The sequence below is a fragment of the Parafrankia sp. BMG5.11 genome, from assembly GCF_004337455.1.
In genome coordinates this window covers 1-57,158 of sequence record NZ_SJXI01000026.1, presented here as the reverse complement: position 1 = coordinate 57,158, position 57,158 = coordinate 1, and the positions used below count along the sequence as shown (strand labels likewise).

Sequence of the window (57,158 nt, the reverse complement as noted above, 5' to 3'; positions counted from 1 at the left end):
AGACCGTGCTCACCACCTGCATGGCCACCGGGGTGCAGATGCGGGAGGACATGGACAAGGGCGTCTTCGACCGGTTCCGGTCGTTGCCGATGTCCCGGATCGCGCCGCTCGCCGGGCCGATGATGGCGGACCTGATCCGTTATCTGATCGCGGCCGTGCTGACCTACCTGATGGGCCTGATTCTCGGCTACCGGCCGGGCGGCGGGGTGCTCGGTGTGGTCGGCGCGGTCCTGCTCGCGGTCTTCACCGGCTGGGCGCTCGCGTGGGCGTTCACCTGGATCGGCACGCTGGCCCGCAGCGCCCGCAGCGTGCAGGGGATCTCGATGATGATCCTCTTCCCGCTCACCTTCCTCTCCAACGCCTTCGTGCCGGCGGACACGCTGCCGGGCTGGCTGGAGTCCTTCACCAGGATCAACCCGGTGTCACACCTGGTCTCCGGAACCCGCGACCTCGCCAACAACGGCGTGATCACCGCGCAGGTCGGCTGGACGCTGCTCGCCGGCCTCGCCGTGATCGTGATCTTCATGCCGCTGTCGGTGGCCAGCTACAAGCGGCACCTCTAGCCGGGAATCCGGTGCCCTCACCCGATGGGCGGGCGACGCCCGGTCGGCGTCCCGCCCGGTCAACTGCCCGGCCAGCCATCCAGCCATCCAGTCAGGCGTTCGGCCAGGTGCGCGACGAGGAGGCGGGCCTCGTCGAGAACCTGCGCCGGGCGCCGTCCGGCGACACTCGCCCGGACCGCCGCGAGCGTGCCGGGCGCGCGGCGTTCGGCGATCGGCTCGATCCGCGACCACCCCATCGACGGGATCGTCGCGGGGTAGGCGAACCGTTCCGCGAGCGCCAGCAGCCGGACCGCGTCCTCCGGGGCCATCCCGGCCAGACCGTCTCCGGGCGCCGGGAGGTTCTCCCGAAGACCCCAGGCGCCCAGTGCGAACAGCACCGTCCCGTACACCGGGTAGTCGGCGCCGGCCTGCCCGCGTCGGAACGCTTCGACGCAATGGGTGAGGCAGGCCCGGAACAGGCTGTGACCGGTGGCGAGGTCGTCGGCCGTGCTCGCGTGCCGGGCGAACGCGGCCACCGTCGCCGCGTCGCACACGAGCACCCAGGGCTCGAGGCCGGTGGGTTCCACGCCCGGCAGCCGCAGGGCCCGCATCTCCTCCGCCGCGTCCACGTACCGGCGTAGACCACCGGTCGTGTCGCCGCGGGCGATCATGATCTCGGCCTCGGCGGTGGCCATCATTCTGCCGCCGAGCCCCGTCCTGTCCTCCGGGGCACTCTGGGCGAGGTGGCTCTCGGCCGCTTCGAGCCGGCCGTCGTTGATGGCGTCGAACGCCAGCAGCACCCTGAGCTGCGCGACGTCGTCGCGGGCGCCGAGCCGTTCCAGGACGGGCAGTGCCGCGCGAGCACACGACCGGGCGGTGGTGACGTCCCCGAGCTGCATCGACAGCGCGGCGAGCTGGGTGCGCAGCACGGCCGCGATCCACGGGCCGTCCTGCGGCGCGGCGAGCGCCAGCGCCCGTTCGGCGCAGGCCGCCGCCGTCCGCGGGACACCGTCGTTCTCCCACAGATGGGTCAGCCACATCAGCGCGATCAGGCGCGTGTGCCGGTCGGCGTCGTCCACGAGCTGTTCCAGCCGTGCCGCGGCGTCCGCGGGCCGGGTCGGATCGAGCGCAAGCTGCACCCGCACCGAACCGGCCAGCCACGTGTTGTCCGCGTCCGCCGGATCGAGCGGCACCAGCAGTTCGCAGGCCTCCTCCGGGTACCTGACGGTCATGAGCATCTTCGTCCGCAGGATGGCGATCCGGCTGGCCAGGGTCGCCGAGGCCGCCGCTGGCGGCGGGGCCCAGTCGTGCAGGGCCTCGGCGACCGCGTTGGCCAGCACCATCATCCGCGTGTGATCGCCGCGGATCTCCCAGAACGGATTGAGCACCGCCAGCAGCCGCACGACCGCCTCGGTACCGCCGTCGACCAGCGCGGCCCGCAGTTCGTCGGCGAGGTTCGTCTCCTCGGCCGCGACCGCGTCGATCGCCGCGAACTGCCGCTCACTGAGCAGGTCCGCGCCGTGCCGGGTGACGTAACCGACCGCCCAGGCCCGCTGGGCCCGCCGCGCCCACACCTGCTCGCCGGCCTCGGTCAGTCGCAGCCGGCCGAACTCGCGGACGGTCTCCAGCATCCGGTAGCGGACCCCGTCGGCCGACTCACGCACGCTCAGCAGCGACTGGTCGACGAGGTTCTGCACCGCGTCGAAGGCGTCCAGGGGCTCCGGGCCGGCGACCTGCCCGGCGGGGTCGGGCGCGCCGAGCACCTCCTCCGCGGCGTCGAGGGTGAACCCGTCCGGAAAGAGCGCCAGCCGACGCAGCGACCGCCGTTCCGGCTCGGCCAGCAGGTTCCACGACCAGTCGATCACCGCGAGCAGCGTGCGGTGACGGTCCGGCGCGCCGCGGTCGCCGCCGCGCAGCAGGGCGAAGCGGTCCGCCAGCCGCCGGTCGACGTCCTCCACCGACATCGCGCGGACCCGCGCCGCGGCCAGCTCGATCGCCAGCGGAAGGCCGTCGAGCCGGTCGACGATCCGGCCGACCACCTCGGGGTCGAGCCGGACGGTGGGCCGGGCGGCGGCGGCGCGCTGACGGAACAGCTCGGTCGCGTCGGCGCGGCCCAGCTCCCCGAGCAGGTAGACCCGCTCGGCGCTGATCGCCAACGGCGCCCGGGTCGTGGTGAGCACCCGGACGTCCGCGGTGGCGGTGACGAGGAAGGCGACCAGCTCGGCGACCTCCTCGACGAGGTGCTCGCAGTTGTCCAGCAGCAGCAGGCTCGACCCACGCGAGAGCTGCGCGGCGATACGCGTGCGCAGGTCGGCGCGCTGGCCCGGGGACAGCACCCGGCGCTCGCCGATCGAGTCGCGGACACCGAGCGCCGAGCCGACCTCGCCGAGCAGGTCCTCGGGCGCCGTCACCCCGACCAGGTGGACGACATGCACCACCGGCAGCGTGCTCTCCCGGGCGAGCCGGTGCGCCAGCCGGGTCTTGCCGAGGCCGCCCGGCCCGACGATCGACACCACCCGTGACCGGTCCAGCAACGTCCGCAGCCGCTCGACGTCCCCCTGGCGGCCCAGCAGGGGAGTGGCGTCGTAACGGAGGCCGTCGCGGACGGGCTGGTCGGCGGCGAGCAGATCGCGCTGCAGCCGGGTGAGTGCCTCCCCTGGGCCGACACCGAGCCGTTCCCGCAGGTCCCGACGGTGGCGTTCGAAGCGCTCCAGGGCCGCCCCCGGCCCGCGGACGGCGGCCTCGCTGTGCAGCAGGTCGGCCAGCAGGGCCTCGTCGTCGGGCCGCTCGGCGTGCGCCGCCTCCAGGAGCCCCAGCGCCTCGGTGTGCCGGTCTGTCCGGCTCGCCGCCCGGGCCAGCAGCAGCCGGGCCGCCGCCAGATCGCGGCCGGCCGCCCGGCGCACGTCGGCGAGCGGGCCCTGTTCGCCCGCCGGCACCGGCGACAGCGACGCGCCGAGCTCCAGCGCCTCCCGGGCCCGCTCGGCGGCGGCGGCCGGATCGGCCGCGAGGAGGGTGTCAGCCTCGGCGACCAGCCGGCCGAGCAGACAACTGTCGACCTCGGCCGGAGGCAGGTCGAGCCGATAGCCCTCGCCATCGCGTACCACCGCGGCGCCGCCGCAGGCGGCCCGCGTTCGGGAGACGACCACCTGAAGACCCTTGGCCGCATTGGCCAGCGGCTCCCCGCGCCAGATCAGCTCCACCAGCCGCTCGGCCCGCACCGGCCGCCCGCGTTCCGCCGCCAGCGCCGCCAGCAGCGCCCGCGGCCGGTCGCCGACCACCGGGATGCCCTTCCAGCGCACCCCGTCCAGGAGAGTGAGGCCCACGCCCATCCCGGCCACTCTAGAGCGGCAAGCTGTGATCGGCGCGGCGACGGGACAGCGGGGGGCTCGGGTGGTGCGCCCGGCGGTGTGACGCCTCCGCAGGAACCTCCTGGATCACCGGATGAATTCACGGCGAATATCAGGCGACCGAGTAGACCGCGGCTCTCCAGTCCGCGACGGGCCCCATACGGTAACCGAATCAACACGTCGGGCCGGTTGGGCATGCGGGGGCGAGCTGCATCGTGAGCTGGCTGAGTGCCGAGAACATCGTGGCCGTGCTTACCGCGGCGCTCGGCATAGTGGCGTCCTTCGCGGTGGTCTGGTACGAGCGCCGGGTGCCGCGCCGCAGGCGCATTGGCTACCGCGTCCAGATGGACATGCCCATCGGCGGTGACAATCGTGACGGGCAGGGTCAGGAAAACATACGGCTGGGCCTGTTCAGCGATCTCCCGGACATGTCCGACGCGACCCTCGTCCTCCTGCGGGTCGAGAATGACGGTGCGCAGAGCGTGGCCAGCACCGACTACACCGGCGGCGACCTGCACGGTCTCACCGCCGTCTTCACGGAACGCATCGTCAGGGGTGTGACCGTCACCCAGCCCAACGCCGACCACCTCATGGAGCACTTCGCGTCTTCGAGGGGGATGCGGCACAGCGGCAACACGATCTACCTGCCTCGTGTTCCGCTCGACAGCGGTCAGCACTACAAACTGCTCGTGCTCCTCACCGGCGGCAGCGTCGGCTGCGCCGTGCGCGTCACCGGTGGGATCCGGGAGGGCGCGGTGCAGCCCAACCGGAGCACCACGGTCGACGACAAGCCGCCCCTTTTCAACCGGCCCGCCCGCCTGATCACCATCCTGCTCACGCTCTGCGTCACGGTGCTGGCGAGCATCGTCGTCGGTGGCGGCGGTGCGCCCCCGCCCATCGGCTGCGCCACAGGGAAGCTCACCGTCAACGGTTCCACGGCCTTCGCGCCCGTGGTGCAGGAAATCGCCAGGAGATACGAGTCGGACTGCCCCGACTCAAACATCACGGTGGAGGCTCGTGGCAGCAACGAAGGCATGCAGAGACTGGTGGAGACGGGCGAGTCCGAGAACGGTTCCCCCGCCATGATCGTCATTCGTGACGGTGGTGGATCGCAGCTCGACCCGCGCCTTCAAGGGGACCGGGTAGCGGTTTCCGCCTTCACCGTCGTGGTGAACGACGAGGTGTCGGTCAGCAGCCTGACGATCGAGCAGATACGCCGCATCTACCGGGGCGATGTTGTCAACTGGAACCAGGTTGGCGGGCCCGACCTCCCGATCCTGCTGGTGAGCCGCGACGCCAACTCTGGTACCCGCGACCTGTTCCGGCGGCGCATCCTTGCCGGCATTGGTGAACCCGCCTACACCTCCCAGGACTGCGAGCACCGGAACTCACCGCAGGACAAGGTCATCCGCTGCGAGCTCGACAGCACCGAACGGGTACTGCGAAGCGTGGCCAGGCTGCCGGGCGCGATCGGCTACAGCGAACTGCGTACCGCCGCGACCGTCAAGGGCCTGCGCACCGTGCGCATCGACGGGCAGGATCCCTCGATCGAGGCCATCCGCAACAGCACCTATCCCTTCGCGGAGGTCGAATACGCGTACACCTACGGGCAGCCGCCCGCCGGCTCCCTCACCCTGAGCTTCCTCGACTATCTGACCAGGGGCGGCGGGCAGACCGTCATCAAGGCTCACGGCGCTCTGCCGTGCTACAGCCCGGAAGGCCTCAGGCGCTGCCAGGAGGGGCCCTGAAGCTCCACGGGTGACGGTGGGCGGTGCGCCCGGCCAGACCGGCCGTGCGGAGCCGCTCGCGGCGGCTGCCGATCCGGCCGGTACCGGCCATGACGGCGATCAGGCGCCGGCCCGTCGTCCCGTGCGCCAGCGGCATCCGTCAGGATCGGAGGTGTGAAAGCGGCCCGGCCCGGGTGACCACGATCCTGCTCGGTCTCGCCTCTGGACTGCTCATCGCGACCATCACCGCGCCCGTCGGGGTCTCCGGCGCGGTGTTTCTTCTTCCTGTCCAGCTCGACGTGCTGCACGTTCCCAGCCCAGCGGTCACACCAACCAACCTGCTGTTCAACGTCATCGCCATACCCGGGCCGCTCGGCCGCTACCACCAGCAGAAACAGCCCGGTGGCCCCCTGACCCGCCTGCTGGTCCTCGGCACCCTGCCGGGGGTGGTGCTCGGTGCCGTCGTCCGGGTCCACTTCGCCCCCGGCGCCCGCCTGTTCCGGCTCCTCCTCGCCGCGATGCTCTTAACCCTGGGCGTCTGGCTCTGCGCTCGTACCCTGCGTAGACAGCCGCACCAGACCGTCCCGAGCGTCTCGTCACCACGGCCGCGCACCATCACCGTGCTGGCTCTGATCGTCGGGTTCGTCGGGGGCATCTACGGCATCGGGGGCGGCTCGCTCCTCGGCCCGATCCTGGTCGGACGCGGCATGTCCGTGGCCGTAGTCGCCCCCGCTACCCTCGCCTCGACGTTCCTCACCTCGATCGTCGGCGTCGCGGCCTACGCCGTGCTCGCCCTGACCACCGCCGGGAACATCGCCCCCCATTGGGCACTCGGACTTACCTGCGGACTCGGCGGACTGGCCGGCGGATACCTCGGCGCGCGCCTCCAACCCCACCTGCCCAACACCGCCCTACGCCTCCTCCTCGGCGTCCTGGCCTGCGCACTTGCCGCCGTCTATCTGATCCAGGCCGCTTGATGCGCCCGGCACACGAACACGCCGGTTGAACCGCCCCGCAGCAAACGCGCACCGCTTTCGCTGGAAGCATTCGAGCGAGTGCCGCGCCGCTCACCCGCTCTGCGAACCTGCTCATGAACCTTGCTCGGGCTCGGGCTCGGGCTCTGGTTCGGGCCATCGGGTCAGGCGGCGTGCCTTCCCTGCGGCTGGCCCGGGTCGAGGTCCTCGACCTCGGCGATGAGACGGCCGTCGGCGGCGTCGCGGCGCAGGGCCGCGCCGAGCCGCGCGGCGGACCGCCGGTAGGAGGGATCGTCCAGGACCCGCCGGACGGCGTCAGCGATCTTCGCCGGCTTCGCCGCACGACTGACCGACAGCCCGGCGCCGTGGTGGACCACCCGGGCGGCGTTGTCGGCCTGGTCGCGGCCGTGCGCCAGCACCACGACCGGGACACCGGCGGCGAACGCCCGTGCCAGGGTGCCGTGGCCTCCGTGGGTCACGACGAGCGAGACGTGGCGGAGCACCTCGCCGTGGGGCACGGCGGAGACCACGGTGACTCCGGGCGGTGCGGTGAGCTGACCGGGATCGATCACCGGGCCGGTCGTCACCAGACCGCGCAGCGACAGCGATCCCACCGCGTCGTCGACCCGCTGCAGGCATTCGGCCTGGTTCTGGAACGTGCTGGACATGGACACCAGGACCAGCGGCGCGTCCCCGGCCGGCGGCTGCCACGGCTCGGCCGCCCACACCGGCTCGTCGAGGACCGGCCCGACGTAGCGGACGTTCGCCGGCAGCCGCGCCGGGAAGTCGAACTCCGCGCTCGTCATCACCAGCTCGCGGCGGGCCCGGTGGGGCTGATCCTGGTAGTGCGCCATCGGTTCCAGGCCGTACGCGGCTCGCAGCGCGTTGAGCCCGGGCAGGGCGGCGCCGTCCCACATCCGCTGAGACATGGCGCCGACGAGCCGGTCGCGCAGCCGGCCGGCCGGTCCCCGGGCGGGTCGCAGCCCGGGGCCGAACGGCGGCAGCCCCGGTGCGGGCAGCGGGTAGATGTTCGGCATCAGGACGTCGAACGGCACTCCGTCGGCCTCCGCGGCCACCATCGCGCCGAAGGCGAAGAACGACGCGAGCACGAGGTCGGGGCGATCCGCGTCGATCGCGTCGGTGACGTCGCGGGCGTAGCCGGGCGCGGGGCGCACGATCAGGCGCCTGATCATCTCCCGCAGCAGCGTGCGCGGGCTCCGCAGCTCCCACTCCCGGTACGGAGCGTGCTCTGGCTGGTTGTCGGGCCGGTTGAGGCCGTTCCGCCAGGGACGGAAGGCCGCGCCGGTCGCGGCGACGGCGGGCACCATCGAGTCCTCGGCCAGGACGGTGACCCGGTGGCCGCGCTCGACGAGCCGTCGCGCGAGGCCGAGCTCCGGAGCTACGGAACCACCACCGTCAGTGAGGGCGAACAGGTACGTGTTGCTCATCGGTGACCTTCCTTCGGTCCTTCGCTCGGGATTCGTGCCGGGATTCCTGTCGGGTCAGCTGTCCGGCACGTCACGGATCAGCACGCCGCGTACCAGCGCGGTCATCGTCCGGGTGGTCTCCGGCCGGCTCAGGCGCAGGTCGCGGCGCAGCAACTTCCACGTGTAGACGTCGGTCGCCGCGTGCAGCGCGTTGAGGCCGCGCAGCCGGTCCGCCGGCACGGTGGGCAGGTGGGGTGCGAAGACCTCCTCCAGCCAGGCCCGGTGCGCCGCCCGGGCCTGATCGAGGATGGCCGCCAGGCGCCCGAGCCGTTCGGCGGACATCGCCCAGCGGACGTTGAGGTCACCGGACCGCTCGTACTGCTCGACCAGCACCTCGACGGCGTGCTCCGGATCGCCGTGCCGCACGGAGGTCCGCAGCCCCTCGATCTCCGACCCCAGGAGTTCGATCGCCGCCGAGGCGGCGCCCTCCTTGGACTCGTAGTGGTTGAGGACGGTCTGGTGGGAGACGCCCGCGCCGGTCGCGATGTCCGCCAGGGTGATGTCCTCGTAGGGCTGCGCGAGCAACAGTCGCAGCGCGGCCCGCGCGATCCGCTCCCTGGTGGCCGCCACCGCATCCGCCCTGGTTCCCATGAGTCGAGCCCTCCCCGGATCGATTCGCTTGAGTGACAGTCAAGCATTTCGCTTGAGCGGCGCTCAAACTTTGTCGGGGGTGTGACAGCGCGCGACAGCCGCCCGCGCCCGCGGCGCCGGCGATGCTTCCTGGTGATCGGGCGGGCTCAGCCCAGAGCTGGCTGCTCGCCGCTCTGCTCGGCGTGCTGGTCGAGGTCGCCGCCGAGCGCGTCCGGCGCGCGCATCCGCCAGGCGTCGGTCACGAGCTCCCGCAGGCGGCCGACCGTCACCTCAGCCAGGCGCACCATCACCAGGGGCAGGCCGTTGTAGCCCGGCACGGTGAAGAAGATGTCAGGCTCGCCGAGCAGGAGCGCCTGCTTTTCCGCCTCGTCGCCGACGAACAGCACCGCGGTATCGGTCCGGATCACGCGCGGTTTCCCGGGCGTGCGCTCGGGATAGGACCAGACGAAGCCCCTGCCGGCCACCCGGAAGTCAAAGCCCTCGCTCGCGATCTCCACCACGTGCGGCAGCGCCAGCGCCAACCGGCGCACATCGTCAGCGTCAGCCACCGAGGTCTCCCCGAGAACGCGCCCGCAGCATGCGACGAGGCTATCCTCCGGCAGCCGGGAACGGTTTTCGATAACTTGGTCCGGGTTGTCCGGCTGGTTGTCTGGCCGATTCGGGGGGCGGGGCATGACGGGTTACGTCTGGCGGCGTTCGGTGGCCGCCTTGTCGGCGCTGGGCGGTGTACTGATCCTGGCCTGCTGGCTGCTGACCGTCTTCACACCGGTGCCGGTCCTTGTGCCGGTGGCCGTCGTGACCGGCCTTGCCCTCCTGCAGTACCTGGTGGGGCCGCGGGTCGTGGAGTGGCTGGCCCCGGCCCGCGAGCTGGAGCGTGGCGCCGACGGATATCTCAGCGACGAGCCGGTCGCCGCGATCGTCGCCCGGCAGTGCCGGAACGCCGGCATTCCGCTGGTCCGGCTCGGCATCGTCGAGGACGGCGACCCCAACGCGTTCACCTTCGGCCGGACCAGGCGGGACGCACGTATCTGGATTTCCCGCGGGCTGCTCGACCGGCTCAACGACCGCGAGGTCGAGGCGGTCGTCGCGCACGAAATCGGGCACATCAGGAATCGGGACTTCGCCGTGATGACGGCGCTGTGCGTGGTGCCGACCCTCATGTACTACGCGGCGTCCGGCACGCGCAACGGCGACCAGTCCGGGGACAATGACCCGGTCAGGCTGATCGGGTCCGCCGCCTACCTGCTCTCCGAGCTGGCGCTGCTGAGCTTCTCCCGTGCCCGTGAGCTGGGTGCCGACCACGCCTCCTGCGCGCTCACCGGGGACGGCGACGCGCTGTGCTCCGCCCTCGTCAAGATTGTGCACGGGATGGGGGAGCGGGATCAGGATCTCGCCGCCCGCGTCCACGTGCTTCGGGAGAACGACGAGAAGAGAGCGGCCCGTCGGCTGGCTCGCCGGGAGAACAGGGTCCGGGCCGTCGGAGCCCTCGGCATCGCCAGCAGCGGCTCGGCGCCGTCCGTCGGCCTGATCGCCCTGGAGCTGCCCCCCGAGCGTCTCGTGCGGGCGTTGCGCTGGGAGGTCACCAGCCCCTGGGCACGCTGGCTGGAGATCCTCTCCACCCACCCCCTCGTCTCGACCCGGATCGCCGCGCTGGAGGCGAGCGGCCTGCCCGGCGCGCCCCGGCAGTGGCGGGGAGCCCGGAGCGCGGCGCGCGGGAGCGCCGGCGAGCGGGTCCGGGCCCGCGGGCAGTTCCTGGTGGAGCTGCCCGTGTACTTCGGTGGCTGGATCTGCCTGGGTGCCGCGCTGATCCTCGCCCGCCGCGGGCCCGACCACTACGACCTGGGCTTCCTCGCCGGACTGGTGACGGCCGCCGGTGCGCTGCTGCTGATCCGCGCGGGCCTGCGGGCGCCGCTGGGCACTCCGGAACCGGTCGGACGGCTCATCGAACTGCTCGACCGGCTCGACGCCGGGCCACTCGGTGCGATACCGGTCAGCCTGCGCGGGACGATCGTGGGCCGGGGCGGGTTCGTCACCTCGCCCGACCTCGTCCTCGCGGACGCCAGCGGGACGGTGCCCGTCGTGTACCGCCACCCGGCGCCGGGAGGGCGGATCCTGTTCGCGCTGACCCGGGCCCAGTCCTTCGTCGGAGACGAGGTGGTGGTGACCGGGTGGTATCTGCGCGCGCCCCATCCGTACGTCGAACTGCGCACCGTGACCGGCGCCGAGGCCGGAACCGTCCGGTGCTGGCTTTTCGCCGCACGCTATCTGCTGTCCGCCGCGGTGCTCCTCGCCGGAGCCCTGCTGTTCGTGTACGCCCCCTGAGCCCGATCCTCAACCCGGCCTGGTGTGGTGTGGATGATGCGCCGCGACAGCGGATGTCTCGACGGACGTCAGCGGGACAGTCCGGTCGCGCGCAGCGGCCGGAAGAACGCGCGGATGTCCGCCACCAGTAGTTGCGGTTCCTCTGCCGCGGCGAAGTGGCCACCACGGCTCATCCGGGTCCAGTGCACGAGGTTCGCCTCGCGCTGCGCGAGGGCGCGTGGCACGTGCGTCAGCTCGTATGGGAACACGGCGATGCCCGTCGGTGACTCCAGGACGGGCCGACGGTCGTGCGAGGGGGTCCACGGCCGCTGGAACGAGTCGGCGTAGAACCGCAGCGAGCCGCTGACGGTGCCGGTGAGCCAGTAGAGGGCGAAGCTCGTGATGAGGTCGTCCTTGGTGAAGCGGCGTTCCACGTCACCGCCGCAGTCGCTCCACGCCTGCCGCCGCTGCACCATCCAGGCGGCCAGGCCGACGGGAGAGTCCTGCAACGCCCAGGCCAGGGTGCGGGGTTCGAACGTGTGCGTCAGGAAGTGCGTGAGGTTGAGTGCCGCGGGGCGCTGCCTGTCGAAGTCGGCGACTTCCTCCGGCGCGAAGTCGTCCCGGCTCACCCCGCGCAGGCTCTTCCGCCCAGACCGCGGTGCGCAGCCGGTCGCCGAGCACCGCCAGCCGGTCCTCGCTGATGTGGATGCGAAAAGGCTCGACTGCCACGTGTTCACCCTCCGGCCACGATTACCAGGTGAGAAGGCCGGCGGTCAGCTGACGGTGAGGCCGTTGTCCATGGTGTAGACGGCACCGGTCACCGAACGGGCCTCGCCGGAGGCGAGGAAGGAGAACAGCGTGGCGATCTCCGCCGGCTCGGCCAGGCCGCGCAGGCCAGCCATGCGACGGGAAAGGTCGGGGTCCATGCCGGCCGGGAACGTCATCGCCGACGCGATGTTCGTGTTGGTGCCCGCCGGGGCGATGGCGTTGACGCGCAGCGGCGTCTTGAGGAACTCGACGGCCAGCGCCCGGGTGAGCTGGATGACGCCACCCTTGCTCATGCAGTAGGCGGCGGAGTAGGGGAGCCCCTGGATACCGGCGTTGGAGGCGATGTTCACGATGTTGCCACCCGTCTCCAACAGGTGCGGAATGGCGGCCTGAGCCAGGAAGAAGTAGGCGTCGAGGTTCACGCCCATCACCCGTCGGTACTGCTCCAGAGTCACCTTCGTGGTGTGCTCGGCCAGGTAGATACCGGCGACGTTGCCCAGTACGTCCAGCTGCCCGAACTCGTCGACGCACGCGGCCACCGCCTCGGCGCACGCAGCCGGGTCGCTGACGTCAGCCTGGCGGACCGACACCGTGCCCGCGGTGAGCGCCTTCGTCTCGGCCAGCCGGCCCTCGTCTATGTCGAGGGCCAACACCGCGGCGCCTTCCCTCGCCAGCCGGATGGTGATCGCCCGGCCCATGCCTGATCCGGCGCCGGTGATGAGGGCGACCTTGCCCTCGAACAAATCTGTCACGACTGACATCCCTCGTTTGGTAGATGGCCACAGGGCGCTGGGTCAGGGCAGCGGTCAGGACGACCGTTGATCGACGAAGATGCCGGGCTGGCCGGCGTGGATCTCGATCCACTCGGCGCCCTCGTCACCGGCCCGCCAGGCATAGAGAAGGTCGGGCGTGAAGAAGCCCATGCCGGCCCCCACGTGCCGCCTGCCGAAGATCAGCTCGCCGCGGAGGACGTAGTTCAGCTGATGGGTACCGTGCCGATGGGGCTTGACCTTCTCTCCCGGCGCGGCGGTCTCATGGTAGACGCACAGTTGCGGGGACTGGAGAATCGTCCTGGTAACCAGGTCGCGGCCGAAAAGGTCCAAGTACTGCCGGGTTTCCTCGGAATCCCCCATGATATCCACGTTGGTACGGCCCGGGAGCTCGTTGACGTCGAAGAAGAACTGCCGAGGCCTCTCCTCTTCGCCGTTCCGGTCGGCGTCACCGTCCATCAGAACGCTCCTTCCGGTTCGATTCGTGACCATCAATGGTTATCTGACGGTCAGACTGGCGTAGCTGCTTCGGTAGTAGAGGAGCGGAGCGGCACCCTTGTCGTCGACCGCGAGATCGCAGACCTTCCCGACGACGATGGTGTGGTCGCCGGCCTCGTGGAGAGTCTCGATGCGGCAGTCGATCCACGACGCGACGCCGGGCAGGATCGGGGCGCCGGACGGCGCGGGCCGCCAGGGGACGCCGCGGAAGCGATCCTCACCCCGCACGGTGAACCGGCGTGACAGTTCCTCCTGGCCGTCGGCGAGGACGTTCACGCAGAACCGGCCCGCGGCCCGGATCGACGGCCACGTGGTGGAGGTGTGCGCCACGCAGAACAGCACGAGCGGAGGAGCGAGCGACACCGAGCTGAACGAGTTGGCCGTGAGACCCACCGGACCGCCCGCCGGGTGCGACGCGGTGACGACCACGATTCCCGTCGCGAACGTTCCAAGCGCGTTCCGGAAGGCGTTCGTGTGGTCGTCGGTGTGGTTCGGGGGCCGTGTGCCGCTCATGTCCCCGGCCCCGCCTTCCGCAGGACGGGTTCCAGGCGGTCGGCCATGACCGCGTGGCCGTCGTCGCCGGGGTGGACGCCGTCGGCCAGGAGTGACTCGTCCAGCAGGGTCTCGCCGTGAACGAGGGTGAGTGACGGGTCGCCGCCGTCGATGCGTGCCTGGACGAGGGACGCCATCGCGACCCGTAGATCGTCGAGCGTGGCGCCGACGCGGTTGGGGGTGGTCTCGGCGTCCGGGCGGCGGATCGGCGTGGTGACCACGACCGGCGTGTCCGGGTGCCCCTGCCGCACCACGGTGAGGAAGACGTCCAGCCCGGCGCGCAGCAGTTCGGCGGTGTGCGGGATCGTCGACCAGCAGTTGGTGCCGTAGCTGATGCTGATCAGTGCCGCCGGGACGCTCGCCAGGTGTTCGGCGGAGGGGATCTCGCCGCGGGCGGCGCCGGCGTAGCCGAGGTTGCAGACGTCGAGGCCCAGCCGGCGGCCCAGCCGCGCGGGCCAGGACGAGCCCGCCGAGCTGGCGACCCAGCCCTCGACGATGGAGTCACCGTAGGCGAGCCAACGTGGACGGGGCGGTCCCGGTTCGAGGGAACCGCCGACCGGGGTGAGTGAGAGCACGGTCGGGCGCATGCGTTCGGGCAGGTACACGGTCGTCGTCCGCGTGCCGGCGTTCAGGGGCAGCTCCACGGTGCCCTCGCCGTGGACGGCCGGGGCGGTCGCCAGCAGTGAGTCGCCCACCCACATCTCGAAGGTCTGGCCGACACCGACACCGACGCCGGGGCCGCGTGGGCCGCGGGCGTCGCACTCGGTGCGATACGCGACGACCACCGCCTCGGCGTCGCCCTGTAACTCGAGCCGGACTCCGACCGGAATGGAGGCCGCCTGCCAGGTTCCGCCCGGCAGGCGCGGCGCGTCCGCGGTAACCGCGCGCGGGTAGGAGATCTCCGGCGTACCAGCGAACGGGCTACCCCGGAGAAATATAAGTGGATCAAGCAACGGCATCACGACCTCGCATTCACCGTTGCGCGGCCCGGATGCCTGACGCTTCGAGACCGCCGCATTGTTCCGTATCTGGAACAACCATCTTGCGTTCAGGAACGTAACGACCTGGGAGTGGGGGTGTCAACCGGGCTGGGTTAGGGCTGGAGTTCGGGTCGAGCTGTCTGGCTGCGACCCCGTTGACATCGACGGAGCGGCACTTATGGTGGTCACTGTACCAACCACGCCGTTTGCTATAACAAACGAGGCCGCCGTGAAACTGGATCTGCTGTACGAGGTGGACGTCCCGAAGCCGTGGTCGAAGCCCCATCCCCACGGGCAGCGCGAGGCCGAGCAGGCCGCCTACCGCGAGGCCATCGCCCAGATCCGCCTTGCCGACGAGATGGGTTTCCACACCTCCTGGCACGTGGAGCACCACTTCCGCGAGGGGCGGTCCCACTGCTCGGCGCCCGAGGTCCTCATCGGGGCGCTCTCGCAGGTCACCGAACGGATCCGGCTCGGCTTCGGGGTGACACTGCTGCCGCCCGCGTTCACGTCACCCGTGCGCGTTGCCGAGAAGGTCGCCACGGCCGACGTCCTGAGTAATGGGCGCGTCGAATGGGGGACGGGCCGCTCGACCCCCATGGAACAGACCGCTTTCGGTGTCGACATCCCGCAGAGCAAGGATCAGGTACGTGAGGCGATCCAGGCCATTGTCGAGGCCTGGGAATCCGAATACTTCTCGTTCGAGGGAAAACACTGGCGATTCCCCGCGGCGGGCAACGTCCCCGTCCGCATGGTCACCCCCAAGCCGATGCAGGATCCGCACCCACCCTGCTGGATGGCGGCGTCGAGCACGGGCAGCGCCCAGGCCGCCGGCGCCATGGGCCTCGGCCTGCTCTCGCTGTCGATCATGCGGCCGCTGGAGCAGATGGCGGAGACCATCCAGCTCTACCGGCGGGCCGCCGCCGCCGCGCAGCCGATCACCCGCGTGGTCAACAACCGCGTGGCGGCCTACACGCTGGTCCACTGCGCGGACACGATGGCCCAGGCCGAGGCGAACGGGATCTGGGACGCCACCTGGTGGTGGTACAGGAACCTGGCCGAGTTCACGCTGGAGTGGGAGTTCCCGCACGCCTCCGAGCAGGAGCGGGAGAAGATGTTCCCGATCCTCGAGCAGCGGCGGAACGCGCCGCCGGATCCGAGGCAGTTCAGCGACGCCGACATGATCATCGTCGGTGATCCCGACGAGTGCCTGCGCAAGATGCTCCGCTACGCCGAGCTCGGGGTCGACCGGCTGCTCTGCTACGTGCAGTTCGGCCGGCTGTCCCACGAGGCCGTGATGCGCACCATCGAGCTCCTCGGCACCCACGTCATCCCCGAGCTCGAACGTCGCGAGGTCCAGGTCTCGACCTCGGTGACCGCCACCTGATCCCGACGATCCCGATCGCAGGCAGAGGCAGAGGCAGAGACATCGGCAGCGGCAGCGGCGGAGGCAGGAACGATGACACGGTTGGATGAATCGGCGATCCCCGACTACCCCGGGCTGCTGCGCCTCGACGGACGGGTGGCGATGGTCGTGGGGGCCGGTCAGGGCAACGGCCGGCACACCGCCCACGCGCTGGCGTCGGTGGGAGCCAGGGTCGCGTGCGTCGACGTGGATCCCGATCTCGCCCGCGAGATAGCGGCCGAGGTGGGTGGCTTACCCTGCGTCGCCGACGCGCGCCGGCGCGACGACGTCGAGCGTGTCGTCGCGGAGACCCTCGCGGCCTACGGGCGCCTCGACGCCGTCGTCGACATCGTCGGCATGGCCCTGTGGTCGACGCTGCTGGAGGTGACGGACGAGGACTGGGACGCGACCTTCGGACTGGTGCTGCGGCACGCCCACCTCATCACGCAGATCGTGGGCCGGCAGATGGTGGCCGCCGGCGGCGGGGCGATGGTGTTCACCGCCTCGGTCAGCGGCCTGACCAGCGCGCCCAACCACGCCGCCTACGGAGCGGCCAAGGCCGGCCTGCTGTCCCTCGTGCGCACGGCGGCCGTCGAGCTCGGCCCGTCGAACATCCGGGTCAACGCCGTCGCACCCGGTTCCATCCGGACGCCGCGCCTCATGCGCGCACTACAGGCACGGGGGGACGTCCCCCCGCCGCCGGCGGTGGAACCGCTGGGCCGTTCGGGCGAGCCGCGCGACATCGCCGGCGCGGCCCTGTTCCTGTGCTCCGACCTCTCCCGGCACGTGACCGGCCAGACCCTCGTGGTCGACGGCGGAGCCACCGCCCGCTTCGCCTACATGGGCTCCGGACTGTCGTCGACGGTGCTGCCCTCGACTGCGCCGCCCTCGACGGCCACGCCGTCATGACCCGGGACGGGGCGGCCCTCGAGGAGGACGGACGCGCGGAGCCGGTCAGGGCGCTGGGCCGCGCGTTCGACCTCACCGGCCGGGTGGCGATCGTGACCGGGGCGGGCCACGGCATCGGCCAGGGCGTAGCCCGGGTGCTGGCGGCGGCCGGCGCCGTGGTGGTGTGCGCGGACGTCGACGCCGGGGCCGCGGGGGCGACGAGCGAGGAGATCGCCGCCGCCGGCGGGTCGGCGGCGCCGGCCGCCGTCGACGTGTCGCGCCGAGACCAGGTCCACGACCTGGTGCGCGCGGCGGCGTCGGAACACGGACGGGTCGACGTGATGTGCAACAACGCCGGGATCATCATCGACGTCCCGGTGCTCGATCTGTCCGAGGAACAGCTCGACCGGGTGCTGGCCGTCAACCTCAAGGGCGTGCTGTTCGGGTGCCAGGCGGCCGGGGCCGTGATGCGGAGCCAGCGGGCGGGCAGCATCATCAACATGGCGTCGGGTGCGTTCGACACCGCCCCCGCCCGCCTGGTGGCCTACTCGATCTCGAAGGCGGGGGTGGTCCAGATCACTCGTACGCTGGCGAAGGAGCTGGGTCCGGACGGGGTCCGGGTGAACGCCATCGCGCCGGGTCTGGTCGAGACCGACATCACTCGCCGCCACTACACCGCCGAGGACGGGACCGTCGATGAGGACAAGCGCGAAAGATTCCTGGGACGGAGCCGGGATCTGGCGCCGCTGCGGCGCATCGGGACGACGGAGGACGTCGGCCACGCCGCGCTGTACCTGGCGTCCGAAGCCGCCCGGTTCGTCACGGGCCAGGTCCTGCGGCCCAACGGCGGCGTGTCGATGCCATGACGTGACCGCGCGGCGCAGGCCCGCCTGATGCCGCGGCCCGCCCCGGGGGTCGAGCGGACCGTTGCGCTCATCACCTTCCTGAGCCAGCATCCCGGCCGGCCTTTCGGCCTGTCGGAGCTGGCCCGGCGGCTGGAGATGAACAAGGCGACCGCCCACGCGATGCTCGCCACCCTCAGCGACGCCGGCTGGCTGCTGCGCGACCCGGAGGACAAGACCTACCGCCTCGGGCCCGCCCTGGTGGCCGTCGGCGACGCGGCCGCCGGATCCGGGCGTCAGGCCCTCGAGCTCGCGCGACCGCACATGCGCCGGCTCAGCGACGAGCTCGGTGTCCAGGCGGTGGCGAGCTCCGTCATGGGCGAGGACATCCTCGTCCTCGCCGTCGAAGGGCACGCCGCGACGCCCGTCGGGTTCGGATCAAGGCCCGGTAACCGGGTTCCGCTGTCGCCGCCGCTCGGGACGGTCTTCATCGCCTGGTCCGACACCGAGACCGTCGAGCGGTGGCTGCGCCGGCTGAGCCCCCGTCCCGACGACCACCGGCTCGGCATCTACCGCGACGCCATCAAGACGATCCGGCTCCGCGGGTACACGGTCGCACTCGACGACGACCGGCACCACAGCCTGGCCCGGGCGCTGAGAACCTTCGCCGCGGGCGACGGCGACGCCGAGGTCCGCGCCGCGGTCGAACGCGTCATCCAGGCCCGGGGCGTCGACGACGACTACCTGCTCGTCGACCTCGGCGGCATCGAGTCCTACCAGCTCAGCCTGATCGGGGCGCCGGTCTTCGACGGCGCCGGCCGGGTGTGCCTGGCGGTCACCCTCGCGGGCTTCCCGCACCGCCTGAGCCCACAGCAGGTCGTCCCCTACGGCCGGCGGCTGACCGCGGCCACCACGGCGATCACCCGGGAGATCGGTGGACGCCCACCCAACCAGGCGGGGAGCTGACCCTGGGCCCGGCGCCGCCCCCGCTCCGTTACCGCCGGCGCGGGAACAACGTGCCTTGATGGTCAGCCCGCGGCCGGGTACCAATGCCGGGGCAGGGGGCCGGACACCCATGCCGCGACAGGGAGAGACGATGGGCTTCTACGACGATCAGGTGCTTCCCCGGTTCATCGACCTTGCCCTGGGCAGGCACGTGGAGACCACCCGGGCCCGGGTGGTCTCCGGGCTGACCGGCGAGGTCCTGGAGATCGGGTTCGGCTCCGGGCGCAACCTGCCCCACCTCCCGCCGCAGGTCACCCGGCTGCTCGCCGTGGAACCCGCGGTGGTCGGTCGCAGGCTGGCCGCCGGTCGCCTCGCCGCCACCGCCGTCCCGGTCGAGTTCGTCGGTGACGACGGCCAGCGGCTCCCCGTCCCGGACACGTCGGTCGACCACGTACTGGTCACCTGGACGCTGTGCACCATCCCGGACGTCGAACGCGCGCTCGGTGAGGTGCGCAGGGTGCTGCGCCCCGGCGGGACGCTGCACTTCGTCGAACACGGCCGTTCGCCGAGACCCGGTGTCGCCCGGTGGCAGGACCGCCTCACTCCCCTCTGGGGGCGGTGCTTCGGCGGTTGCCATCTGAACCGGCCGGTCGACAGACTGATCGAGAACGCCGGGCTCACTCTCGACACCATCGAGACCTACCGGATGGGCGGGCCCGAGTTCTTCGGCTTCGCCTACGAGGGCATCGCGTCCAAAGCGGACTGACAGCGGTGGTCGGCGCGGTCCCGGGCAGCGCCCGGTAGGGCCGCCGACACCGGATCAGTCGAAGACAATCACCTGACGGCCAACGACGTCACCGCGGGCGAGTGCTCCCAGGTTATCGTTGATGTCCTCGAACTTGACCGTGGTGACGGTGTGTCTGATCTGCCCCGCCGCGGCAAGGGAAAGGACTTCGGTGAGGTCGTTGTAGTTTCCCCAGAACGATCCGAAGTAGGAGAGTTCGGTGCCCACGATCACGTTAAGTGGTACCTCTACCTTGGTACCCATGAGTCCCACCGAGGCAACTGCTCCCTCGGCCGCGAGAATCCCGAAGTCGAGCGCGATCGACGCGGGGGCACCAGCGCAGTCCAGGATCGCGTCGACCGTCCGCCGTCCGGTGAGCCTCTCCAGGTCGTCCTGTACCTGACTGGAGCTCAGGTCACGGGTGTTCACGGTGTGATCGGCACCGTTGCGCCGGGCGAGCTCCAGCTTCTCGTCGGTGCGGGAGAACGCAACCACGGTGGCTCCACCGCCGAGCAGCTTTGCGTACTGCACGGCGTAGCTGCCGAGTCCGCCGATGCCGGCGACCACCACGGTGCGCCCCGGTCCGAGTTTTCCAGCCGCCCGCAGTTTCTTCACCCCGCGGTAGGGAGTCAGCCCGGCGTCGGTCAACGGCGCGAGATTCTCCGCCTTCTGGTCGCCGCCCGGCACCCGGACCAGGTGCCGATGGGGAACCACCACGTATTCTGCGAAGCCACCGGGCGGGCCGAATCCGATCCATCCACCGGTCCCGGTGCACAGTTGTTCATTGCCCGCATGGCACTGGCGGCACGTTCCGTCTCCCCACCCCGGGTTGACCACCACCAGGTCGCCTTCGGACAGGCCCGCCGAACGCGGTACGGCAGAGCCGATTCCGGCCACGCGACCCGCGACCTCGTGCCCGGGTACGGCCGGGAACTCCATCGGTGCGGCCGGCTGGAAGTAACCCTCGAGCAACTGGTGGTCGCTGCGGCAGATCCCGGCCGCCGCCACCTTTATCAGGACCTCGCCCGCCCCAGGAGCAGGCACCGGAATCTCCTCGAGCCGCAGCGGCTCATGGTACCCATGCATTCGGGCCGCTTTCATCAGCACAGCGATCTCCTTCGCTCCGCCGGAACATGCGTTGTTCTACCCCGAGTTGCCAGTTCCAAGCGTGCGCGCGTTCCAGGCAAATTACGCGCTTTCGGGGAAGTTTTTCACTCGATCAACCGTCAGAACTAACTACGCTTATCTATTTGCCCAGGTCGGGGCATAGTTGCTGATCGTGATGGTTGCGGAGAGGGTCGAATCTCGGCGAATGATCTGTCGCCCGTTTCGTGGGCGTCATCCTGGCAGTGGCTGCAGGGAGATACGGGCTGTGGTATCAGACAGCATGTCCGAGTGGGACGAGACTCTCTATGCGGGTAGCGCCGAGTTCTACGCCGCCGGGCGCCTGCCCTATCCGCTGGCGCTTGCCGAGGTTCTGCGCGCCGAGGACCTGCCAGGCCGGCTCGGTGCCTTCCGGGTCGTCAGCTTCGCCCAGTCCTTCCACTGGCTCGACCGTCCCAGGGGGCCGCTGCCGCCGTCCGCCGGATGCTGGTACCGGACGGCGGCATGTGTGTGTTCGTCCACGCCACTACTCACGAGGGCGTTCCCGGTGACGACGTGCTGCCGCATCCCCGGCCGCCCCGGGAGGCGATCGCCTCGCTCGTCCGCGACTACCTCGGCCCGCTCCGGCGGGCGGGGCGAGGTGTGCTGCCCCAGGGCACCCTTTCAGGAGAGGGCGACATCTTTCGGGCGGCCGGGTTCCAGGAACCCACTCGGCTGGACGTGGCCGGCGGGCTCGTCGTCGAACGCAGCGCCGACGAGACGGTCGCCTCGGTGTTCTCGCTGTCCAGCGCGGCCCCCACCTGTTCGGTGACCGGCGGGGGGGCGTTCGAGCGTGACCTGCGCGGACTTCTGCGGGAGACCTCGGCGACCGGCCGGTCCTCCGAGCGCACCCGTGACATCAGCTCGAACTCCGGCGACCGTCACCATCGTCTCGCGCGCGCCCCGGCGGGAGCGTCCACCCACGTCAGCCGGTCGTGCCGTCGGCGCAGAGGCGTGGGCGGGCGACCTGGAACCCGGTGCCCGTGGGGTTGACCTGGACGAAGGCGTAGCAGTTGAGCGCCCCGGTCCGGTTCGTGGCCAGGTCGACGGGTTCGATCAGGCCGCCTGCGTCGTAGTCGGACACTGACCGCAGCGCGTTGATGAATCCGTCGCGGGTGGGGCAGTCACCGGCGAGGTCGAGTCCGCGCACGAACATGTCGGCGTAGATGTACGCGTTCATCGCGAACTGCTGGTCTGGCTGCGTGGCTTCCGGCGCGTAGCGGACCATCGCGGCGCGGTACCGGTCGATGGCCGCGCCGCCCGCCTCGAAGGGGCGGAAGTACGCGGGGATCGAGACGCCCGCGAGTGCCGGGCCCAGGGTGGGCAGCAGGCCCTGGTCGTACCCGGTGAACGAGACGGTGGTGGCGAGGTTCAGGTTCGCCGTACGTACGGCGCCCATGATCTCGGCGAGATCCTCGGTGGTCGTGAAGCCAACCAGCGCATTGACGCCGGAGGCCGCCAGCTGCTGGGCCACGTGGGCCGGGCTGTCAACGCTGTGCGCGTAGGAGATGGTGTCGGTCACGGTGAGCCCGACCGACTCGAAGGCGCTCTTGTACATCTTGATGACATCCAAAGTGGACGCCGACGACCCCGTGATCACGACGCCGACCTTGCTGCCGCCGCTGTCCCGGAGGTAGCGGCCGATCGTGACCGGCGAGGCCTGGTACATGGTGGAGAACATGTTCTGGTACTCGGCCCAGGTCGGCAGACCGAACCCGACGACGGGAACATTCTGCTTCGCCAGGTCCGCCGGTGCGCTGCCGAAGGCGGTGGTGATCGTCACGAGGCCGAAAGCACTGTCGCCGCGGAGGAGCTCCTGGACGACGCGGGCGTTCTGGGAGGGGTCGTTCGCGTCGTCGCGCCACTGGTAGACGATCTTCCGGCCGTGTACCCCGCCCTCCTCGTTGGCCAGGCCGAACCGGGCGTCCGCGCCGGCTCGGGCCGAGGCGAACGCGGCACTGCCCACGCCCGAATCGGAGTACACCAGGCCGAGGTTCACCTCACCGGGGGTGACGCCAGGGCTGTCGCACGCCGCGGCGCTTGCCGCCCCCGGTGCCGAGGAGCAACTCGTGACTGCCGCAACGAGAACCGCGGCAGCCACACCGAGTAACCGTGTCGTTCTACCTAAGTGCACCCGTACCTCCACGATGGATAGCCGCGGACGGTGGAGGGCGCCGGTGCGGTGCACCAGCTTCTCTCCTGCCGTCGGTGAGGTCATTTCTCTAGCTCATTTAGACGATGTTGCAGCTCAGGATGGTAGCGACCGGCCCCGCTCGGCGTTCCGAGGGGCGGGCCGGGCTCGCCTTCGAGGCGGGAGTGGAGGCGCGAGGGCGATTGGCCCGGCCGCGTGATTTCCGCGCCGACTCGTCGGCGGGACTCTCTCCGCAGCGGACTTCGTCAACAGTAGTGACCGCTAACCCTTGGGCGATTTGGTCATATAGGAAGACTTTGTCCGGGAAGCGTCATCTCTCGGCGTCAGCCGGCTGAGGGTGTCCGGCGTACGGTCGAGAGCTGGTCGGGGACGGCAAGCCTGCCGAGGGGCCGCACAGGGGCGGGATGTGCTCGACCGCCTGACCGCTCTCGCGCTGATCGCACGGTGGTCACTCCTCATCCCGGACCGTCACTCCGGTAAGTCGTTCGATAATCACTATCCGTACATCGCGCATGTCGGCTCCGTTCCAGACCCGACCAGCCCGTGACGGCGCGAGCGGTGCGACTCCGGCGCCGCTGGGCGTATTCGTGCTGCGGGGAGCCGACTGAGCGGTCAGTCGGCCGGTGCTTGGATGCGGCTCCAAGAAGGTCCAAGTCGCGCTTTTGCTGTGCAAGAAATTCGGCGCGGAATAATTCAGCGGCCGGCTCTCGCTCTCTCGCCAGGCCGCGGTTGGTAGGCAATTCCATCTCTCCGGCGAGGAAGAAGGCGATGGCGAAAAAGTCCCTACGGCCCCCTTGTTCACGGCGCTCGTCCTGGGTCGCGCTGGCCGTCACACTGCCAGGAACCGCATACGCGTCAACCACTATCACGGTGCGTAGCCCCGGTGCCACGGCTGGGTCGGGCTCGGTCAATTCGGAGAGCGTGAGCAACGCGAACTGCCGGACCGATGGTGACACCGACGACGTGGTCTCCGGTGTTGGGATCAACCAGACTGTCGGTACCGGAACAGCGCAGAGCAATCTGCACGTCAAGGGAATCGTCCCCTTTGACGGAACTGCTGAGTACGTCGCCCCCGGTTACTCGGCCGGGAGCGTCGTCACTGATGCGACGCAGGCGCGAGCCATCGGCGGCACAGGTGGGTCGGGCGGCGGCCTCGATGCCGCATTCGGTTCCACCAGCGAGGTCACGCGGTCCGCGCGCGGCGGCGAGGGCCAGCCTGAACGTGGCCGGGACCGAGCTGGGCCGCTGACTGTTCGATCGTGGCAGCGTGGCGCAGGTCCGTGGGACAGGCCTCGCTCCTGCGGGTACCAGGCTGGGATGAGTACTTCGACCTTGGCGAGGACGAGTGCGGCCACGGCGGCCGCCGCCGGCGTCGGCACGGTGGCAACCAGGCCCGACTCGGCCTGGTACCTGTCGCTGGACAAACCCGGGTGGCAGCCGCCCCGGGCGGCGTTTCCCGCGGTCTGGACACCGATCTACGCGTTGATCGCCTTCGCCGGCGCGCGGGCGCTCGACGGCAGCACCGACGACGACCAGCGGAAGCGGCTCCGGCGCTCGTTCGGGATCAACCTTGCCCTGAACGCCGCCTGGACGCCGCTGTTCTTTCAGGCCCGACGCCCGCGCCTCGCGCTCGCGGAGATCCTCGCGCTGGACGCGGCCAACGCGACCCTCGTGGCCAGGGCCTGGCGGGCCGATCGGCCGGCCGGGGCGGCGCTGTTGCCCTACCTCGCCTGGACCGGTTTCGCCACCGCGCTGAACGCCGCGATCGCCGCCCGCAACCCCGGCCACTGACAGAGCGGACACTCTCTCGGGCCGGGGCCCGTCGGTGAAAATCCGGGTTACGTGTCGGTCCACCGCCGTCCCTGCTCGGGACGTCAGCGGCGGGCCGCGCGGTCCCGGGCCTGGGCGGCGAGGTCGCGGGCCACCACCGCGAAGTCGAGGCCGGCGGCGTGCAGGGCCATTGGCCAGGTGCTCGTGTCGGTCATGCCCGGGGCCACGTTCACCTCGAGGAACTGGGCTGTGCCGTTCGTGTCCACGATCATGTCTGTGCGGGAGAGGTCGCGTAGGCCCAGCGTCCGGTGCGCGGTGACCGCGGTTTCCGCGGCGGCGCGCAGCACCGCGCCGTCGAGACGGGCCGGTATGTGGAAGGTGGTCGCGCCGGCGGTGTACCGGGCGGCGTAGTCGTACACCCCGCCTGCCGGCTCGACCTCGACGGCGGGCAGGGCGATCGGGCCGTGACCGGTGTCGATGACGCCGACCGCGATCTCGACCCCGGTCACGGCGCGTTCGATCAGTGCCCAGTCGTGGTAGCCGAAGCAGGCCATCAGGGCTTCGGCGAGCTGCCCGGCGTCGTCGACGCGCCCGACACCGAGCGCGGAGCCCCCGGCGCGTGGCTTCACGATCACGGGCAGGCCCAGCCTGCCCGCGATCCGGTCGATGAGTGCGGCGGCGCCGAGGTCGTGGAACACCTCGCGGGGCAACGTCACGGCCTCCGGCGTCACGACGCCCGCGGCCGCGGCCGCGACCGTGGCCTTCGCCGTCGCCTTGTCGAACGCGGCCCGGCATGCCGCGGGCACGGCGCCGACGTAGGGCAGGCCGTACAGGTCCAGGACTTCGCGGATGGTGCCGTCCTCACCCGAGATTCCGTGCAGGACGGGGAAGACGACCGCGGGCGGGTCGGCGGCGAGCGCGGGAAGCGTCCCGGCGTCGACGTCCCGCAGCTCGACGTCGACGTCGATCCGGGCCAGCGCGTCCCGCAGCCTGCCCCCGGAGCGCAGGGACACCTCACGTTCGGGTGACAGGCCACCGGCGAGGACGAGCACATGGCCAAGATCGGTCATCGTCGTGTCCTTCACTCGTCCGTGGTGCTGCCATGGCGGGGTACGAAGGTCTGCCGGAGGTCGATCTCGGCGCGGAGCACCTTGGCGAGGCGCTGGACGCCGTCACGGATGCGCTCCGGCGGCGGGTAGCAGTACGACAGCCGCATGGCGTTGCGGCCCGACCCGTCGGCGTAGAAGCCGGTGCCGGGAACGTAGGCGACCCGGGCGGCGATCGCCCGGGGCAGCATCGCCTTGGTGTCGACCCCGCCCGGGACGGTCAGCCACACGAAGAACCCGCCATCCGGCCGGGTCCAGGTCGTGCCCGGGGGCATCGTCTCGGCGAGGGTGTCGAGCATGACGTCACGGCGTTCCCGGTACATCTCCCGGAACTCCTTGAGCTGCTCCGGCCACGGCTGGGTCGCCAGATACCGCTCCACCGCGAGCTGCGTGAGCATGGAATGCGACAGGATCGCGGACTCCGCGGCCAGCACGAGCCGGGCCGTCACCGGCGGCGGCGCCAGCGCCCACCCGACCCGCATCCCCGGCGCCAGCGTCTTCGAGAACGATCCCAGGTAGACGACGTCGTCGGGGGCGTCCGCGCGCATCGCCCGCACCGGCTCGCCGGTGAACGACAGCAGCCCGTACGGGTTGTCCTCCACCACGAGCACCCCCGCCCGCCGGCACGCCTCCAGGATCTCGGCCCGCCGTGGCTGGGTCAGGGTGATCCCGCCCGGGTTCTGGAATGTCGGCACCGTGTAGAGCAACTTCACCCGGGCGCCTTCGGCCGCGAGCCGGCCCAGGGTCTCGCGCAGCGCGTCGGGGGAGAGGCCGTCGCCGTCCACCGCCACGTGCACGACCCGCGCCTGGTAGGCGGCGAACGTGTTGATGGCCGTGACGTAGGTGGGCCCCTCGGTGAGGACGACGTCACCGGGATCGATGAACACCCGGGTGAGCAGGTCGAGCGCCTGCTGGGAACCGACTGTCACGATCACGCTGTCCGGGTGGGCGTCGGTGATGCCCTCCATGGCCATCACGTCGCAGATCCGCGCGCGCAGCCCCGGATCACCCTGGGCGGAGCCGTACTGCAACGCCACCGCGCCGCGCTTCGTCACCAGATCCGACATGGTCGACGCGACCGCCTCCAACGGCAGCGCGTCCACAGCCGGCATCCCCCCGGCCAGAGACACGATCTCCGGACGGCTCGCGACCGCGAACAGGGCCCGTACCTCGGACGCCAGCATCCCCGATGCGCGGGCAGCGTACGCCCCCCACCAGCGATCCGTCGGCGCGGTGCCGCTTACCGGTTGCTGCTCGTCCACCCGTCCACCCCATTGTCGACGTCGACGAGTGACCCTACCCGCGTGCTCTGGGGCCGGACGCCCGGCGCCACGACCGGCAGCCGCCCCGGACCGGAAGCTCGCTGAGCGCCCGAGCGCGGAAGTGCTCGGAAGCCACCTACTTCAGAGCCCACTTCTGAGCCGTGCGAGCGGCGGAGCTGATCTACCCCGAGTGTGGGCCGCAAGTCCGCGTGAAACAAAAAGCGCCCGTCCCCCGGGAAGAGGACGGGGGCTTTCTTACCGCGAGAGGGTGTTACCTGACATCCACCACGGGGCTACCAGGGCGGCAGCGCTCGGGCAGCGGCTCGGACCCGCACCCCGTCAGAATCCGAAGAATCTGCGGGTCGTGGTCGCTGGCCTGGTCGGAGAACTCGGCGTTGATGTGCACCACACCGTACGAGTAGCCCTTGATGGTCGGGCTGATCAGGATGTGGTCCAGCGTCTGCGAGTTGCCGTCGAAAACGTAGCTGTACCGCTCGTTCACGGGCAGCTCGCTGATCAGCGTCTTCAGTAGTGCACCGTTGTCGGTCAGCGTCGCCAGGGTCGGGCTGAACTGGTAGTCGTTGATGTCACCCAGCACGACCACGCGAGCGGTGTTGCCGCTCTTGGCAGCCAGGTCGGCGACGAAGTCGCGCACCTCCGTCGCCTGGCCGATGCGCTGGACCTCGGAGGTCCGGTTCGGCGGCTGCACCGCGGCGGTGAGGGGGTAGTCACCGCCCTTGCTGTTGAAGTGGTTGGCGATGACGAACAGCTGCTTGTTGCCGTCGTACAGGAACTCGCCGACCAGGGGCTTGCGGCTGGCGTTCCAGACGGAGCTGGTCGGGTTGATGCGGCCGGGGGAGGCCGACAGCATGATCTGGTTGCTGGTCGGGCGCGCCTTGAGCACGGTCACGGCCGTGTTGGCGTCGCCGCCGGGACGGTCGACGAAGGCCGTCCGGGCCGGGTTGAACAGGAACACCTGGCGGATGTTGCCTCCGGGGGCGCCGTTGAGGGCCTGGAGCATCAGACGGCCGCTGTTGGGGTCGTCGTAGGAGACGTACGCCGAACCGCCACGCGGGGTCGGGTTCTGGGCCGGCTTCAGGGTGACCCAGAGCTCGCCGAACTCGGTGTCGACCGGGCTGATGAGGCGGGTGTCCTGGGCGACGGTGACCCGCATGCCCTCGTGGACCTCCAGCCAGTCGAGCACGTACGCGCCCGGCTCAAGAGGCTGGGCCTCGAGGTTGCCCGTCTTGGCGAACGCATCGGCGAAGCTGACGGGGGCCGGCGAGGGGAGCGCGTTGCTGCTGGTCAGCTTGATGGTGTTGATCGTGCCGCCGAGTTCGGTCAGCGTCTGCGAACCGGTGGCGCGCCCCCGCACGAACCCAACGCCTCGACCGGAACGACACCCATCCAAGGTCACTCGCCGTCGAACACGACGGGCGGGAATCTTGCTTAACGCGGCGAACGGCGAGGCCAGACCGCATCCACCGTTGATCGGACACTGCCGGGCAAAACGCCAGAACTTTTATTTGCGGGGTTCACGGATCAGTCGAACAGCGGCACGTGTGGGAACGCTGTGCATGACCCTGCTGGATCGTTGTTGGCCGGGGTTGTCTGGCGTCACTGGCTGGTACGTCTCCCTGCGCACGAGCGGATGCGGAAACGCGCATCCCGGTGGACTGACGGTCACCGGTGGGAGGGTCCGGCATCCCGCGACCACCACGTACTGGCACTGAGGCCGGTGTGACCCTGCGCACTGCTGGTTGATGATGAATTGAAGACTTCTTCAAGTTGTTATGCTTCCGCGGACAGGTGGGCGCCGCACCCGTGCGGCCGTCCCAGGTACGCCAAACCCGAAAAGGATCTCCCGGAAACGATGATGTCGGTGCCGCTCTACCAGGCCAAGGCGGAGTTCTTCCGCATGCTCGGCCACCCGGTGCGGATCCGGGTACTGGAGCTCCTCCAGCTCGGGCCCACGCCCGTCCGGGACCTGCTCGCGGCCATTGACGTCGAGCCCTCGAACCTGTCCCAACAGCTCGCCGTACTGCGCCGCGCAGGCATCGTCACCGCCACCCGCGACAGCACGACGGTCGTCTACGCCCTTGCCGGAACCGACGTCGCGGACCTGATGCGTACCGCGCGGCGCATTCTCACCGATCTCCTCCTTGGCCAGGAGGAACTCCTGGCCGAACTGCGCGACGCGGACGCGAGGTCCGAGTGAACGCCGCCGGCGAAGCGCCGTCGGGCCCGCCGTCGCGGCGGCCGTTCGCGCGGAACGCGACGGCGGCCCTGTGGGAACGGCTCCGGGCGGTACTGCCCGACTCGGCCACCGTTCGCTCGGTCCGCCGGGCTCCCGCCAGGGACCTGCTGGCCGGGGTGACGGTCGCCGTCGTCGCGTTGCCACTGGCACTCGGCTTCGGGATCTCCTCGGGAATGGGAACCGAGGCCGGGCTGGCGACCGCGATCATCGCCGGCGTGCTCGCCGCGGTCTTCGGTGGTTCGGACTTCCAGGTCTCCGGGCCGACCGGGGCGATGACCGTCGTGCTGGTACCGGTCGTACACGCCCGCGGAGTTGACGGCGTGCTGATGGCGGGACTCATGGCAGGGGTGATCCTGGTCGGGTTGGGGCTCGGGCGGGTCGGCGGCCTGGCGCGCCTCGTGCCGATGCCGGTGGTCGTCGGGTTCACCGTCGGAATCGCAGCCGTGATCGCCCTGCAGCAGGTCCCGGCGGCCCTCGGGGTGCCGACACCCGAGGGTGAGAAGGTGGTGACGGTGGCCGCCCGCGCCCTCGCCCGCTTCGCTGACGAACCGCGCTGGACGTCGGTGGCGGTAAGCGCCGCGGTCGCCGTCGTGGTGCTGCTGGGTGCGCGGCTGCGGCCCTCGGTGCCGATGTCCCTGCCGGCCGTTGCCCTCGCCACGGTCGCCGTCGAACTGATCCACGTCGACGGTGTCGCCCGGGTCGGGGCATTGCCATCGGGTCTGCAGGCGCCGTCGTGGGGATTCCTCGACCCGGGAATGGTCCCGGAGTTGCTGCCGGCCGCCGCCGCCATCGCCGCACTCGCCGGCCTGGAATCGCTACTGTCGGCGACGGTCGCCGACGAGATGCGCGCATCGTCGGACCCGGGCCGGGGCTCGAACGGGGCCGGCGGCTGGCGGCGCCACGACCCCGACCGCGAACTGTTCGGCCAGGGCGTCGCCAACCTCGCCGTGCCGCTGTTCGGTGGAATGCCGGCGACAGCGGCGATCGCCAGGACGGCGGTCAACGTGCGTTCGGGTGCGGCCTCCCGGCTGTCCGCCGTCATCCACGCCGTCGTGATCGCCGCCGTGGTGGCCGCGGCGGCGGGACTGGTCAGGTACATCCCCCTGGCCGCACTCGCCGGTGTCCTGGTGGCGACCGCGATCCGCATGGTGGAGACCGACGCCGTCCGGGCCCTGGCCCGCGCCGGACGTGGTGAACTGGCCGTGATGGTACTGACGGGTGCGGTGACACTGGTGGTCGACCTCGTCGTGGCCGTTGCCGTGGGGCTGGCCCTCGCCGGGGCGCTGGCGCTTCGCCAGGTCGCCGGCACCGCGCGGGTGGAACACCTTCCGTTCGACGACGACAGACGTCCCCACGGACCCGGCTCCGGACCCGGCTCCGGCCCCGCTCCGGTCACCGTGCTCCGGATCGACGGGCCGCTGTCGTTCACCGCCGCCCACCGTCTGCTGCCCACGCTGGAACACGTTCACGACGACTCGGTGGTCCTCATCCGGATGTCACGGGTCAGCGCCGTCGACGCGACCGGAGCCGCCGCGCTGTCCGTCGCCCTCACCGACCTCGAAGCACGCGGAGTCGTGCCCCTGCTGTCCGGGGTCCGCCCTGAACACCACCAGACACTCGGCGCCTATGGCATCACAGCAGAGTCCGGTGACCGGCGACGGATGTTTCCCGACGCCCCCTCCGCGCTGGCATACGCCCGAGCACTCATCCCCGCCCAGCCCCACGGCCCTTCGTGAACGAGGATGCGTCTGGTCGTCGCCGGGCGGTTGGAACGGGAGTTGGTTCGCTACCAGGCGGCGGAACTGACCTACCCCGAGTGCGGGGCGACCGCGGCCGATCTGCCCGACCCCGCAAGGTCAGCGCGGTCGGTGGCCGCTGTCGCGACCGGGGCACCCGTCGAGTGTTCTGCCTTCGGTCCGCAGCCGCTGTTCGACGAGGTGCAGGAAGAATCGAACCTGATGCGCCCTGGCGGGCGGTGTGGCGCAGGAGACGGGGTTGCGGTTCCGTCAGCCGTCTACCCACGACGTCGTGGAGCCGATGGTGATGGGCGTCCAGATCGGGACCGTTGGCGAGGCGGTGCATCAGTTCGGCTTTCATGTAGCCGGATCGAAAGCACCACGGATCGGCTTCGAGGAACTGGACGGCGGTCTCGACCTCCTCAGGTTCCCCGCTCCGTAGCGCTTTGGCAGCGCGGTCGAACCGGCTGTAGAAGTCTCGGACCGCCAGGTCGAAGCGGTCCGCCTCCCGAGCCCAGGCATCCCACTGGTCCGCGCTCAGGCTCCGGCGCGCCCATAGTCGGTGTACGTCGGCGTGTAGCCGTTCGAGTTCGACGGCCCGCGCCGTGATGCCGCTACGGATCCTCGTCACCCGACGTCCACGCCCGGGAGTTGGCGGCGAAGGGTCTTCAGGTCCCGTTTCGACAGCATCGCGTCCTGGACGCCCAGGCGGCACAGCCGTTCAAGACGCCGGGCGAAGGCGAAACCAGCCAGGGTGAGGGTTGCTTCTTCGAGGTAGAGGTGGTCGAGCTCCTCCAGCGCGACGAGTTGCTGCACCCCGGCGTCGCTGAAATGGTTGCCGAAACTCTGCCACCAGGCCAGGTGCCGCAACACGGCCAGGTGCGGCAGCGCCTCGTCGGTCAGATCGGTCCAGGCCAGCGTCAGCCTGCGCAGGCCCGGGGCCAGGTGAGCGAGCGCGGCCAGCGACCCGGGCTGAACCGCGTACGTGATCGACAGCCCGGTGATGCTGTCGGAGGGCAGCTGATCGAGAAAGCGCACGTCGACCGGAGACCAGCTGACCGAGGCCGATTCGACGGTTCTGCCGTCGTGGCCATCCAGCTCCGCGGCGGGGTGGATCTCCAGGGTCACCTCCCCGCCGTCCGGTACTTCCACGTCACCGCGTGCCGGCAGCGGCCCCAGGTGGTCGTAGGAGGAGCCAATCCAATCGATCGTGCCCACAGTGCGGTTCTCGGGGAACGGGAGGACGACCACGAGCACAGACTGCCCGGTCTGATCGTAGGCGGCCAACGATTTCCGTCGGCCGCGACCGGAGGCTCCACCATCGCGATCATCCAGCGATTTGCGCATCGGCCTCCGCTACGCCGGAGCCGACCCCTGAGCCGACCGCGAGCGCGGCGGAGCCCACCCAGGTGGGTGGCCTCACCGCGGCGCAGCAGGCGCCCGTCGACAAGCTCCGCCCCAACGCGCTCTCGGACTGCGCGGGATACCCGGACGGCGAGGGCGACGACGTGACGGCTGCGGTGGTATGCAGCGCCGGCAACGAGCATTCGGTCCAGGCGTTCGCCTTCCCGGACCAGGCCGCGAGGTCGCGCGACGCCCAAGCGCGCGGAGCGGGGCTCTCCCGCGCCGGCAGGTGCGCCAACGGGGACGACTTGGCGTCCACCTGGGTGTTCAACAATGTCATCCAGGGTGACCTCATCTGCGTCCACGAACAGGACAGGTACGCCATCTACTGGACGCACAACAGCGACCTGATCGGGTTCCGGATCGACGACGCGGCCGACGGCACCAGCCTTTACAGCTTTTGGCTGGGTTTCGAGCCGATCTGACAGGTCGACGACCGCGCCGGAAGCGTTCCCGCCGGCGTGGTCGTCGACGTCCCGCCCCTCGCGGACCGCCCCCGAGAGGGGCCCGGCCGGCTCGCCCGCCGGTGCGTCGCGCCGATGGTGTCGAGCAGCCGCTCCAGCTCGGCCAGGGGCGCGCACAGGTGCTTACACAAGCACCCATGCCGCTTGCAGCAAGCACCAGCGGACCGGTCCTGACACCGCCTTTCCCGTCACTGTCCGTGCCACTCGCGGCCGGCCCACAGGACTCCGGACCGGCCGACGCGCCACGGCCGTCGGGAGTCCTTCGCCGACGGGGCGAAGCCGGGGAGAGGAAACACGACCACGGCCAGGAGAACGGCGGAGGCAAGGCGCGTGGCGTGGGGTCGACGGGCACGGTCGCCCGGTACGGAGACGCTACACAAATCGTCAAGTACACCCTGGTGTACTCGGGCCGCACAACTTCGACCAGGGGAGATGGAAAAGCATGTCGCAGCCCACTGTCGTCCTCGTCCACGGCGCCTTCGCCGACGCGTCCAGCTTCGCCAGGGTGGTTCCCGAGCTGCTCGCCGACGGCCTCGCGGTGGTGGCACCGGCGATCCCGAACCGCTCGCTCGTCGGCGACGCCGAGTACCTCGGGTCGGTCCTCGCGGCGATCGACGGTCCCGTCGTCCTCGTCGGCCACTCGTACGGCTGCGCGGTGGCCACCGTGGCCGGTGTCGCCGAGAACGTGAAGGCATTGGTCTACCTCGCCGGCTTCGTCCTCGAGGAGGGCGAGGCCCTGGGCGAGCTCCAGGGGCGGTTCCCCGACTCCGACCTGGGCGCGGCGCTGGTCGCCACACCGTTCCCGGGCGGTGTCGATCTCTCGGTCGACGTCCAGAAGTTTCGGGCGGTCTTCGCCCACGATGTCGACCCGGCCGTCACCGCGGTGCTCGCCGTGTCGCAGCGGCCGTTGTCCGCGGCGGCGTTCGGTGAGAAGGCACCCGCCGCGGCGTGGCGGACCAGGCCGGCCTGGGGCATCGTCGCCACGTCGGATCACGCCATCAATCCTGAGGTCGAGCGCTTCGGCTACCAGCGCGCGGGCGTCGACACGGTCGAGGTGGACTCGTCGCACCTGGTGATGTTCTCCCAGCCGACCGTGGTGGCGGACCTGATCAGGACGGCCGTCAAGTCGGTGACCGCCTGACCTGACGACGAGTCACGCCCCGGAAGCCTCCCTCCGGGCCCGATCCTCCCCGAGAGCGCTTGACGCGATGTCCGCGTGTCCCGTGGCGGGCCGGCGGCCTTCTGGCCGGCCCGTGAACCGTGTGCCCACGGGGCCTGAGTGAGACGAGACAGTCTGTTGGGTCCGGAGAACGGGACACCGCGGGACGACTTTCCGGTTCGCGTGCGCGACCTGCTGCGCCAACGCGCGGTGTGGGTGCTGCCGCTGGTCCTGGCCTCGGTCGTCGTCGCGTCGATGACCGCGCTGTACCTCGCGTCGGCGGTGAACCCGCTGGCTCATGTGCGCGACCTGCCGGTCGAGGTGGTGAACAGCGACCGAGGGGCCACGCTGGGAACAGAACACCTCGACATCGGCAGGCGGATCGAGACCGGCCTGAGGGCGAGCCCCGCGGTGTCCCGCCGGCTGCGGCTGGAGCCGGTGACCCGGTCCGAGGCCGAACGAGCCATGAACCGCGGGCGCGCGTACGCGACCGTCGTGATCCCGCCCGACTTCACCGCCTCGCTCCTGGCACAGGCCGGTCTGCCGCCAGCCGGCTCGTCGGCAGCCGGTCCGTCGTCGGCCGGGACAGCGGGTGCCGGGGCGATCCAGCTGCTGACCAACCCGCGGGCCGGCACGCTGGGGGTGAGCCTGGCCACCGGCATCCTGCAGCCCGCTGTCGCCGCCGCCTCGCGGACGGTCAGCGGCCAGCTCACGGCGGTGGCCGGCGCGGGGCCCCACGGCGCCGCGACGAAGGCGTTCCTGGCGAACCCGGTGACAGTCACGACCAGCCAGTTCCATCCCCCGCCCGCGAGCAGCGCGCTCGGCCTCAGCGCCTTCTACCTGGCCCTGCTGACCCTCATGTGCGGGTTCCTGGCCGGGACCATCCTGCATTCCACGGTGGACGCGGCACTCGGCTACGGGACCTCCGAGGTCGGCCCCCGATGGACCCAGCTCCAGCCCAAGGCGATCAGCCGGTGGCGGACCCTGCTGATCAAATGGGCGATGGCGGCGGTGCTGACCGCGGTGGTGACCGGCCTGATGCTCGCGGTCGCGGCCGGCGTGGTGGGCATGGACGCGCCGCATCCGCTGCTGCTGTGGCTGTACGCGTGGCTGTGCGCGGCGAGCGTCGCCGCCGGGACGATTGTGCTCTTCGCGGTGCTCGGCACCCCCGGGCAGCTGGTCGCCATCCTGCTGTTCGTCTACGCCGGCCTGGCCTCGGCCGGCGGGACCGTCCCCGTGGAGGCACTACCCGGCTTCTTCCGGCTGCTCAGCGAGGCTGAGCCGCTGCGGCAGATCCTCGCCGGCGACCGGGCGATCCTGTACTTCGGCGCCCAGGCTGACGCGGGTCTGACCCGTGGCGTCGTGGCGGCCGCGATCGGCCTGCTCTGCTGGCTCGCCGTGGGCACCCTTATCGTCCGCTGGTACGACCGACGGGCGCTGCACCGGCTGACTCCGGAGCTGCTGGCGTACGTCGATCGTTCCGTCCAGGACTACCGGGCCCAGGAACGGGCCGAATGAGAGCACGGACCGTCGTGGTCGTCCTCTTTTGATCTCGAATAACCGGTCGGAAAAGAAGAAACTATTCCTCGTCCGGAAGGTGAACTTGTTCGGGATCTTCCTGGGCATGGGTGACGTCGACGAGGACCTTTCCGACGGTGCCTGCCTCGACTGCGTCATGCGCTGCGGCGGTCTGTTCCAGCCGGAACCGGTGTAGCGGGAGACCGGCGTCCGTGCCGACGCGCAGCGCGCCGACTGCTGCCGCTGCTGTTATGTCCTTGACAGCTTGGAGTTTGGCCGTGTCCGGCATGGTGTAGACGAGGATGAACTGCAGCCGGGTGTTCGACATCATGGACGGCAAAATCGGGATGGGCAGATGCGTCCCGCCGCCGTCGGCGTAGATCACCACTACTCCGTTGGTAGCCAGGACCTGCTGGTTGAGCTCGGCGTTCGCGCCTGGGTTCACCTCGACGACGATGTGGACGCCGTCCGGCGCAGCCTTGCCGATCGCCTCCGCGGCGTCGGGTTCGCGGTAGTTGACCACATGGTGGGCGCCTGCGGCGGCGGCCAGCGCCGCTTTCCCGGGTGAGCTGACGGTGGTCACGACGTTCGCGCCGGACCAGCGCGCAAGCTCGATCGCCGCGTGTCCGACCGCGCCCGCGCCACCCGCGACAAGCACGGTCCGGCCGGCCAGCGCCGACGGTCCGAGCGCGGCCGGGCCCTCCGGATGGACGGTGAGGGTCCGGTGCGCGGTCATCGCCGGGATGCCCAGGCTGGCTCCGAGATCGAAGGATGCACCGGGTGGCAGCGGTACCGCCTGGCGGGCGGGCAGCACGATCTCCTCCTGCGCGGTGCCGTCGGGCCGTCGCCAGGCCGCCTCCCAGATCCACACCCGTTCCCCGACCCGGGCGGGATCGACTCCGGCACCGACGGCGTCCACGACACCGGCGCCGTCCTGGTTCGGGACCAGCCCGCCCGGTGGGACCGGTCCGTGCGCGCCACTGCGGGCCTTCCAGTCCGTCGGGTTCACTCCCGACACCGCGACCCGTACTCGGACCTGGCCCGGCCCGGGATCCGTACGGGGACGCTCCACCAGCCGGAGCACCTCCGAATCACCGGTGCGTTCGTACACGATCGCCCTCATCGATCTCGTCCCCTCATCGTTCCTCAGACCCAGATCAGTTCCTGGTGCGCTCCGCGTCGTGAGGTCAGGATGCCCCGGCCGGGGCGTGGACAGGAGTGGCTTGATAGTCACTGTTCGATAGGATCTGGCCATGCATCGCGTCGCCGTCCTCGCGCTTGACGGCGTCATCCCGTTCGAGCTGGGCATACCCGCCCGTGTCTTCGGGGCGGCGGTCGGGCCGGCCGGCGATCCGCTCTACGACGTCGTCGTCTGCACCGTCGATGGCGAGCCCGTACGCACGGCCGCCGGGTTCACCGTCGCCGTCGATCACACGGCCGACATGCTGGGGACGGCGAACACCGTGGTTCTCGCGCCGGTCCATCCGCAGGAGGCCGGCCCGTCCGGCCCGTCCCGCTGGCCCGGATCGGACGAGCCGGACGAACGGAGCAGGTTGGTCGACCCCCGGTCAGTCGCCCTGGTGGCCTCGGCCCTCGCCAGGGTCGCGGCGGGCACCCGGGTCGTCTCGATCTGCACGGCGTCGTTCCTGCTCGCAGCCACCGGGCTGCTTGACGGACGCCGGGCCACCACCCACTGGTTCGAGGCCGAGCGCCTGGCCCGGATGTTCCCCCGGGTGACGGTCGACCCCGACGTCCTGTTCGTCGATGACGGGGACGTGCTGACCTCGGCGGGCGCCGCGTCCGGTATTGATCTGTGCCTGCACCTCGTCCGCCGCGATCATGGCAGCGAGGTCGCGAACCGCGCGGCCCGCCGCTGTGTCGTGCCGCCCTGGCGCGACGGCGGCCAGGCGCAGTACATCGAGCGCCCTGTACCGCCGCCCTCCGGGACGAGCACGGCCAGCACCCGGGAGTGGATGCTCCGTCGCCTGGGCGAGCCGACCAGCCTCTCCGAGCTCGCCGCCCACGCGCGCATGAGTGTGCGGACATTCAGCCGCAGGTTCCGGGACGAGGTGGGCCTCCCACCCGGGCAGTGGCTGACCGGGCAACGGGTCGAGCGGGCCAGGTATCTGCTCGAGAGCAGCGACCTGCCGATCGACCAGGTCGCCCGGCACACGGGCTTCGCGACCGGGATCTCGCTGCGTCAGCACTTCCGAGCCGCGACGGGTGTCTCACCAACTGCCTACCGGCAGACCTTCCGTGATCGCGGCGGTGCGACCATCACACCTCGTTCGGGGTCCAGCAGCGCTGTACTCAATCCACTGGATCGTTGGTAGTCGGGTCTGTCGCAGGTCAGCATGGGTATGGTGCCCCTGGTAGTGCCCTGGCTCAGGACATGCGAATAGCGTGTCTCGGGACATCGGCTCCTTGGCCGGCGCGGTGGGCATTCATCACGTGATGACTTCGCCTGCTACCTTCGGTGGTCGCTCACGCGGAAACCATCTGATCCCCTGGCTCGGCCAGCCGCTCGGCACAGGGGGCTGCAAGGCCGGTATTGCCCGTTTTACGGGGGCGCTTACGCAAGTACCTATGCCGCTTTCGGCAAGCGCCGGCAGACCGGCCCCGACACCGCCTCACCCGTCACTGTCCGCCAGGCGGGAGGGAATGTGTGACACTGTCACCCGAAGCGGTCCGGTGACGAGGGCGGGGGCCAACCCGGAGGGCGGAATTCTCGTGGCAGTAGGCCGCACACCGGGGGCGCAACCGTGTTCCGTCCCGAGCACTTGGCCGTGGTCGCTGGCGAGACACTGTGCTCGACCGTCATCTGGGTGGCTGACCCGGACGACACCCACCTCGTCTCCTACGCCTTGTCCGGCGGCCCCTGAAACCCCGGATGGGCCACATTCGGATCAGGGCCTGCGGGAGTGCCGGTGCGGCGTCCCGGCCTGGTGGCGTAAGCAGGGCACCGGGCCGCGTGCTTCAAGATCGGTCGGCATGTGCTGTTCGAGGAATCGGACGCGCGGGCCTGGATCAAGGCGCACGGCATACCTGCCGGGCGTCGCAAGGACGCTGACCGCAGGACGCCGGTGGTGACCGATGCGCCGGGCGAGGCGGTCGACGAGTACGAAGCTGGGTGCCGTCGCAGCGATGAGTCTGCCGGTGCCCACAGGTCTGCCTCCCGACGGAGACAACCAACTCATCGGGAGTAAGGCATGGGCCTCATCCACATCGAGCTGTTCGCGACCCTCGACCTCGTCGGGCAGTCGCCCGGCGGCCCCGAGGAGGACCCGGTGGGGTTCCCGTTCGGCGGCTGGCAGGCGCCTCTGCTGGACGAGGTCGCCGGGGCGCAGGTCGGTGCCGCGTACGAGGGCACGGACGCCCTCCTGCTCGGCCGGCGGACGTATGACATCTTCGCCGCCTACTGGCCGTACCAGGAGGGCGGCGAGGACAACGAGATCGCCACGCTCTTCAACAGCGTCCCGAAGTACGTGGCCTCCCGCGGCAGGCCCGACCTCTCGTGGGCCGGGTCCACGCAGCTCGGCCCGGATCTGGCCGGCGCGGTGCGCGAGATCCGTGACCGGCACGAGCACGTGAAGGTCGTCGGGAGCCTGAACCTGGTGCAGACCCTCCTGCGCGAGAAGCTCTTCGACCGTCTCGACCTCTGGGTGCACCCGATCGTGCTCGGCGTCGGGAAGAAGGTGTTCGACGGGGGCGCGGTGCCCACGAACGTCACACTCCTCGAACCGCCGGTAGCCGGTCCGAAGGGCACCGTGTACCTGCGCTACGGGCTCGCCGAGGGCACGCCCGGGACGGGGGACATGAGCGCACCCGATCGCGGTGCCGGGCGCGACGACTGAAGCCGCCCCGTGCCAGGTGGGTCCGTGTCGTCGGCGGTGAATCCGTCAGGCCGGCATTCCGTCACGGCGTCGGATCAGGCCCCTGCCTGTGGCATTGAGGCCGTTAACCACCACGGAAATTGTTGTTCTGGGTGACTATTTTGGTCGGAGGAACGCCAGACACGTGAACGGCCCCCCATCCGCGGAAGGGATGAGGGGCCACTCTGTGCCCGACTGCGCGGTGTGTAGTGGCGAGACGGGGTTAGCCTCGTCCGCCTGCGATCCGGGCCGGAATGATCTGGTACGTCGTGATGCCGCGAGGTGGGTCCCGTTCTTCGGACTGTGATCCCTATCTTGAAGACCTGTACGCGCCGATGTACGACGATTGCCCAATGAGCCAGTTTCGCTACCGAATGGTGACCGTGGGCGTTGATCGCCTCGCGGAGACGCTGAACTCGCTGGGCGAGGCTGGCTGGCGACTGGTGACCGCCACACCGGCGGGGGACGTCTGGTCGGCCCTGCTGGAGCAGCGGCTCGACAGTCCTCGGCAGCGCACGGCGCCGCCGCGGGCACGGGTCGAGGTCCGTATCGGCGGCGAAACAGTCGAGAAGGTCGCCGATGCGGATGGGCTGTCGGCGATGGACGGTGTCGTCTACCTGCGCTGCGGCGACGAGGTCCTGGCCACCTATGCGGTCGATGACCTCGTCGCGGTCGACTGGTCTCCCACGCCGTCGTACGCACGGGTGCTGGAACGGAAACGGCGAGACCACCCTCGCCACGGGGAGCCATGGTCACCCAGCGAGGATGACCAACTCCGGCAGGAACACGAGGCGCACTGGACGGTGCAGGAAATGATCGACGCTCCTCAGCGTGGCCGGGGCGCGATCGAATCCCGGCTCGCGAAACTCGGGCTCGATCGATCTGAGGCGCCGGCGTCACCCGGCCAGTACCCTGCCGGCAATCGATTGCATCGCCGTGTCGCCGTGTTCTTGTCCTGTGTGGACATCGAGCGCTATGCGGAAACTGGACCTGAGAGGACGCTGTGGCGGGGTGCTCAGGTGGCGTAGTGCTCGGCGATGGTCGCGAAGGCGGCCTTGGGTTCCCAGGCCATGTCGGGATAGGTGTCTCCGTGGTGGTCCTCGAGGATCTTGACTATGCCAGGGCTGGCCAGGTCGAGGTCGTCGCGGGGATCACCATCGGGACGGTGCGGATGGCTCTCGAGCGCGAAGAGGAAGACGAAGGCGCTGTCGACCCCCTCGGTGTCGAAGATCTCTAGTAGTTCGGCCAGATAGGTGGCCTGGCCGGCCTCGTCGCGGACGTAGGTCCCGTTCAGCCGGAGGGGGGCGCCGGTTTCCGGGTCGGACTCGACGATCTCCATGCTGCGGGGCGCTCTGTCGCCGGCGCCGCGCCAGGTGGCCGTGCCGAATCCGGTGATCGCGACTGGCTTTCCCTGCGCGACGAGGGTGCGTACGCCTTCCCGGTACCGGTCGGCGACCTCGGCGGATCGGATGAGTTCGAGCGACATGATGTCGAAGGGCGTCCAGTCGACCCGCTCGAACGGTATGGCAGCGTAGGTGACCTTCCCGTTGAAGTGCTGGTGGACCACGGCGACTGCGTCGTTGAGGAAGTCGTTGAGACGGGCACTTATCTCGGCGAGCCGTTCGAGTCGGCCGTTGGGCTCGCCCAGCAGCAGGTCGAGTCGCTCCGCGAGGGTGTCGCCGGGTGTGAATCCCCGGTTCATGAGGGTCAACTCCACGCCGGTGACGAACACGACCGCGGCTCCTTGCTGCCGGAGGCGTTCCGCGCGGTGGGCGCAGTCGGCGAACAGCGTCAGGATCTCGTCGCTCGTCAGCTCCAGCGGGTAGGGCGAGAACCAGACCTCCAGCCCGAGTTCCGCGGCGTGGCTCGCGGCCAGTTCCAGCCGCTCCGGGTCACCGCCGGTGATCTGGACAGCATTGCAGTGCAGGTCGTCTCGGATGATGGCCAGCTCCCGCCTGACCACGTCGGAGTGGAAGCGCTGGCGGGAGATCTCGCCCTTGTGGACGAAGCCGGTGTCGTACGTGATGCCCTTGGCGCGCATGCGTCTGGTCCTTCCTGGCGAGGGAGACGATCCGACGCTAGCAGAAAGATGCGCGCACGCAAATTTGCGCGTACGCATGTGGCCGTGGGATGCTGGCCTGGTGACGACGCCACCGCCTGGCCTACGGGAGAGGAAGAAGGAAGCCACCCGGAAGGCTCTACGGGAGGCCGCCCTGCGGCTGGCCCTGGAGCGTGGGCCCGACGGCGTGCGGGTCGACGACATTGCCGAGGCCGCCGGGGTCTCGCCACGGACCTACAACAACTACTTCTCCAGCCGCGAACAGGCGATCGTCGCCGCCGTCACCGCGGAACGGGAAGCACGGGTCGCGGCGGCAGTGGCTGCCCAGGCCGCTAGCACCCCACTCGCCACCGCCATCATCGAGGCGATCGTGGCGCAGTACACCGACCCGGGCAGCCACGATCCCAGCGCACTACTGCTCATCACGACTCGCCCCACGCTTCGCGATGCCTTCCTCGGCACCGTCAACGAGATCGAGCAGCCCCTCACCGCCGTGATCGCCGAGCGCCTGGGCGACAGCGACCAGCTCACCGCCCACGTACTCGCAGCGAGTGTCGCCACCGCAGTGCGAATCGCGCTCACACGCTGGCTGACCACCGCGACCTCCCCCGCAGCTGGGGGACTCGTCCTACTGTCCGGCTCGCTGCCTGAACTGCTACGAGCAGCGCTCGCGCCACTCGGGCCCGCGTTCGAGGCAGCCGAGAGACGCCCACAGACCGCCGACAACGGCCAGGCACACCCACACCCGTGACCAGCCTCACCGCCCGGTTCCGAACGGCATCCGAGGACCATAGCGAGGTCTTCGCGCAATCCCGAGTCACGAGCCCTGACGTCCCGTCATCCGGCCGGATGACGGGGAAGCCCGCGGGCACGCCTCCCCGACCGGCACAGAAGGGCGTGGTGTTATCGAGTTCTACGTCGCCGACTCGCCCTGGCCGTCGAGCGCGACATGGACATCACTGCGCAGCTGTGCGACCAGTCGGCGGGCGGTGGCAGCGCCGACGCGTAGTCGTTTCCGCAGGGTCTCTCAGGTCACCGTCGAACGACGGGCCAAAAGTTAGTACGTGCAGGGTGGTAACCCTCGAACCACCGTGGAGGCCGGCACGGATCGCTCAGGATCGGACCAGCCGCCCCACAGGACCGCCTCAACCCGCCCCCGACAGATAGCTCACCGGCGTGACGCACTCATCATCACGCGATCCCCCCGTGACATCCACCGCGCGATGTGGACTCCACCGCCTACGCCGCCCCGGGGCGGGCCCGGCCGACAGGGCCGCCGCGGTCCTCGGCCGCCGGACAGAACCCCATCCAGCCTCATAGCTGGCCGGCCCGCGCGCGTCACATCAGCAGCGGTGACATCGCGAGGAGGCGAGGAGTGGACGCGGATGACGAACGGGTCTTCGAGGAATTCGTGGCCAGAGTGGCCAACCGGCTGCTCTCGAGCGCGATCCTGCTGACCGGCGGCGACCGGGCCGCGGCGGAGGACCTCGTCCAGGGCGGGTTCGAACGGGCCTACCTGCGCTGGGACAAGATCGACGAAGGGCGGCACGAGGCCTATCTCCGACGGGTCATCGTCAACGGTGCGACGAGCCGGTGGCGGCGGCTGCGCGCCCGGGTCGTCGAGGTCCCGTTGCACGACCACGGGCCCTGGTCACACGACGTCGCCGCGGTGGGCGTCGACCTCGCCGACCGGATCACCCAACGCGAGAGCCTCATCCGGGCACTGCACCTCCTGTCACCCCGCCAGCGTGCCGTCGTCGTCCTCCGCTATGTCGAGGACCTGCCCGAGGGCGACGTAGCCGCGGCCCTCGGCTGCTCCATCGGCTCGGTGCGCTCCCACGCCTCCCGCGGCCTGGCCCGGCTGCGCGCCAGCGAACACCTCCGCGCGATCAGCGCACCGGCCGTCGCCGCGGGACCCGACATCCTGACGGACCGCGACCACCGCCAGCGCGCACCGCGGCTGGCTACCACCAGGCCCGAGGGAGACCGGCTATGACCCTCGACGACGCACACCTGCGGACCCAGCTGCGCGCCCTCGCTCACGACGAGCCCACGCCGGCCTTCGGTCCGACCTTTCCCAGCACCATCCGCGCCGGCGCCCGCCGCCGCCGCACCCGAGGCCGGCTCGCCACCGCGCTCGCCGTCGTCCTCGTCGGCGTCGCGATCCCCGTGAGCCTGCTCGCGGTAACGCGCACGGGCCAGCCTGACCACGCGATCGCCGCGGGACCCGCCGGGGCGACACCAACATCGGCCTCGACGCCGACGTCGAGGCCGGCGCAACCGCCGGTGCCCCCTGAGGTGCCCGGAGCGGCCGGACAGCCGCCGATCAAGATCCGTCTGGTGGACACTCCCCGCGCCGTGCCGCTGACCGAGAGCGAGAAGGCGACGCTGATCCGCACCTGTGCTCAGAGCGTGAACATACCAGGTGATACCGGCCGGGTCCTCGGCGCGATCCATGACAAACAGGGCTACGCCGCGATAATCGTGTCCGAGACCGAAATGGCCTACTGCGATATCCCCACCGGTAAGGACGGCGGTCCCGCCGTCGACCGCGTCGAAGGCTCGGAAGGAAATGGAGCACCCTACTATAACGAGTATCTGCTCCCGCCCAACGGTCCGCTGAAGTCGTTCAACTACCAGGGCTCAGGTTGGCTGTACGCCCGGTTCGGTGCTGGGCGGGTCTCGCCGGACGTGGCAATGGTGCTGGCCGTGTTCCCGACCGGAGAGAGTATCGTCGTCCCGATCCTCGATGACGGTGGCTTCCTCGCCCGGTTCAAGGTCGAAGGCGCCAACTTCCCAGCAATAGACCAGCCCCTCGCGTTCTACGCCTTCGACGGCGCGGGAAAACTCCTCGACCGCCTGGACGCCTGGAAAATCCCGAACTATGGGTCCGGGTACCCAACCAGCCAGCGGTTCATCGAAATGAGCCAGGCGTGCATCGACGCGGCCGTCCAGGCGCCGAACTCTCCCGCGGGCGTACCGGCCGACGCGGTGGTCACCTACAGCGGTCTAGCTATCCCCGGCGTGGCGCCTGGCCGCGACGGGATCGTCAAGACCGACGTCGGAAAGGTAAGGATCTCGTGTGTCGGTCCGGTTGACGAGTCCGGTTGGCCGATCCCGTCGAAGCTGACTTTCCGCGGCTCTCAGCCCCTCTGACTGGGCGGACAGGGCGGGCCGACGTCGAGACCGGTGTCCCCGACTTCCGCCCCACGGGGAGGCTCAGGAGGAGAGCCGCCTCTAGATCAACCGAGCCGGTCGGCTCCGGCCGCGTCCGTAAGGTCGGTTCTCGCCGGTTTTCGCCGATCCGGCGACCAAGGCGCTTACACGCAGACCAGCAGCTCAGAGATGGTTTTGCCCGCTTTACAGGGGTGCTTACGCAAGCACCTGTGCCGCTTGCGGCAAGCACCAGCGAACCGGCGGCCCCGACACCGCCTCACTGTAGGGATCGGGGACGGATGGCCACTCGCTGTGATGGTTGGCCAGTAGATGGTCAATGGCCGCGATGGTTGGCCAGTCCTCGGGTGGCGTGGCTCGTATCAGGCGGGCTTTGGCGGTCTGCCGGCGGCAGATCCGCGCAGAGCGCAACAGCCAGGCGAGCCGGTGATGGCTCGCCTGACGTCTCGTGCATGGGCGCGACGGAGATGGTGAGGCCGCCCGGTGGTCTGGCGCGCGGACGCTCCGGGCTCTACCGATGAGTTCCGCCGGCCCGCCCGGTCTACCAGGACGTACCCGTCCCACTACCGACCTGGAGACCCGCCGTGACCACTCCCGCGCACCCCGGCCGCATGCTGTTCGTGAACATCCCCGTAGCGGACCTCCAGCGCAGCAAGGCGTTCTTCGCGAAGCTCGGGTTCAGCTTCAACCCGAACTTCACCGACGAGACCGCCGCCTGCATGCTGGTCGGCGAACAGGCCAGCGTCATGCTGCTCAGCCACAAGAAGTTCGCGGAGTTCGCGAAGCTGCCGATGGCCGATCCCGCCACGCACACGCTGGCGCTCTACTGCTTCAGCGTGTCGTCCCGCGAGGAGGTCGACGCGGTCGCTGAGGCCGCGCTGGCCGCGGGCGGCGTCGAGGCGGATGGCCTGGAGGACTATGGCTTCATGTGCTCACGCAGCTTCTTCGACCTCGACGGCCACGGCTGGCAGGTCATGTGGATGGATCCGGCGGCGGCGCAGAACGGCCCCGAGGAGTTCGCGCCCTCGATGCAGGACGCCGACGCCCCGGCTTGACCTGACACCGGCGCAGGCCTGCTGCCGCGCCCCTCTCCCGAAGCGGCGCGGCAGCAGGTCCTGAACGACGCTGGCCAACCTCGGCCACATCCAGCGTTCTGACGCTGGCCAACAACCGCGATTCGCCAGCTCGGAGTGGCCAGGTAGATCCGATCCCTACACTCACCCGTCACCGTCCGCCAGCTTCCCCAGGCAGAGCCGTCGCCGTTGAACGACAGACGGAATGCTACTAACGCGGCCAATGTGGTTGCTGAGCGTGACAGCAGGTACGGCCTCGGGCCTGCGTAACCGCGCTAACAGTTAGCGGCTCTCCCGCTAACTGTTAGCGCCCCGTTAGCGGCGAATCTGGCCGGTGAACAGGGGAGACGCTTGTTAGCAGGCTAATCCGTGGAACCTCTGAAACCCCGGGATCAGGCGCCTAGGGTACGCCGAGGCGCTCCGACGGCTCGGCGAATGATCTACCTGACGCTTCGTGAACCGCTGTACATCGCTGAGCGGGCCATCGGCTCCGAGCCCGTGGTCAGGGATCACGGGCTGCTCGAATCCGCTCTTGCTCGCCCACGGGCGACGGTGTTCGGGCGTGACGCCTATCCCACGCTCGACGGTAAGGCCGCTGCGCTCCTGCATTCGCTGGCTCGCGACCATGCCCTCATCGACGGGAACAAGAGGCTCGCTCTCGCTGGGCTGATTGCTTTCTACGGCCTCAACGGCCGCCGGCTGACGTTGACCAACGATGAGGCCTACGACCTCGTCATGAATATCGCGTCCGGCCTCTGCGACGCCGTCGAGGACATCACCAAGATCCTCGAAGGGGTGACGCGGACCCGGCGGTGAAGATCGGGGCGTGTCTCGCCGCGTCGGACTCCGTTCGTACCCGAGTCGACGGGGGCCGCACTCGGGACACGCCCTGCGCTGGCCATGGCTGCGAATGGACGCCGTGCCTGCCCCGGGCGCTCCTCGGTCTCGTCGGTCTCGTCCGGAGGACGTTCCGTTCGCCGGACGGTTCTGCCGACTCCTTCCAACTCGTGGCAACGGACGCTATGACCAGTGGCGTGCGGTCTGACCCTCTTCCACCTTCAGGGCTGCATGCGCGCTGAGGCCCACCGGGCGCGGCGTCGTGACCGCGTGCCACGCTCCGGGAGAGGCACTGACTGCGACGGGCCGCGCCTGCGGTCGCGTCAGCTGTAGCGACGTGCAACAGGCCCCGTGACATGCCTGGGCCGCTGAGCCATGATCAGCCGCGCGAGGACGCCCTGTGTGCGACCCGTATGAGACCAACGCCAACGCTGTCGGGGGAGGACCGTATGGCCGCGGCCGACACCGCGACGGTACGGTCTGTGCGCCAGCGTGTGACGTCGAAGAACAGGACGGGGCACGCGGGTGGCCGCCGGCGGCGTGGCCGGCGGATCGGTTTCCGCCTGTCAGGTCGAGGAGTAGCTGTGGACCCGTTGTCGCTGCAGGACCTGATCGACTCCGAGGAGTTCGCACTTGATCACGCCGGCCTCGCCGTGCTGCCGTTCGACGTGTGCATCCGGCTGCTGGGGACGGTGCCGGTGGGCCGGGTGGCCTTCGTGTCGGACGGCGAGGTCGTCCTGCTGACCGTCAACCACGCGATGGACGGCGACAGTGTGGTCTTCCGGTCGGCCGTCGGCTCCAAGCTGTCGGCGGCGGTGAACCATGACTCGGTCTCCTTCCATGCCGACTGGTTCGACCCGGAGACCAGAGCGGGGTGGAGCGTCCTGGTCACCGGTGCGGCCGGGGCCGTCGTCGAGGGTGCCCAGACCGCGGCACTGGAGCGCCTGGGCCTGGAGCCCTGGGCGGACGTCGTCGAGCGGCCGTACTGGATCCGGATCGTCCCGCGGTCGGTGACCGGGCGGGCGGTCGTGCGTTCGGAAAGCTGACCTTCGACCCGGCCGCACTGGCGAGCCGGCCGCGGGCCTCGAACGACTGCGAGCATCAGGGAGTCGCCGGCGCGGTGTCGGACGAGTGATCAGTCGTCGGCGATCAGGAGTTCGCCGAGGAGCTTCTCGACGGGTGCGCGGATGGCGTCGCGGATCAGGCGGACGGCGTCGATGACCTGCCCGGCGGAGTTGTCGAGTTTCCAGTCCTGGTAGCGGATAGCCGCAGACGACGACCGGCATAAGGCCCTGTCGGCCGCGGCTGTGGGGCGGCCGGACTCGGCGTGGCGAACACCCACCCCTGGACGCGGCGCGACTCGACATCACGTCGCCGCCGCTGTGAGGCTGGGCGGAGGCCGTCCATATCCTGTTGAGAACGGCGGCCACGGCGACGGCTCCCCTGGCGTTCGGTCTGTTGGCTGACGCGCTGTCCGGTCCCGGAGGACGGTGACGCACCGTGGATGATCTCGACGTGCCGTGCACGTCGCGACACCATCCTGGTCAGGCCCGCTCGGCCCTCCGTGTCGATCACGCTGAGCCGCCCCTGGGCTCGAAGATGAGCAGCCCGATCGTGCGTAGGCCGGCCGCCCTGTCGGTGCAGGGCGGCCTGGACGTCGGCGACGGTCAGCTGCCAGTGGCGGATCTCGTCGGGGCGGATCCTCCCGCTCGCGGCACACGGCCACCGCGTCGGCCGCCGCCTCGACAGCGCGTGGGACGACCACGCCGATCGGGACCTGACGGAGGTTCGACGCGCCGGTCGAGTACGTGCCGCGGGTGCCCGCGTCGAACCGGCGCTCCATCTCTGCACAGCACGGTCGGGTCGACCGCCCCGCGCGGCATGTGGAAGGTCACGCTATGGAGGTTCGCATTGGTGCTGGTCGCCGCGATGCCCGATCTGGCCAAATGCCCAGATCACACCGATGGTCGCGGTGACCAGTGCCCCTGGCAGGAATCGAACCTGCGACCTACCGCTTAGGAGGCGGTCGCTCTATCCACTGAGCTACAGGGGCGCTGCGGGGCGATCCCGCACCTGGCCGGTCGGATGCCTGGCGATGGCTCCATGATCGACCGGGCGGGATCACTCAACGCCTCGCAAGCCTACGCATCCAGACACCGGTGTGGGAAGGCGACTCCACCCGGGCCCGCGCACACGCGCGAACCCGGACGGCCGGCGCGTGGATCCCGACGGCCGGTACGGGGCACGGGTGCTCAGCCGAGCTGCTCGGCCATCTCCACGAGCTCCTTGCAGCGGGGGCAGACCGGGAAACGCTTGGGGTCGCGCACCGGTTCGAACTTGTACCCGCACAGCGCCGTCACGCGGCCGCCTTCGATGGAGGCACGGACGATCTCCTCCCTGCGCGCGTAGTGAGAGAGATCATCCCCCTCGTCCGAGCGGGTGTCAGAGGTCTCCGGCGCGATCTGAGTCGTGCTCATACTCTCGAGTGTAGGTACTCGCCGCAGCCGAGCCGCCGGACTGGTGTCCCTGACCGCGGGCCGGCCGTGAGCCGTCCGCGGCGCGGCTGGTGCGGACGTTCACCCTGGCCTAGGCGGGCAACGCCGCGGGCTCGCGCCACGCAGTTCGTCGAGTGAGCGGTAGCCGCGACAAGTTGTACTTGCATCGATACTCTGAGTAGGAGCCAGTCTGGCCAGCGACACGGTGACGGAACGGGCACGGACATACCACACTCCGCCATCAGGACGCAGAGGAATGCGGCTCCTCCTGCCAGGCGTTGCGGCGTACTCTGGTTGCGGACGAAGGAGACCGGTGACTGGACTGATCGACAGTACCGAGATGTACCTCCGGACCCTGTATGAACTACGGGAGGAGGGCATCACCCCGCTGCGCGCGCGCCTGGTCGAGCGCCTTCACGTGAGCGCGCCGGCCGCGAGTGAGTCGACCGCGCGCCTCGCGAACGAGGGCCTCGTCGCGCTCGCCGACGACCGGACCGTGCAGTTCACGGAGAAGGGCCTGGTCAGAGCGACGGCGGTCATGCGGAAGCACCGCTTGGCCGAGTTGCTCCTCACCAAGGTCATTGGCCTGGACTGGGCGCTGGTCCACAACGAGGCCTGCCGCTGGGAGCATGTGATCTCGGACGAGGTCGAGGCCCGGCTGACAGTCCTGCTCGGTGACCCGAAGCGGTGCCCGTTCGGGAACGAGATCCCGGCGCAGCTCGAGACGGCGCAGCCGCCTGGTGTGGCACCGGTGAGCCTGCTCACGTCGGCTGAGCGAAGCAACACCGGGACCAAGTCGGTGACGGTGGCCTGGATCTCGGAGCGCCTCCAGACCGACGAGGAGGCGATGCGCGTCCTGCGGGACGCCGCGATCGTGCCCGGGGCACAGCTCTACCTGAACGCGCGCGGCGACAGGGTGTACATCGCCAAGCCGGACGGCGACAGCGAGGCCGAGATCGACCGCAGCACAGCGGCGCTCGTCTACGTCAATCACTGATCCGGGAAACGACAGCACACACGGCATACAGCACACACGGCGCACAGGGCACGCAGCACCTGTACAGAGCCACAGCACGCAAGCATCTGTACGGATGCGGATCTGACTGTCGGGCCGGGCATAGACGCCCGGCCCTTCGTCTGTCCGAGCGCCACCCGGTGGGCGGGGCAGCTACCCGCCCACCGGCCAACCCCGCCTCGTGCGCGACCCGCACAGCTCGCTCCATCGATTGGGGGGGAGCTACACGGGTCACGCACAAGCCGGGCCGGGGGCGGGGACGGGGCCGGAGCGTCGTCGGGCACCGCGTCCGGGCGCGTCAGGCGCCCGGGCGGACACCGCCCTGGAACGTCGACCACCACACGTTCTCGATCCGTACGACCTCGCCGGTACGCGGCGCGTGGATCATCTGGCCGTTCCCGATGTAGATGCCGACGTGGTAGAGGTCAGCACCGAAGAAGACCAGGTCGCCGGGGATCAGCTCGTCGCGGGTGACCCGCCGGCCAGCCGTCCACTGGTCGCCTGTGTAGTGCGGGATGCTGACGCCGGCCTTTCCCCAGACCCACTGGGTGAGTCCGGAGCAGTCGAAGCTGTCCGGGCCCTCGGCACCCCAGACGTACGGCTTGCCGAGCTGGGCGCGCGCCTCCTGGACGGCGCGGGCCGCGCCGCCGCTGCCGCCGGTCGGGGGTGGCGCGGCCGGCAGGGCGGGTGCCGCGGCGAAGGCGTTGCCGGCCGTCGTGACGAGACCGGCCTCCCGGGTGAGCCGGTCACGTTCCAGGGCGGCCTGGCGGGCCGTCTCGGCGGCGGCCGCGGCCTCGGCGGCCTTGCGGGCCCGCAGCGCGGCGGCCTCGCGTTCCCGGGCCTGGCGTTCCAGCTCCGCCTGCCGGGCGATCAGGCCGTCCAGCAGCCTGCCCTGCTCGCCGGCTGACTCCTCCAGCCCGCGCCGGCGCTCGGCCAGTGAGTCGACGAGCCGTTGCCGGCCGGCGCGGGTCTCGTCGGCGGCCTGCTTCGCCTCGGTCTGGTCGTGGCGGGCCAGCCGCAGGTCGGATTCGGCGGCCCGCTGCCGCCGGGACAGCGCGTCGACGGCGCCGGCGCGGTCGAGCGCGGTGCGGGGATCGCCGGTGAGCAGGATGGAGAGCTGTTCCAGCCCGCCGGAGCGGTAGGCCGACGTCGCCAGGCCGCGGTGCCGGTCGGAAGCGTGCCGGACGGCGACGTCCGCCGTTCGCAGCTGCTGGGCGGCCGTGGCCGCGGCGCGCTCCGCCTCGGCGAGACGGATGCGTTCGGCGTTGTACTGCTCGGCGGCCACGGACATCTTGTGGTTGAGGTCGTCGAGATGGGCCCGGGTCGCGGTGATCTGGGCGGCGATGCTTCCGAGGTCCTCGGCGTGGCCGACCTGTGGCCCTCCGCCGGAGCCGCCGGGGGTGTCGCTGTGGGTGTCGCCGCCGCGGGTGGGCGCGTTCGGCTCCGCGCGGGCCATGCCCGCCCCGATGCCACCGCCCGCGCCGGTCAGCGACGGCCCGGCGGCGAGAACGCCGAGCAGGGTGATGAGGACCGGGCGCATGCCCCGTCCGTCAATGGTCCGGCGCGTTGCCGACCGGTGGGAACCTTTGTCTGTTTCGAGTGCTGGCGTACTTACATTGGCGTTACCTGGCGGGTCCCCGTACGGGGACGAAACGGGCGGAGATACACCCGATCGGGGGATAGTGCAGGCCTCGTGGGACGGGCTACCGGCGCTATGGCAGCCCTCCGTCGGAACACTGGTCACGACGCCGCACCGTAACTGTATGCAGTTGTACAGTCACGGAAGCACGCCGAACGACACGGAGAGTCCCGTAACATCCACGCTGAGTCCAAGCTCGAGGAGCATGGGTCGCCCAATTAATCGATTTCACATGTCAGAAACAGGAAAGACACTAGATCGGAACAGATCTTATCGACTCTTCGGCCGAAGGACCGGGACGAGCGCAGCGTGGCCGGGGACCGGGGTAGCGCAGTCCGCGCGGTGCGCGCGGGGGGAATGACAGGAGAGACATGGACGAATTGAGCTCGGGCGATACCGCGTGGGTGCTCGTCAGCGCCGCACTTGTGCTCTTCATGACGCCCGGCCTGGCCTTCTTCTACGGCGGTATGGTCCGCGCGAAGAATGTGCTCGGCATGCTCATGCAGAACTTCTTCTGCATGGGGATGATCACACTGGTGTGGTCGGTCGTCGGTTTCAGTATCGCCTTCGGCGAGGGTAACGGATTCTGGGGCGGTTTCGACTTCTTCGCCCTCCAGGATCTCACTGCGGGTGACGGGGCGATCCCATACGTCGCCTTCGTCGCCTTCCAGATGATGTTCGCGGTCATCACGCCCGCCCTGATCACCGGTTCCACCGCGGACCGGATGAAGTTCAGCTCCTTCGCGATCTTCGTCACGCTGTGGTCGGTCCTGGTCTACTCGCCCATCGCGCACTGGGTGTGGGCGAGCAGCGGCTGGCTGTTCAAGCGCGGCGCGCTCGACTTCGCGGGCGGCACCGTCGTCCACGCGAACGCCGGTATCGCCGCGATCGTGCTGGCGCTGTTCCTCGGCAAGCGGCGCGGCTGGCCTACCGGCGACTTCCGCCCGCACAACGTGCCGTTCGTGCTGCTGGGCACCGGCATCCTGTGGGTGGGCTGGTTCGGGTTCAACGCCGGCTCGGCGCTGGGCGCGAACAAGGTCGCCGCGATCGCGCTGCTCAACACGCAGATCGGTGCGGCCACGGCCATCCTCGGCTGGATCGCGATCGAGCGGCTGCGGGACGGCAAGGCCACCACGCTCGGCGCCGCGTCGGGTGCCGTCGCGGGTCTGGTCGCGATCACCCCGGCCTGTGGGTTCGTCTCGCCGATGGGCTCGATCGCCATCGGCCTGCTGGCGGGTGCGATCTGCGCGCTGGCGACGTCCATCAAGGGCAAGGTCGGCATCGACGACTCGCTCGACGTCGGCGCCGTCCACCTGGTCGGGGGTGTCCTCGGTGCGCTGCTGACCGGCTTCTTCGCCACCCTCGACACCAACGAGATCGGCAAGGACGGTGTGTTCTACGGCGGTCCGTGGAGCGTCGTGGGCGAGCAGGCGCTGGCCATCGGCGCGACGCTGGGCTACTCGGCGGTCGTGACCACCCTGATCGCCCTCGCGCTCAAGTACACGATCGGGCTGAAGGTCTCGGACGAGGACGAGGAGATCGGCCTCGACGAGGCGCTGCACGGTGAGACGGCCTACCGGCTGACGTCCATCGGCGGCAGCGGGTTCACCTCCGCCGTCACCGCGACCAAGGTGCCTGAGGAGGCCAAGGCATGAAGCTCGTGACGGCAGTCATCAAGCCGTTCAAGGTGGATGACGTCAAGACCGCCCTCGAGGGCATCGGCGTCCACGGGCTGACGATCTCCGAGGTACAGGGCTACGGGCGGCAGAAGGGCCACACCGAGGTCTACCGCGGGGCCGAGTACAAGGTCGACTTCGTCCCCAAGATCAAGATCGAGGTGGTGGTGGACGACGAGGCCGTCGACGAGCTCGTCACCGCGATCACGACGTCCGCGCAGACCGGCAAGATCGGCGACGGAAAAGTGTGGGTTGTCCCGGTCGACGCTGTCGTCCGTGTACGGACGGGTGAGCGGGGCTCCGACGCCCTGTAAGCCCGGGAAGAACATTCGGGGGCGCGCCTGTTACGGCGCGCCCCCTTTCTTTTCGGCACTGTGACGCCGCGGCGAACATCTTGCCGTGGAACCGTGAACATCGGGCGAGAAACCGCGACAGACTGCGGGTGCGGGGGATAGGACCCAGTACGACGGGGGTGGCGGGTGAACGACAGGCTCCAGGCCCTGCGGGGCCGGGTGGACGCTTTTCCCGGTGTGACCGGGCCCGCGTTGCGGGAGGCACTGGTCGAGCGCGCCGACGCGGCCCTCGGGGAGCTGTTCGGGGAACCAGGGCCCGGAGTCGCGCTGCTCGCGGTCGGTGGCTACGGGCGAAGTGAGCCCGCCTTCGGCAGCGACCTGGACCTTGTGCTCGTCCACGACGGCCGCCGAGGCGACATCTCCGCCGTCGCCGACGCGATCTGGTACCCGCTGTGGGACGCCGGAGTCGGCCTGGACCACAGCGTCCGCACCGTGGACGAAGCCGTCTCCGTCGCCGACTCCGACCTCAAGGCGGCGCTCGGCCTGCTCGACGCCCGCGTGATCCGTGGTGACGGCGGCCTCGCGGGCACGCTGCTGGAACGGGTCCGGACCCGGTGGCGGGAACGCGCACCGCGCCGCCTGCCCGAGCTCGCCGAGGCGGTCGCGGAGCGCGCGCGCCGGATGGGCGAGCTCGCCTTCCTGCTCGAGCCCGACCTCAAGGAGGCCCGGGGCGGCATGCGGGACGTCCACGCGCTGCACGCCCTCGCCGCGGCCTGGGTCGCCGAGGCGCCGCCGGAGCGCGTCCAGGCCGCCTACCAGGTGCTGCTCGACGCCCGCGGCGAGGTGCGCCGGCTCAGCCACGGCCGCGCGCAGGACCGCCTGCTCCTGCAGGACGGCACGGCGGTGGCCGCGGCACTGGGCTACCCCGACTCCGTCACGCTGTCCCGGGCCATCTCGGACGCCGGCCGCACGATCTCCTGGACGTGGGACACGACCTGGTACCGGGTGGCCGCCGCGCAACGCTCGAAGATCCGTTCCCGGCTGCGCCGGCCGGTCCGACGGCCCCTCGACGAGGGCGTCGTCGAACAGGACGGGGAGATCCAGCTGGCCCGCGACGCCGAACCCGCCACCGACCCCGGGCTGGTGCTCCGGGCGGCCGCGGCCGCGGCACGCGCCGGCGTCCCGTTCGGGCGCTACGCCATCGACCGGCTCGGCCGCGAGGCGCCGGCGATGCCCGAGCCGTGGCCCGAGGCCGCCCGGGACGACCTGGTCAGCCTGCTGGCGACCGGGGACGCCGCGGTGCGGGTGCTGGAGTCCCTCGACCAGGTCGGGCTGCTCGTGCGGCTGATCCCCGAGTGGGCGGCCGTGCGCAGCAAGCCGCAGCGCAACCCCTACCACCGCTACACCGTCGACCGGCACCTGATCGAGGCCGCCGCCCGCGTCGCCGCCCACACCAGGGACGTCGACCGGCCCGACCTGCTGCTGCTCGGCGCGTTGCTGCACGACATCGGCAAGGGGTACCCGGGAGACCACACTGACGCCGGCATCGTCATCGTCCAGACGTTGGCGCCCCGGCTGGGCCTGCCGCCCGAGGACACCGAGGTGCTGGTCGAGATGGTCCGCCATCACCTGCTGCTGACCGAGGCGGCGACCCGGCGGGACATCGACGACGTCGCCACCATCGAGTCGGTGGCGGCCGCAGCTGGCAGCGTGCGCGTACTCACCCTGCTGCACCGGCTTACCGAAGCCGACGCGAAGGCCACCGGCCCGACCGCGTGGAACGCCTGGAAAGCCCGGCTCGTCACCGACCTCGTCGACCGGGCCACCGCCGTGCTCGACGGCAAGGCACCGCCGTGCCCGCCCGCGCTCACCGAACGGCAGACCGCCCTGCTCGCGCTGCCCGACGACCTCACCGTGCAGGTCAACCCGCTCCCCGACGAGGGCATGTTCGAGATCGTGGTCGTCACCGCCGACCGGGTGGGCCTGCTCGCGACCACCGCCGGCGTCCTCGCGCTCAACCGGCTGGACGTCCGCCGCGCCTCCGCGCGGGGCGCCGGCGGCCGCTCGCTGCTACAGGCCGCCGTCGCGTCCGCGCACGGGCACCGCCCGGACCCGAAGCGGCTGCGCGACGACCTGCGCGCGGCCCTGGCGGGCACCCTCGACGTCACCGCCCGCCTGGCCGGCCGGGAACAGGACTACGCCACCACCCGTCGGTGGAACACGCCGGGGGCACCTCAGGTGATTTTCGACGACTCCGGCTCGACGACGGTCATCGAGGTGCGCGCCCCCGACCGTGCCGGGGTGCTGCACCGGATCACCGGCGCGCTGGCCGAGGCCGGTCTGGACGTCCGCACCGCGATCGTCGCGACCCTCGGCCTGGACGTCGTCGACGCCTTCTACGTCGAGGACTCGTCGGCCCCGGTCACAGCTGCCTCCACGGCCAGCACGGCCAGCTCTTCGGCCACCATCTCCACGTCGGCCACCTCTGCGTCTGTCGAGTCTGTGGCCGCGGCGTCCGCCGCCTCCGTGACCGGCCTCGCCATCCCGCGACTTCTGGGTAGCGCGCGGCGGGCCGAGGTGGCGACCGCCGTCATGGCCGCGCTCGACACAGGGGAGCCCGGCTAACCCCCCGCGGGGACGACCGGGGCTGGCCCGCCAGACGGCCTCGGTCGCCCGGCTCGCGCCCCGCTCGCGCCCGGCGAGCGACATGTCCCGTCAAACGCCGGGAGGGGCGGGGTCTGGTTCGCCGCGCGGGACGCTATGCTTGGGACGCACACTCAGGAGGCTTCGCCTAGTCCGGTCTATGGCGCCGCACTGCTAATGCGGTTGGGGGCTTATACCCCCTCCGGGGTTCAAATCCCCGAGCCTCCGCCCCCCGCGGTCGGGCCCGTCCAGCACGGACGGGCCTCTGACCAGGTACTTCTTTTCCGCTCTCTGAAATCCCCGAGCTCTCACCATCGCTGGTGAGGACATGGTGCGGACGTCGCGCTGGACGGGGGATCGTCGCGGCCACCGTCTCCGCCGCCTGCTGCCCCGCCGAGCGCAGCAGATGGACGTACAGGTTCGCGGTGATCGACGACGACGAGTGACCGAGCCGCTTGGAGACCAGGGCCAGGTCGACCCCGGCCGCAAGCTGGATCGACGCCGACGAGTGCCGCAGGTCGTGCAGCCGCCGCGGGGACAATGCGGGGACAACAGGTCCCGGCCGAGCTCGGCCCCGACCTCTTTAGCCCGGCCCGGCGGCAAGCTGCCCGCCCCGGGTTTACCCGGCTAGAGGTAGGGCAGGGGGCGAGCTGGGTGCTGCCTGGCCACTCCCGGAGTTGGCGACTGTGCGGCCGGGAGCGCCCGCCTCGACCGCCGGCCCCGCTGCCCCACCCCGGGACCGGCGGCCTAGCGCGGGAAGCGGCGTGGCGGCGTGGCGGGTGGTCGGCGGCGGGCGGGGCGACGGTCCACGCTGGGACTCCGCCGCCCCAACCGCACGAGCGCCTGCTGCTCGGCGCCCTCGACACCGAAAGACCGAAAGCCCTGGCCTCGCCGCCCTGCTCGGTGACTCTGCTCGGTGACTCGGTGAGTTGGGCCTGCGGGTCCCCCGCTGCGCGCCCGAGTGGCGTCGGTCCTGAAGGCCGCCCCAGCTAGTGCGCTGGCCACGAATG

At 70.5% G+C, this 57,158-nt stretch carries 49 protein-coding genes, 2 tRNA genes and 2 pseudogenes (1 of these 53 running past the window's edge); 31 read left to right on the top strand and 22 right to left on the bottom strand.

All coding sequences use genetic code 11. The features are described 5' to 3' along the window. A protein-coding gene (locus tag E0504_RS18005) for an ABC transporter permease (protein WP_071062324.1) crosses the window boundary here: on the top strand, positions 1-563 show its 3' portion. It extends 295 nt beyond the left edge of the window; only the last 563 of its 858 coding nucleotides appear in the window; its start codon lies off the left edge, out of view; it ends in the stop codon at positions 561-563. 59 nt (positions 564-622) lie between these two features. On the opposite strand, the gene E0504_RS18000 is transcribed toward E0504_RS18005, so the two are convergent. Next, entirely contained in the window at positions 623-3,871 is a 3,249-nt protein-coding gene (locus E0504_RS18000) for a BTAD domain-containing putative transcriptional regulator (protein WP_131625129.1), read from the bottom strand. A gap of 233 nt (positions 3,872-4,104) precedes the next feature. Between E0504_RS18000 and E0504_RS17995 the strand changes: the two genes are divergently transcribed. Continuing rightward, entirely contained in the window at positions 4,105-5,637 is a 1,533-nt protein-coding gene (locus E0504_RS17995) for a PstS family phosphate ABC transporter substrate-binding protein (protein ID WP_112108715.1), read from the top strand. 173 nt (positions 5,638-5,810) lie between these two features. Further along, complete coding sequence (locus E0504_RS17990) at positions 5,811-6,593, top strand: sulfite exporter TauE/SafE family protein (RefSeq protein WP_200835464.1); 783 nt, start codon at positions 5,811-5,813, stop codon at positions 6,591-6,593. A gap of 161 nt (positions 6,594-6,754) precedes the next feature. Here E0504_RS17990 and E0504_RS17985 read toward each other — a convergent pair whose 3' ends face one another. The 3 genes from E0504_RS17985 to E0504_RS17975 form a co-directional block, all read right to left on the bottom strand. Next, on the bottom strand, positions 6,755-8,038 hold the full coding sequence (locus tag E0504_RS17985) for a glycosyltransferase (protein ID WP_131625128.1): 1,284 nt from the start codon (positions 8,036-8,038) through the stop codon (positions 6,755-6,757). Between the two features lie 54 nt (positions 8,039-8,092). Continuing rightward, positions 8,093-8,668 carry a TetR/AcrR family transcriptional regulator gene (locus E0504_RS17980; protein ID WP_112108712.1) on the bottom strand — a complete coding sequence of 192 codons (576 nt, stop codon included), beginning with the start codon at positions 8,666-8,668 and terminating at the stop codon, positions 8,093-8,095. A gap of 146 nt (positions 8,669-8,814) precedes the next feature. Continuing rightward, positions 8,815-9,216 carry an MmcQ/YjbR family DNA-binding protein gene (locus E0504_RS17975; RefSeq protein ID WP_131625127.1) on the bottom strand — a complete coding sequence of 134 codons (402 nt, stop codon included), beginning with the start codon at positions 9,214-9,216 and terminating at the stop codon, positions 8,815-8,817. A gap of 124 nt (positions 9,217-9,340) precedes the next feature. On the opposite strand from E0504_RS17975, the gene E0504_RS17970 reads away from it, so the two are divergent. Beyond that, positions 9,341-10,990: a zinc metalloprotease HtpX gene (locus E0504_RS17970; protein WP_112108711.1), complete on the top strand. Its 1,650-nt coding sequence runs from the start codon at positions 9,341-9,343 to the stop codon at positions 10,988-10,990. Positions 10,991-11,058: 68 nt separating this feature from the next. On the opposite strand, the gene E0504_RS17965 is transcribed toward E0504_RS17970, so the two are convergent. From E0504_RS17965 to E0504_RS17945, 5 genes are all read right to left on the bottom strand, one after another. After that, a complete protein-coding gene (locus tag E0504_RS17965) occupies positions 11,059-11,598 on the bottom strand; it encodes a hypothetical protein (protein WP_235014821.1) in 540 nt (179 codons plus the stop codon). A 144-nt stretch (positions 11,599-11,742) separates the two neighbouring features. Then, the gene (locus tag E0504_RS17960; protein WP_112108724.1) at positions 11,743-12,489 is read right to left on the bottom strand and encodes an SDR family NAD(P)-dependent oxidoreductase; all 747 of its coding nucleotides are present in this window, start codon (positions 12,487-12,489) and stop codon (positions 11,743-11,745) included. A gap of 54 nt (positions 12,490-12,543) precedes the next feature. Then, positions 12,544-12,966 (bottom strand): cupin domain-containing protein, encoded by a 423-nt coding sequence (locus E0504_RS17955; protein ID WP_071062331.1) that lies wholly within the window; start codon positions 12,964-12,966, stop codon positions 12,544-12,546. A gap of 39 nt (positions 12,967-13,005) precedes the next feature. Continuing rightward, positions 13,006-13,518 carry a flavin reductase family protein gene (locus E0504_RS17950; protein WP_112108710.1) on the bottom strand — a complete coding sequence of 171 codons (513 nt, stop codon included), beginning with the start codon at positions 13,516-13,518 and terminating at the stop codon, positions 13,006-13,008. Next, positions 13,515-14,510, bottom strand: coding sequence for an SGNH/GDSL hydrolase family protein (locus E0504_RS17945; RefSeq protein WP_207974442.1), 996 nt, complete (start codon positions 14,508-14,510; stop codon positions 13,515-13,517). The genes E0504_RS17950 and E0504_RS17945 overlap by 4 nt, the downstream gene beginning before the upstream one ends. Positions 14,511-14,766: 256 nt before the next feature. Between E0504_RS17945 and E0504_RS17940 the strand changes: the two genes are divergently transcribed. The 5 genes from E0504_RS17940 to E0504_RS17920 all read left to right on the top strand — a co-directional run bounded on the left by E0504_RS17940 (position 14,767) and on the right by E0504_RS17920 (position 19,383). Further along, positions 14,767-15,924, top strand: coding sequence for an LLM class flavin-dependent oxidoreductase (locus E0504_RS17940; RefSeq protein WP_235014818.1), 1,158 nt, complete (start codon positions 14,767-14,769; stop codon positions 15,922-15,924). 72 nt (positions 15,925-15,996) lie between these two features. After that, complete coding sequence (locus tag E0504_RS17935; protein ID WP_112108707.1) at positions 15,997-16,851, top strand: SDR family NAD(P)-dependent oxidoreductase; 855 nt, start codon at positions 15,997-15,999, stop codon at positions 16,849-16,851. Next, entirely contained in the window at positions 16,848-17,696 is an 849-nt protein-coding gene (locus tag E0504_RS17930; RefSeq protein WP_112108706.1) for an SDR family NAD(P)-dependent oxidoreductase, read from the top strand. Before E0504_RS17935 ends, E0504_RS17930 begins: the two co-directional genes overlap by 4 nt. A gap of 27 nt (positions 17,697-17,723) precedes the next feature. Continuing rightward, entirely contained in the window at positions 17,724-18,638 is a 915-nt protein-coding gene (locus E0504_RS17925; protein WP_112108705.1) for an IclR family transcriptional regulator, read from the top strand. A gap of 130 nt (positions 18,639-18,768) precedes the next feature. Beyond that, positions 18,769-19,383 (top strand): class I SAM-dependent methyltransferase, encoded by a 615-nt coding sequence (locus E0504_RS17920; protein ID WP_112108704.1) that lies wholly within the window; start codon positions 18,769-18,771, stop codon positions 19,381-19,383. A gap of 54 nt (positions 19,384-19,437) precedes the next feature. On the opposite strand, the gene E0504_RS17915 is transcribed toward E0504_RS17920, so the two are convergent. Continuing rightward, a complete protein-coding gene (locus E0504_RS17915) occupies positions 19,438-20,502 on the bottom strand; it encodes an NAD(P)-dependent alcohol dehydrogenase (protein WP_165938540.1) in 1,065 nt (354 codons plus the stop codon). A gap of 486 nt (positions 20,503-20,988) precedes the next feature. Here E0504_RS17915 and E0504_RS17910 point away from each other — a divergent pair, with 486 nt between their 5' ends. Then, entirely contained in the window at positions 20,989-21,537 is a 549-nt protein-coding gene (locus E0504_RS17910; protein ID WP_207974441.1) for a hypothetical protein, read from the top strand. Here the strand turns inward: E0504_RS17910 and E0504_RS17905 are convergent. Beyond that, a complete protein-coding gene (locus E0504_RS17905; RefSeq protein WP_243657546.1) occupies positions 21,470-22,645 on the bottom strand; it encodes an ABC transporter substrate-binding protein in 1,176 nt (391 codons plus the stop codon). The two genes, E0504_RS17910 and E0504_RS17905, sit on opposite strands and share 68 nt — an antisense overlap. Positions 22,646-24,013: 1,368 nt before the next feature. Here E0504_RS17905 and E0504_RS17900 point away from each other — a divergent pair. After that, on the top strand, positions 24,014-24,487 hold the full coding sequence (locus E0504_RS17900) for a TspO/MBR family protein (protein WP_112108702.1): 474 nt from the start codon (positions 24,014-24,016) through the stop codon (positions 24,485-24,487). Positions 24,488-24,570: 83 nt separating this feature from the next. On the opposite strand, the gene E0504_RS17895 is transcribed toward E0504_RS17900, so the two are convergent. The 3 genes from E0504_RS17895 to E0504_RS17885 all read right to left on the bottom strand — a co-directional run bounded on the left by E0504_RS17895 (position 24,571) and on the right by E0504_RS17885 (position 28,209). Continuing rightward, entirely contained in the window at positions 24,571-25,536 is a 966-nt protein-coding gene (locus E0504_RS17895; protein ID WP_131625125.1) for a D-alanine--D-alanine ligase, read from the bottom strand. 11 nt (positions 25,537-25,547) lie between these two features. Next, positions 25,548-26,756, bottom strand: coding sequence for a PLP-dependent aminotransferase family protein (locus E0504_RS17890; protein ID WP_112108701.1), 1,209 nt, complete (start codon positions 26,754-26,756; stop codon positions 25,548-25,550). Between the two features lie 349 nt (positions 26,757-27,105). Next, positions 27,106-28,209: an endonuclease/exonuclease/phosphatase family protein gene (locus E0504_RS17885; protein WP_243657545.1), complete on the bottom strand. Its 1,104-nt coding sequence runs from the start codon at positions 28,207-28,209 to the stop codon at positions 27,106-27,108. A gap of 501 nt (positions 28,210-28,710) precedes the next feature. Here E0504_RS17885 and E0504_RS17880 point away from each other — a divergent pair. The 3 genes from E0504_RS17880 to E0504_RS50410 all read left to right on the top strand — a co-directional run bounded on the left by E0504_RS17880 (position 28,711) and on the right by E0504_RS50410 (position 31,269). Further along, on the top strand, positions 28,711-29,052 hold the full coding sequence (locus tag E0504_RS17880) for a metalloregulator ArsR/SmtB family transcription factor (RefSeq protein WP_071062374.1): 342 nt from the start codon (positions 28,711-28,713) through the stop codon (positions 29,050-29,052). Next, positions 29,049-30,827: a SulP family inorganic anion transporter gene (locus E0504_RS17875; RefSeq protein WP_131625124.1), complete on the top strand. Its 1,779-nt coding sequence runs from the start codon at positions 29,049-29,051 to the stop codon at positions 30,825-30,827. Before E0504_RS17880 ends, E0504_RS17875 begins: the two co-directional genes overlap by 4 nt. 241 nt (positions 30,828-31,068) lie before the next feature. Beyond that, on the top strand, positions 31,069-31,269 hold the full coding sequence (locus E0504_RS50410) for a hypothetical protein (RefSeq protein ID WP_160144355.1): 201 nt from the start codon (positions 31,069-31,071) through the stop codon (positions 31,267-31,269). A gap of 185 nt (positions 31,270-31,454) precedes the next feature. On the opposite strand, the gene E0504_RS17865 is transcribed toward E0504_RS50410, so the two are convergent. Then, positions 31,455-32,114: a hypothetical protein gene (locus tag E0504_RS17865; protein ID WP_112108699.1), complete on the bottom strand. Its 660-nt coding sequence runs from the start codon at positions 32,112-32,114 to the stop codon at positions 31,455-31,457. A 122-nt stretch (positions 32,115-32,236) separates the two neighbouring features. Between E0504_RS17865 and E0504_RS17860 the strand changes: the two genes are divergently transcribed. The 3 genes from E0504_RS17860 to E0504_RS17850 all read left to right on the top strand — a co-directional run bounded on the left by E0504_RS17860 (position 32,237) and on the right by E0504_RS17850 (position 35,372). After that, a complete protein-coding gene (locus E0504_RS17860) occupies positions 32,237-32,656 on the top strand; it encodes a hypothetical protein (RefSeq protein ID WP_112108698.1) in 420 nt (139 codons plus the stop codon). A gap of 481 nt (positions 32,657-33,137) precedes the next feature. Then, a complete protein-coding gene (locus E0504_RS17855; RefSeq protein ID WP_112108697.1) occupies positions 33,138-33,836 on the top strand; it encodes an alpha/beta fold hydrolase in 699 nt (232 codons plus the stop codon). Between the two features lie 138 nt (positions 33,837-33,974). Continuing rightward, positions 33,975-35,372 (top strand): YhgE/Pip domain-containing protein, encoded by a 1,398-nt coding sequence (locus E0504_RS17850; protein ID WP_243657544.1) that lies wholly within the window; start codon positions 33,975-33,977, stop codon positions 35,370-35,372. A gap of 61 nt (positions 35,373-35,433) precedes the next feature. On the opposite strand, the gene E0504_RS17845 is transcribed toward E0504_RS17850, so the two are convergent. Then, entirely contained in the window at positions 35,434-36,495 is a 1,062-nt protein-coding gene (locus E0504_RS17845; RefSeq protein ID WP_112108695.1) for an NADPH:quinone reductase, read from the bottom strand. A gap of 130 nt (positions 36,496-36,625) precedes the next feature. Here E0504_RS17845 and E0504_RS17840 point away from each other — a divergent pair, with 130 nt between their 5' ends. The 3 genes from E0504_RS17840 (at position 36,626) to E0504_RS17830 (ending at position 40,272) form a co-directional block, all read left to right on the top strand. Beyond that, entirely contained in the window at positions 36,626-37,705 is a 1,080-nt protein-coding gene (locus tag E0504_RS17840; RefSeq protein ID WP_243657543.1) for a GlxA family transcriptional regulator, read from the top strand. A gap of 876 nt (positions 37,706-38,581) precedes the next feature. Continuing rightward, the gene (locus tag E0504_RS17835; protein ID WP_112108694.1) at positions 38,582-39,226 is read left to right on the top strand and encodes a dihydrofolate reductase family protein; all 645 of its coding nucleotides are present in this window, start codon (positions 38,582-38,584) and stop codon (positions 39,224-39,226) included. Between the two features lie 371 nt (positions 39,227-39,597). Further along, a complete protein-coding gene (locus tag E0504_RS17830; RefSeq protein ID WP_131625123.1) occupies positions 39,598-40,272 on the top strand; it encodes a hypothetical protein in 675 nt (224 codons plus the stop codon). Here E0504_RS17830 and E0504_RS17825 read toward each other — a convergent pair. Beyond that, complete coding sequence (locus E0504_RS17825; protein ID WP_112108692.1) at positions 40,260-41,285, bottom strand: hypothetical protein; 1,026 nt, start codon at positions 41,283-41,285, stop codon at positions 40,260-40,262. The genes E0504_RS17830 and E0504_RS17825 overlap by 13 nt on opposite strands. A gap of 100 nt (positions 41,286-41,385) precedes the next feature. Between E0504_RS17825 and E0504_RS17820 the strand changes: the two genes are divergently transcribed. The 6 genes from E0504_RS17820 to E0504_RS17795 all read left to right on the top strand — a co-directional run bounded on the left by E0504_RS17820 (position 41,386) and on the right by E0504_RS17795 (position 47,433). Continuing rightward, positions 41,386-42,054: a TetR/AcrR family transcriptional regulator gene (locus E0504_RS17820; protein ID WP_165938537.1), complete on the top strand. Its 669-nt coding sequence runs from the start codon at positions 41,386-41,388 to the stop codon at positions 42,052-42,054. Between the two features lie 624 nt (positions 42,055-42,678). Next, a complete protein-coding gene (locus tag E0504_RS17815; protein WP_131625122.1) occupies positions 42,679-43,299 on the top strand; it encodes a SigE family RNA polymerase sigma factor in 621 nt (206 codons plus the stop codon). Further along, on the top strand, positions 43,296-44,459 hold the full coding sequence (locus E0504_RS17810; protein WP_131625121.1) for a hypothetical protein: 1,164 nt from the start codon (positions 43,296-43,298) through the stop codon (positions 44,457-44,459). Before E0504_RS17815 ends, E0504_RS17810 begins: the two co-directional genes overlap by 4 nt. A gap of 629 nt (positions 44,460-45,088) precedes the next feature. After that, complete coding sequence (locus tag E0504_RS17805) at positions 45,089-45,532, top strand: VOC family protein (RefSeq protein WP_112108720.1); 444 nt, start codon at positions 45,089-45,091, stop codon at positions 45,530-45,532. A gap of 453 nt (positions 45,533-45,985) precedes the next feature. Beyond that, complete coding sequence (locus tag E0504_RS17800) at positions 45,986-46,366, top strand: type II toxin-antitoxin system death-on-curing family toxin (protein WP_112108563.1); 381 nt, start codon at positions 45,986-45,988, stop codon at positions 46,364-46,366. A gap of 605 nt (positions 46,367-46,971) precedes the next feature. Continuing rightward, entirely contained in the window at positions 46,972-47,433 is a 462-nt protein-coding gene (locus E0504_RS17795) for a pyridoxamine 5'-phosphate oxidase family protein (RefSeq protein ID WP_071066566.1), read from the top strand. Positions 47,434-47,522: 89 nt separating this feature from the next. Here the strand turns inward: E0504_RS17795 and E0504_RS17790 are convergent. The 3 genes and pseudogenes from E0504_RS17790 to E0504_RS17780 form a co-directional block, all read right to left on the bottom strand. After that, positions 47,523-47,648: pseudogene (locus tag E0504_RS17790) on the bottom strand (heat-shock protein HtpX); the annotation flags it as partial. 719 nt (positions 47,649-48,367) lie between these two features. Next, positions 48,368-48,440 (bottom strand) — tRNA-Arg (locus E0504_RS17785). Positions 48,441-48,639: 199 nt separating this feature from the next. Then, positions 48,640-48,864 carry a DUF3039 domain-containing protein gene (locus E0504_RS17780; RefSeq protein WP_020463628.1) on the bottom strand — a complete coding sequence of 75 codons (225 nt, stop codon included), beginning with the start codon at positions 48,862-48,864 and terminating at the stop codon, positions 48,640-48,642. 331 nt (positions 48,865-49,195) lie between these two features. Here E0504_RS17780 and E0504_RS17775 point away from each other — a divergent pair, with 331 nt between their 5' ends. Further along, on the top strand, positions 49,196-49,879 hold the full coding sequence (locus E0504_RS17775) for a metal-dependent transcriptional regulator (RefSeq protein ID WP_041254947.1): 684 nt from the start codon (positions 49,196-49,198) through the stop codon (positions 49,877-49,879). 316 nt (positions 49,880-50,195) lie between these two features. Here the strand turns inward: E0504_RS17775 and E0504_RS17770 are convergent, their stop codons facing one another. Continuing rightward, positions 50,196-51,437 (bottom strand): NlpC/P60 family protein, encoded by a 1,242-nt coding sequence (locus E0504_RS17770; RefSeq protein ID WP_131625120.1) that lies wholly within the window; start codon positions 51,435-51,437, stop codon positions 50,196-50,198. 470 nt (positions 51,438-51,907) lie between these two features. Between E0504_RS17770 and E0504_RS17765 the strand changes: the two genes are divergently transcribed. From E0504_RS17765 to E0504_RS17750, 4 genes are all read left to right on the top strand, one after another. Beyond that, positions 51,908-53,191, top strand: coding sequence for an ammonium transporter (locus tag E0504_RS17765; RefSeq protein ID WP_112106904.1), 1,284 nt, complete (start codon positions 51,908-51,910; stop codon positions 53,189-53,191). Further along, on the top strand, positions 53,188-53,526 hold the full coding sequence (locus E0504_RS17760) for a P-II family nitrogen regulator (protein ID WP_020463624.1): 339 nt from the start codon (positions 53,188-53,190) through the stop codon (positions 53,524-53,526). Before E0504_RS17765 ends, E0504_RS17760 begins: the two co-directional genes overlap by 4 nt. 165 nt (positions 53,527-53,691) lie before the next feature. After that, positions 53,692-56,130, top strand: coding sequence for a [protein-PII] uridylyltransferase (locus tag E0504_RS17755; RefSeq protein ID WP_112106905.1), 2,439 nt, complete (start codon positions 53,692-53,694; stop codon positions 56,128-56,130). A gap of 155 nt (positions 56,131-56,285) precedes the next feature. Beyond that, positions 56,286-56,376 (top strand) — tRNA-Ser (locus E0504_RS17750). A 232-nt stretch (positions 56,377-56,608) separates the two neighbouring features. Here E0504_RS17750 and E0504_RS52130 read toward each other — a convergent pair. Beyond that, positions 56,609-56,689: pseudogene (locus tag E0504_RS52130) on the bottom strand (recombinase); the annotation flags it as partial. Positions 56,690-57,158: the final 469 nt, after the last annotated feature.

Excerpts from the sequence above, each read along its gene's own strand:
- E0504_RS18000 (WP_131625129.1), bottom strand. The coding sequence starts at position 3,871 with ATGGGCGTGGGCCTCACTCTCCTGGACGGGGTGCGCTGGAAGGGCATC.
- E0504_RS17985 (WP_131625128.1), bottom strand. The coding sequence starts at position 8,038 with ATGAGCAACACGTACCTGTTCGCCCTCACTGACGGTGGTGGTTCCGTA.
- E0504_RS17980 (WP_112108712.1), bottom strand. The coding sequence starts at position 8,668 with ATGGGAACCAGGGCGGATGCGGTGGCGGCCACCAGGGAGCGGATCGCG.
- E0504_RS17970 (WP_112108711.1), top strand. The coding sequence starts at position 9,341 with ATGACGGGTTACGTCTGGCGGCGTTCGGTGGCCGCCTTGTCGGCGCTG.
- E0504_RS17955 (WP_071062331.1), bottom strand. The coding sequence starts at position 12,966 with ATGGACGGTGACGCCGACCGGAACGGCGAAGAGGAGAGGCCTCGGCAG.
- E0504_RS17950 (WP_112108710.1), bottom strand. The coding sequence starts at position 13,518 with ATGAGCGGCACACGGCCCCCGAACCACACCGACGACCACACGAACGCC.
- E0504_RS17935 (WP_112108707.1), top strand. The coding sequence starts at position 15,997 with ATGACACGGTTGGATGAATCGGCGATCCCCGACTACCCCGGGCTGCTG.
- E0504_RS17930 (WP_112108706.1), top strand. The coding sequence starts at position 16,848 with ATGACCCGGGACGGGGCGGCCCTCGAGGAGGACGGACGCGCGGAGCCG.
- E0504_RS17925 (WP_112108705.1), top strand. The coding sequence starts at position 17,724 with ATGCCGCGGCCCGCCCCGGGGGTCGAGCGGACCGTTGCGCTCATCACC.
- E0504_RS17920 (WP_112108704.1), top strand. The coding sequence starts at position 18,769 with ATGGGCTTCTACGACGATCAGGTGCTTCCCCGGTTCATCGACCTTGCC.
- E0504_RS17915 (WP_165938540.1), bottom strand. The coding sequence starts at position 20,502 with ATGAAAGCGGCCCGAATGCATGGGTACCATGAGCCGCTGCGGCTCGAG.
- E0504_RS17910 (WP_207974441.1), top strand. The coding sequence starts at position 20,989 with ATGCTGGTACCGGACGGCGGCATGTGTGTGTTCGTCCACGCCACTACT.
- E0504_RS17900 (WP_112108702.1), top strand. The coding sequence starts at position 24,014 with ATGAGTACTTCGACCTTGGCGAGGACGAGTGCGGCCACGGCGGCCGCC.
- E0504_RS17895 (WP_131625125.1), bottom strand. The coding sequence starts at position 25,536 with ATGACCGATCTTGGCCATGTGCTCGTCCTCGCCGGTGGCCTGTCACCC.
- E0504_RS17890 (WP_112108701.1), bottom strand. The coding sequence starts at position 26,756 with ATGCTGGCGTCCGAGGTACGGGCCCTGTTCGCGGTCGCGAGCCGTCCG.
- E0504_RS17880 (WP_071062374.1), top strand. The coding sequence starts at position 28,711 with ATGTCGGTGCCGCTCTACCAGGCCAAGGCGGAGTTCTTCCGCATGCTC.
- E0504_RS17855 (WP_112108697.1), top strand. The coding sequence starts at position 33,138 with ATGTCGCAGCCCACTGTCGTCCTCGTCCACGGCGCCTTCGCCGACGCG.
- E0504_RS17845 (WP_112108695.1), bottom strand. The coding sequence starts at position 36,495 with ATGAGGGCGATCGTGTACGAACGCACCGGTGATTCGGAGGTGCTCCGG.
- E0504_RS17840 (WP_243657543.1), top strand. The coding sequence starts at position 36,626 with ATGCATCGCGTCGCCGTCCTCGCGCTTGACGGCGTCATCCCGTTCGAG.
- E0504_RS17835 (WP_112108694.1), top strand. The coding sequence starts at position 38,582 with ATGGGCCTCATCCACATCGAGCTGTTCGCGACCCTCGACCTCGTCGGG.
- E0504_RS17830 (WP_131625123.1), top strand. The coding sequence starts at position 39,598 with ATGAGCCAGTTTCGCTACCGAATGGTGACCGTGGGCGTTGATCGCCTC.
- E0504_RS17825 (WP_112108692.1), bottom strand. The coding sequence starts at position 41,285 with ATGCGCGCCAAGGGCATCACGTACGACACCGGCTTCGTCCACAAGGGC.
- E0504_RS17810 (WP_131625121.1), top strand. The coding sequence starts at position 43,296 with ATGACCCTCGACGACGCACACCTGCGGACCCAGCTGCGCGCCCTCGCT.
- E0504_RS17805 (WP_112108720.1), top strand. The coding sequence starts at position 45,089 with ATGCTGTTCGTGAACATCCCCGTAGCGGACCTCCAGCGCAGCAAGGCG.
- E0504_RS17800 (WP_112108563.1), top strand. The coding sequence starts at position 45,986 with ATGATCTACCTGACGCTTCGTGAACCGCTGTACATCGCTGAGCGGGCC.
- E0504_RS17780 (WP_020463628.1), bottom strand. The coding sequence starts at position 48,864 with ATGAGCACGACTCAGATCGCGCCGGAGACCTCTGACACCCGCTCGGAC.
- E0504_RS17770 (WP_131625120.1), bottom strand. The coding sequence starts at position 51,437 with ATGCGCCCGGTCCTCATCACCCTGCTCGGCGTTCTCGCCGCCGGGCCG.
- E0504_RS17765 (WP_112106904.1), top strand. The coding sequence starts at position 51,908 with ATGGACGAATTGAGCTCGGGCGATACCGCGTGGGTGCTCGTCAGCGCC.
- E0504_RS17760 (WP_020463624.1), top strand. The coding sequence starts at position 53,188 with ATGAAGCTCGTGACGGCAGTCATCAAGCCGTTCAAGGTGGATGACGTC.